The organism is Pseudodonghicola sp. (genome assembly GCF_048268305.1).
Classification (GTDB): Bacteria; Pseudomonadota; Alphaproteobacteria; order Rhodobacterales; family Rhodobacteraceae; genus Pseudodonghicola.
Window position 1 is genome coordinate 168,553 of sequence record NZ_JBLWVT010000005.1, and the last position, 56,812, is coordinate 225,364.

52 protein-coding genes and 1 tRNA gene (2 of these 53 running past the window's edge) are annotated in these 56,812 nt (G+C 64.9%); 25 read left to right on the forward strand and 28 right to left on the reverse strand.

What is annotated here, in order from left to right:
* From ACN0V4_RS11065 to ACN0V4_RS11100, 8 genes are all read right to left on the reverse strand, one after another.
* Window positions 1–232 carry the start of a glutamate-5-semialdehyde dehydrogenase gene (locus ACN0V4_RS11065; RefSeq protein WP_417676011.1) on the reverse strand. Its footprint begins 1,034 nt before the window's first position, so 232 of the gene's 1,266 nt are visible here — the first part of the coding sequence; it begins with the start codon at window positions 230–232; its stop codon lies beyond the left edge, outside the window.
* 38 nt (window positions 233–270) lie between these two features.
* Window positions 271–1,377, reverse strand: coding sequence for a glutamate 5-kinase (gene proB, locus ACN0V4_RS11070; RefSeq protein ID WP_417676013.1), 1,107 nt, complete (start codon window positions 1,375–1,377; stop codon window positions 271–273).
* Window positions 1,365–2,399, reverse strand: coding sequence for a GTPase ObgE (obgE, locus tag ACN0V4_RS11075; protein ID WP_417676015.1), 1,035 nt, complete (start codon window positions 2,397–2,399; stop codon window positions 1,365–1,367). The genes proB and obgE overlap by 13 nt, the downstream gene beginning before the upstream one ends.
* A 36-nt stretch (window positions 2,400–2,435) precedes the next feature.
* Window positions 2,436–2,972, reverse strand: coding sequence for a GNAT family N-acetyltransferase (locus ACN0V4_RS11080; RefSeq protein WP_417676017.1), 537 nt, complete (start codon window positions 2,970–2,972; stop codon window positions 2,436–2,438).
* Between the two features lie 182 nt (window positions 2,973–3,154).
* The gene (gene rpmA / locus ACN0V4_RS11085; protein WP_417676019.1) at window positions 3,155–3,424 is read right to left on the reverse strand and encodes a 50S ribosomal protein L27; all 270 of its coding nucleotides are present in this window, start codon (window positions 3,422–3,424) and stop codon (window positions 3,155–3,157) included.
* Between the two features lie 12 nt (window positions 3,425–3,436).
* The gene (gene rplU, locus ACN0V4_RS11090; protein ID WP_417676021.1) at window positions 3,437–3,994 is read right to left on the reverse strand and encodes a 50S ribosomal protein L21; all 558 of its coding nucleotides are present in this window, start codon (window positions 3,992–3,994) and stop codon (window positions 3,437–3,439) included.
* 265 nt (window positions 3,995–4,259) lie between these two features.
* Window positions 4,260–5,069, reverse strand: coding sequence for a DUF2059 domain-containing protein (locus ACN0V4_RS11095; protein WP_417676023.1), 810 nt, complete (start codon window positions 5,067–5,069; stop codon window positions 4,260–4,262).
* A 3-nt stretch (window positions 5,070–5,072) separates the two neighbouring features.
* Window positions 5,073–5,948 (reverse strand): DUF2059 domain-containing protein, encoded by an 876-nt coding sequence (locus ACN0V4_RS11100; protein WP_417676025.1) that lies wholly within the window; start codon window positions 5,946–5,948, stop codon window positions 5,073–5,075.
* Between the two features lie 124 nt (window positions 5,949–6,072).
* Between ACN0V4_RS11100 and ACN0V4_RS11105 the strand changes: the two genes are divergently transcribed.
* Both ACN0V4_RS11105 and ACN0V4_RS11110 read left to right on the forward strand, forming a co-directional pair.
* Window positions 6,073–6,162 (forward strand) — tRNA-Ser (locus ACN0V4_RS11105).
* Between the two features lie 427 nt (window positions 6,163–6,589).
* Window positions 6,590–7,324, forward strand: a complete 735-nt coding sequence (locus ACN0V4_RS11110; RefSeq protein ID WP_417676027.1) for a GntR family transcriptional regulator — start codon at window positions 6,590–6,592, stop codon at window positions 7,322–7,324.
* 18 nt (window positions 7,325–7,342) lie between these two features.
* Here ACN0V4_RS11110 and ACN0V4_RS11115 read toward each other — a convergent pair whose 3' ends face one another.
* The 5 genes from ACN0V4_RS11115 to ACN0V4_RS11135 form a co-directional block, all read right to left on the reverse strand.
* The gene (locus tag ACN0V4_RS11115; RefSeq protein ID WP_417676029.1) at window positions 7,343–8,659 is read right to left on the reverse strand and encodes a TRAP transporter large permease; all 1,317 of its coding nucleotides are present in this window, start codon (window positions 8,657–8,659) and stop codon (window positions 7,343–7,345) included.
* A 1-nt stretch (window position 8,660) separates the two neighbouring features.
* On the reverse strand, window positions 8,661–9,155 hold the full coding sequence (locus tag ACN0V4_RS11120; RefSeq protein WP_417676031.1) for a TRAP transporter small permease: 495 nt from the start codon (window positions 9,153–9,155) through the stop codon (window positions 8,661–8,663).
* 102 nt (window positions 9,156–9,257) lie between these two features.
* Window positions 9,258–10,250 carry a TRAP transporter substrate-binding protein DctP gene (gene dctP, locus ACN0V4_RS11125; RefSeq protein WP_417676033.1) on the reverse strand — a complete coding sequence of 331 codons (993 nt, stop codon included), beginning with the start codon at window positions 10,248–10,250 and terminating at the stop codon, window positions 9,258–9,260.
* 199 nt (window positions 10,251–10,449) lie between these two features.
* Window positions 10,450–11,448, reverse strand: coding sequence for a 3-hydroxybutyryl-CoA dehydrogenase (locus tag ACN0V4_RS11130; RefSeq protein WP_417676035.1), 999 nt, complete (start codon window positions 11,446–11,448; stop codon window positions 10,450–10,452).
* Window positions 11,445–12,533 carry an NAD/NADP octopine/nopaline dehydrogenase family protein gene (locus ACN0V4_RS11135; protein ID WP_417676037.1) on the reverse strand — a complete coding sequence of 363 codons (1,089 nt, stop codon included), beginning with the start codon at window positions 12,531–12,533 and terminating at the stop codon, window positions 11,445–11,447. The genes ACN0V4_RS11130 and ACN0V4_RS11135 overlap by 4 nt, the downstream gene beginning before the upstream one ends.
* Window positions 12,534–12,746: 213 nt before the next feature.
* Between ACN0V4_RS11135 and ACN0V4_RS11140 the strand changes: the two genes are divergently transcribed.
* The 8 genes from ACN0V4_RS11140 to ACN0V4_RS11175 all read left to right on the forward strand — a co-directional run bounded on the left by ACN0V4_RS11140 (window position 12,747) and on the right by ACN0V4_RS11175 (window position 21,446).
* A complete protein-coding gene (locus ACN0V4_RS11140; RefSeq protein WP_417676039.1) occupies window positions 12,747–13,634 on the forward strand; it encodes a LysR family transcriptional regulator in 888 nt (295 codons plus the stop codon).
* Between the two features lie 91 nt (window positions 13,635–13,725).
* Window positions 13,726–14,202 (forward strand): formate dehydrogenase subunit gamma, encoded by a 477-nt coding sequence (locus ACN0V4_RS11145; protein WP_417676041.1) that lies wholly within the window; start codon window positions 13,726–13,728, stop codon window positions 14,200–14,202.
* Complete coding sequence (locus ACN0V4_RS11150; protein ID WP_417676043.1) at window positions 14,199–15,716, forward strand: formate dehydrogenase beta subunit; 1,518 nt, start codon at window positions 14,199–14,201, stop codon at window positions 15,714–15,716. The genes ACN0V4_RS11145 and ACN0V4_RS11150 overlap by 4 nt, the downstream gene beginning before the upstream one ends.
* A 178-nt stretch (window positions 15,717–15,894) precedes the next feature.
* Window positions 15,895–18,789, forward strand: coding sequence for a formate dehydrogenase subunit alpha (gene fdhF / locus ACN0V4_RS11155; protein WP_417676045.1), 2,895 nt, complete (start codon window positions 15,895–15,897; stop codon window positions 18,787–18,789).
* Window positions 18,790–18,793: 4 nt separating this feature from the next.
* On the forward strand, window positions 18,794–19,612 hold the full coding sequence (fdhD, locus tag ACN0V4_RS11160; protein WP_417676047.1) for a formate dehydrogenase accessory sulfurtransferase FdhD: 819 nt from the start codon (window positions 18,794–18,796) through the stop codon (window positions 19,610–19,612).
* Entirely contained in the window at window positions 19,602–19,826 is a 225-nt protein-coding gene (locus ACN0V4_RS11165; RefSeq protein ID WP_417676049.1) for a formate dehydrogenase subunit delta, read from the forward strand. The genes fdhD and ACN0V4_RS11165 overlap by 11 nt, the downstream gene beginning before the upstream one ends.
* Window positions 19,827–20,049: 223 nt before the next feature.
* The gene (locus tag ACN0V4_RS11170) at window positions 20,050–20,472 is read left to right on the forward strand and encodes a PaaI family thioesterase (protein ID WP_417676051.1); all 423 of its coding nucleotides are present in this window, start codon (window positions 20,050–20,052) and stop codon (window positions 20,470–20,472) included.
* 89 nt (window positions 20,473–20,561) lie between these two features.
* On the forward strand, window positions 20,562–21,446 hold the full coding sequence (locus ACN0V4_RS11175; RefSeq protein ID WP_417676053.1) for an alpha/beta hydrolase: 885 nt from the start codon (window positions 20,562–20,564) through the stop codon (window positions 21,444–21,446).
* A gap of 77 nt (window positions 21,447–21,523) precedes the next feature.
* On the opposite strand, the gene mfd is transcribed toward ACN0V4_RS11175, so the two are convergent.
* Window positions 21,524–24,988: a transcription-repair coupling factor gene (gene mfd, locus ACN0V4_RS11180; RefSeq protein WP_417676055.1), complete on the reverse strand. Its 3,465-nt coding sequence runs from the start codon at window positions 24,986–24,988 to the stop codon at window positions 21,524–21,526.
* Window positions 24,989–25,011: 23 nt separating this feature from the next.
* Window positions 25,012–25,536, reverse strand: coding sequence for a component of SufBCD complex (locus ACN0V4_RS11185; protein ID WP_417676057.1), 525 nt, complete (start codon window positions 25,534–25,536; stop codon window positions 25,012–25,014).
* 116 nt (window positions 25,537–25,652) lie between these two features.
* On the opposite strand from ACN0V4_RS11185, the gene hemB reads away from it, so the two are divergent.
* The 4 genes from hemB (at window position 25,653) to ACN0V4_RS11205 (ending at window position 32,203) form a co-directional block, all read left to right on the forward strand.
* Complete coding sequence (hemB, locus tag ACN0V4_RS11190; protein ID WP_417676059.1) at window positions 25,653–26,651, forward strand: porphobilinogen synthase; 999 nt, start codon at window positions 25,653–25,655, stop codon at window positions 26,649–26,651.
* A 53-nt stretch (window positions 26,652–26,704) separates the two neighbouring features.
* A complete protein-coding gene (locus ACN0V4_RS11195) occupies window positions 26,705–28,276 on the forward strand; it encodes a M10 family metallopeptidase (RefSeq protein WP_417676061.1) in 1,572 nt (523 codons plus the stop codon).
* 742 nt (window positions 28,277–29,018) lie between these two features.
* Window positions 29,019–29,594: a YSC84-related protein gene (locus tag ACN0V4_RS11200; RefSeq protein WP_417676063.1), complete on the forward strand. Its 576-nt coding sequence runs from the start codon at window positions 29,019–29,021 to the stop codon at window positions 29,592–29,594.
* Between the two features lie 134 nt (window positions 29,595–29,728).
* The gene (locus ACN0V4_RS11205) at window positions 29,729–32,203 is read left to right on the forward strand and encodes a penicillin acylase family protein (protein WP_417676065.1); all 2,475 of its coding nucleotides are present in this window, start codon (window positions 29,729–29,731) and stop codon (window positions 32,201–32,203) included.
* A 30-nt stretch (window positions 32,204–32,233) separates the two neighbouring features.
* Here the strand turns inward: ACN0V4_RS11205 and hflX are convergent, their stop codons facing one another.
* The 4 genes from hflX to trkA all read right to left on the reverse strand — a co-directional run bounded on the left by hflX (window position 32,234) and on the right by trkA (window position 36,787).
* Entirely contained in the window at window positions 32,234–33,505 is a 1,272-nt protein-coding gene (gene hflX / locus ACN0V4_RS11210; RefSeq protein ID WP_417676067.1) for a GTPase HflX, read from the reverse strand.
* Window positions 33,505–33,744 (reverse strand): RNA chaperone Hfq, encoded by a 240-nt coding sequence (gene hfq / locus ACN0V4_RS11215; protein WP_008204623.1) that lies wholly within the window; start codon window positions 33,742–33,744, stop codon window positions 33,505–33,507. The genes hflX and hfq overlap by 1 nt, the downstream gene beginning before the upstream one ends.
* A 132-nt stretch (window positions 33,745–33,876) precedes the next feature.
* A complete protein-coding gene (locus tag ACN0V4_RS11220; RefSeq protein WP_417676071.1) occupies window positions 33,877–35,379 on the reverse strand; it encodes a TrkH family potassium uptake protein in 1,503 nt (500 codons plus the stop codon).
* 31 nt (window positions 35,380–35,410) lie between these two features.
* A complete protein-coding gene (gene trkA, locus ACN0V4_RS11225) occupies window positions 35,411–36,787 on the reverse strand; it encodes a Trk system potassium transporter TrkA (protein WP_417676073.1) in 1,377 nt (458 codons plus the stop codon).
* 114 nt (window positions 36,788–36,901) lie between these two features.
* Here trkA and ACN0V4_RS11230 point away from each other — a divergent pair, with 114 nt between their 5' ends.
* Window positions 36,902–37,375 (forward strand): hypothetical protein, encoded by a 474-nt coding sequence (locus ACN0V4_RS11230; RefSeq protein WP_417676075.1) that lies wholly within the window; start codon window positions 36,902–36,904, stop codon window positions 37,373–37,375.
* Window positions 37,376–37,420: 45 nt separating this feature from the next.
* Here ACN0V4_RS11230 and ACN0V4_RS11235 read toward each other — a convergent pair whose 3' ends face one another.
* The 5 genes from ACN0V4_RS11235 to dusB form a co-directional block, all read right to left on the reverse strand.
* Complete coding sequence (locus ACN0V4_RS11235; protein WP_417676077.1) at window positions 37,421–38,845, reverse strand: sigma-54-dependent transcriptional regulator; 1,425 nt, start codon at window positions 38,843–38,845, stop codon at window positions 37,421–37,423.
* Window positions 38,842–41,130, reverse strand: a complete 2,289-nt coding sequence (locus ACN0V4_RS11240; RefSeq protein ID WP_417676079.1) for an ATP-binding protein — start codon at window positions 41,128–41,130, stop codon at window positions 38,842–38,844. Before ACN0V4_RS11240 ends, ACN0V4_RS11235 begins: the two co-directional genes overlap by 4 nt.
* Before the next feature lie 110 nt (window positions 41,131–41,240).
* Window positions 41,241–42,611: a response regulator gene (locus ACN0V4_RS11245; RefSeq protein ID WP_417676081.1), complete on the reverse strand. Its 1,371-nt coding sequence runs from the start codon at window positions 42,609–42,611 to the stop codon at window positions 41,241–41,243.
* Window positions 42,611–43,696 (reverse strand): two-component system sensor histidine kinase NtrB, encoded by a 1,086-nt coding sequence (locus ACN0V4_RS11250; protein WP_417676083.1) that lies wholly within the window; start codon window positions 43,694–43,696, stop codon window positions 42,611–42,613. The genes ACN0V4_RS11245 and ACN0V4_RS11250 overlap by 1 nt, the downstream gene beginning before the upstream one ends.
* Window positions 43,693–44,694: a tRNA dihydrouridine synthase DusB gene (gene dusB / locus ACN0V4_RS11255; RefSeq protein WP_417676085.1), complete on the reverse strand. Its 1,002-nt coding sequence runs from the start codon at window positions 44,692–44,694 to the stop codon at window positions 43,693–43,695. Before dusB ends, ACN0V4_RS11250 begins: the two co-directional genes overlap by 4 nt.
* Window positions 44,695–44,893: 199 nt before the next feature.
* Here dusB and ACN0V4_RS11260 point away from each other — a divergent pair, with 199 nt between their 5' ends.
* Genes ACN0V4_RS11260 through ACN0V4_RS11270 form a run of 3 tightly spaced genes read left to right on the forward strand, consistent with a single transcriptional unit; the run spans window position 44,894 to window position 46,999 of the window.
* On the forward strand, window positions 44,894–46,033 hold the full coding sequence (locus ACN0V4_RS11260; RefSeq protein ID WP_417676087.1) for a bifunctional 2-C-methyl-D-erythritol 4-phosphate cytidylyltransferase/2-C-methyl-D-erythritol 2,4-cyclodiphosphate synthase: 1,140 nt from the start codon (window positions 44,894–44,896) through the stop codon (window positions 46,031–46,033).
* A gap of 4 nt (window positions 46,034–46,037) precedes the next feature.
* Window positions 46,038–46,523 (forward strand): phosphatidylglycerophosphatase A, encoded by a 486-nt coding sequence (locus ACN0V4_RS11265; protein ID WP_417676089.1) that lies wholly within the window; start codon window positions 46,038–46,040, stop codon window positions 46,521–46,523.
* Window positions 46,524–46,528: 5 nt separating this feature from the next.
* Window positions 46,529–46,999, forward strand: a complete 471-nt coding sequence (locus tag ACN0V4_RS11270; RefSeq protein WP_417676390.1) for a CinA family protein — start codon at window positions 46,529–46,531, stop codon at window positions 46,997–46,999.
* Here the strand turns inward: ACN0V4_RS11270 and ACN0V4_RS11275 are convergent.
* On the reverse strand, window positions 46,996–47,451 hold the full coding sequence (locus tag ACN0V4_RS11275; protein WP_417676091.1) for a type II toxin-antitoxin system RatA family toxin: 456 nt from the start codon (window positions 47,449–47,451) through the stop codon (window positions 46,996–46,998). The genes ACN0V4_RS11270 and ACN0V4_RS11275 overlap by 4 nt on opposite strands.
* A gap of 73 nt (window positions 47,452–47,524) precedes the next feature.
* On the opposite strand from ACN0V4_RS11275, the gene hpt reads away from it, so the two are divergent.
* The 4 genes from hpt to ACN0V4_RS11295 all read left to right on the forward strand — a co-directional run bounded on the left by hpt (window position 47,525) and on the right by ACN0V4_RS11295 (window position 49,702).
* Complete coding sequence (gene hpt / locus ACN0V4_RS11280; protein WP_417676093.1) at window positions 47,525–48,064, forward strand: hypoxanthine phosphoribosyltransferase; 540 nt, start codon at window positions 47,525–47,527, stop codon at window positions 48,062–48,064.
* On the forward strand, window positions 48,061–48,249 hold the full coding sequence (locus ACN0V4_RS11285) for a hypothetical protein (protein ID WP_417676094.1): 189 nt from the start codon (window positions 48,061–48,063) through the stop codon (window positions 48,247–48,249). Before hpt ends, ACN0V4_RS11285 begins: the two co-directional genes overlap by 4 nt.
* Window positions 48,250–48,343: 94 nt before the next feature.
* A complete protein-coding gene (locus tag ACN0V4_RS11290) occupies window positions 48,344–48,796 on the forward strand; it encodes a c-type cytochrome (RefSeq protein ID WP_417676096.1) in 453 nt (150 codons plus the stop codon).
* A gap of 15 nt (window positions 48,797–48,811) precedes the next feature.
* Window positions 48,812–49,702 carry a c-type cytochrome gene (locus ACN0V4_RS11295; RefSeq protein WP_417676098.1) on the forward strand — a complete coding sequence of 297 codons (891 nt, stop codon included), beginning with the start codon at window positions 48,812–48,814 and terminating at the stop codon, window positions 49,700–49,702.
* Window positions 49,703–49,744: 42 nt separating this feature from the next.
* Here ACN0V4_RS11295 and lipA read toward each other — a convergent pair whose 3' ends face one another.
* Entirely contained in the window at window positions 49,745–50,695 is a 951-nt protein-coding gene (lipA, locus tag ACN0V4_RS11300) for a lipoyl synthase (RefSeq protein ID WP_417676100.1), read from the reverse strand.
* Window positions 50,696–51,001: 306 nt separating this feature from the next.
* Between lipA and ACN0V4_RS11305 the strand changes: the two genes are divergently transcribed.
* Complete coding sequence (locus ACN0V4_RS11305; protein WP_417676102.1) at window positions 51,002–51,550, forward strand: peroxiredoxin; 549 nt, start codon at window positions 51,002–51,004, stop codon at window positions 51,548–51,550.
* Window positions 51,551–51,818: 268 nt separating this feature from the next.
* Here the strand turns inward: ACN0V4_RS11305 and ACN0V4_RS11310 are convergent, their stop codons facing one another.
* Complete coding sequence (locus tag ACN0V4_RS11310) at window positions 51,819–52,922, reverse strand: DUF6456 domain-containing protein (protein ID WP_417676104.1); 1,104 nt, start codon at window positions 52,920–52,922, stop codon at window positions 51,819–51,821.
* Between the two features lie 239 nt (window positions 52,923–53,161).
* Between ACN0V4_RS11310 and ACN0V4_RS11315 the strand changes: the two genes are divergently transcribed.
* Window positions 53,162–53,461: a DUF6477 family protein gene (locus ACN0V4_RS11315; protein ID WP_417676106.1), complete on the forward strand. Its 300-nt coding sequence runs from the start codon at window positions 53,162–53,164 to the stop codon at window positions 53,459–53,461.
* On the opposite strand, the gene ACN0V4_RS11320 is transcribed toward ACN0V4_RS11315, so the two are convergent.
* Window positions 53,462–55,006 carry a trimethylamine methyltransferase family protein gene (locus tag ACN0V4_RS11320; protein ID WP_417676108.1) on the reverse strand — a complete coding sequence of 515 codons (1,545 nt, stop codon included), beginning with the start codon at window positions 55,004–55,006 and terminating at the stop codon, window positions 53,462–53,464. It abuts the gene before it with no gap.
* Window positions 55,007–55,255: 249 nt separating this feature from the next.
* On the opposite strand from ACN0V4_RS11320, the gene ACN0V4_RS11325 reads away from it, so the two are divergent.
* Window positions 55,256–56,812, forward strand: partial view of a calcium-binding protein gene (locus ACN0V4_RS11325; RefSeq protein ID WP_417676110.1) — the 5' portion only. Its footprint extends 153 nt past the window's final position; the window shows 1,557 of its 1,710 coding nt (coding positions 1–1,557); the start codon lies at window positions 55,256–55,258; its stop codon lies off the right edge, out of view.

Here is a 56,812-nt window from a genome sequence, read left to right on the forward strand (position 1 = left end):
CCAAGAGCAGCCGGTCCATCATCGCCGGGGTCAGCCCCTTGTCGCGGCCATAGTCCAGATCCTTGGCATTGGCCTCGATGATCTCGGCCCGATGCGCCCAGACCGCATCCGCCGCCGCGTTGAGCGCGGCAGTCTTTTGCGCGGCTGGTGCGAAAGCCAGCTCTGCCGCCGCCGCTTTCGCGCGGGCACCAATCTCAGCCATCAGGGCGGGGATCGTCATGCTGTCTTTCATCGCATCTGCCTTTTTCTTCAGTATGTTGAGGTTGTACCTTAAACCGCCATGTCGTCGCGGTGGATCAGGGCCGCCCGACCGGGATAGCCCAGGATTTCCTCGATCTCGGCCGAATGATGGCCGCGAATCTTCTCTGCCTCAAGGGCCGTATAGCGGCTGAGCCCCTGGCCCATCTTGTGGCCCTTGGGATCGAGGATCGCCACCGGATCGCCCCGGCCGAACTCGCCCTCGACCTTGACCACCCCGGCGGGCAAGAGGCTCTTGCCATTGCTCAGCGCCCGCGCGGCACCGTCGTCGATGGTGATCAACCCGCGCGGTTTCATCGCGCCGATCCAGCCCTTGCGGGCCGCCTGCGGATCCATCTGCGCGGTGAACCAGGTGGCCGGCGCCCCCTGTTCCAGGCCTTTCAGCGGGTTCATCCGCGAGCCTTCGGTGATCGCCATGGCGCAGCCCGCCGCCGTCGCGGTCTGGGCTGCCATCAGCTTGGTCTTCATGCCGCCCTTCGACAGGCCCGAGCCGGCATCGCCCGCCATCGCCTCGATCTCGGCCGTGATCTCCTCGATCACGTCATAGCGCCGGGCATCGGGATCGTCGTTCGGGTTGGCGGTATAGAAGCCATCCACATCAGACAGCAGGATCAGCCGGTCAGCGCCGACGGTGACCGCGACCTGGGCCGCCAGCCGGTCGTTGTCGCCATAGCGGATCTCGTCGGTGGCGACGGTGTCGTTCTCGTTCACGATCGGCACCACGCCATAGCCCAGCAGGGTTTCCATCGTCGCCCGGCTGTTGAGATAGCGGCGGCGGTCGGCGCTGTCCTCCAGCGTCACCAGCACTTGGGCGGTGGTGATGCCATGCGGGCCCAGCACCTCTTCATAGGCGCGGGCCAGCCGGATCTGGCCGACGGCGGCGGCGGCCTGCGACTGTTCCAGCGCCAGTTCCGCCCGCGGCAGCCCCAGCACGCCGCGCCCCAGCGCGATCGAGCCGGAAGACACCAGCACCACATCCATGCCACGCGCTTTCAGCGCCGCCACATCCTCGGCCAGCGAATGCAGCCAGGCGCTGCGCAGATCGCCGGTGACCCGGTCCACCAACAGGGCCGAGCCGATCTTGACCACCACGCGCTTTGCGTCGGTCAGGGTTGCCACGTCTCATTCTCCTTCGCAGGGATCTGACGCAGGCGGTCGTCGTCGATGCGGGCACGCAGCGCGCGCAGCACCTCGGTCACGCCCTCGCGGCTGACACCGGACATCATCAGGACGGGGCCGCCAACGGCCTCTTCCAGCATCTCCTGAGCCAACTCGCGTTCTTCATCGTCAAGCGCGTCGATCTTGTTCAGCACGGTCACCCGGGGCTTGTCGGCCAGATCGCCGCCATAGGCCTCAAGCTCTCCGATAATGGTCTCGTAATCCTCGACCAAGGTGGGCGAGGTGCCGTCGACCAGGTGCAAAAGCACCGCACAGCGTTCGACATGGCCAAGGAACAGATCGCCCAGACCGCGGCCTTCCGAGGCGCCTTCGATCAGCCCGGGGATATCGGCCACCACGAATTCCACCCCGTCGATGCCGACGACGCCCAGGTTCGGGTGCAGCGTCGTGAAGGGATAGTCGGCGATCTTCGGGCGCGCGTTCGAGGTCGCCGCCAGGAAGGTCGACTTGCCGGCATTGGGCAGCCCCAAGAGCCCGGCGTCGGCGATCAGCTTGAGCCGCAGCCAGATGGTGCGGTCGATCCCCTCCTGCCCCGGATTGGCCCGGCGCGGCGCCTGGTTGGTCGAGGTCTTGAAGTGCAGGTTGCCGAAACCGCCGTTGCCGCCGCGGGCCAGCACCACCCGCTCGCCCAGGGTGGAGAGATCCGCGATCACCGTCTCCAGATCCTCGTCGAGGATCTCGGTGCCGACCGGCACCCGCAGAAGAATGTCCTCTCCGTCCTTGCCGGTGCGCTGCCGGCCCATGCCGGATTGACCGTTCTCGGCGAAGAAATGCTGCTGATAGCGAAAATCGATCAGCGTGTTCAGCCCGTCGACCGCCTCGGCGATGACAGAACCGCCATCGCCGCCGTCGCCGCCGTCGGGGCCACCGAATTCAATGAACTTTTCGCGCCGGAAGCTGATGCATCCGTTCCCCCCGGCACCGGACCGGATATAGACCTTTGCGAGATCGAGAAATTTCATGAGCGTTCCCTAACGCAAAGGACCATCCAGCCACAATCACAGTTTTCGGCTGTAGGTCCAAGTGGGTACGGTGGCATCACGCGCCACCGAAAAGGTTTCAGCATCGCCAAGATAGGCAAAGCCACTATGTGTCAGAACCCGGGCCGAGGCCGGGTTGTCCTGAAAGACGCTGGCAAACATCGCGGCATTCTTCAGGGGGTTGGCGGCGACCAATCCCTCCACCGCCTCAGACGCCAGGCCAGTGTTCCAAAACAGCGGCGCCACCCAATAGCTCACCTCGGACTGGTTCCGATCCATCTGCTTGAGATTGATCAGCCCCAGCAATTCCCCCTCGCCCGACTTGGTGCCGTCGATGGCCCAGACAGCTGCTTCGGCTTCCGGATCCATGGCGCGGGTCACGAAAGCCTCCGCCGCGCCCGGCGGATAGGGATGCGGGATCGAGGTGGTCATCTTCGCGACCCGCACGTCGCCTGCGTAGAGCTCGATCAGCCCCATATCCGACCGCCTGAGCGGACGCAGTGTAAACCGCTCGGTCTCGATGACCGGCTGCGTGGTGATCTGATCCATCTTCATCTGTCTGTTCCTCCTCCGAACATCACAGCGACTTCGGGCAGGTTCTGCTGGAAAACCATGACACTCATATGTTTTTCCTCGAGCCGCTCTGCAAGGGCACATGCCGCCGCAGCGCCGGAACGAGAAAGGGGACCGGCGGTTTCGCCGATCCCCCTAAGTTCTTGAACCCTTCAGGTTACGGCTTACTCGGCGGCCTCCGCCGCGGGCAGGACCGAAATGAAGGTGCGGCCCTTGAGGCCCTTGTGGAACTTCACGGCGCCATCGGTCACGGCGAAGATCGTGTGATCCTTGCCCATGCCAACGCCTTCGCCCGGCCAGAACTTGGTGCCGCGCTGACGCACGATGATGTTGCCCGGGATGACGGCCTGGCCGCCATAGAGTTTCACGCCAAGGCGGCGACCGTCAGAGTCGCGGCCGTTGCGGGAGGAACCGCCAGCTTTCTTGTGTGCCATTCGTCTCTCTCCTTACGCCTGAGCCAGCTCTTTGGCCTGTTCAACCCATTCGGGTTTCACTTTGACCGCGTCGATAGCAGCAATATCGGCTTCCGACAAGGCTGCGATCTGAGCAAAGGTCGCCAGACCGGCTTCGACCAGCTTCTTGGCGGCGGCGGGGCCGACACCAGTGATCTTGGTCAGATCGTCGGCGCCGGCGGCGGCGGGAACGTCAGCGCCCTTGCCGGTGGCAGCCTTGACACCGGTCGCATCCGCGCCCGAGGCCAGGATGTCGGTGATCTTGATCAGGGTCAGCTTTTGACGGTGGCCCTTGGTGCGCTTGCTCGAATGCTTCCGGCGACGGCGAACGAAGTGGATCACCTTGTCAGCTTTGACCTGGTCGATCACTTCAGCCTGAACGGCGGCGCCAGCCACGAAGGGCGCGCCGACGACGAGGGCGTCGCCACCCAGCATCAGAACATCGTTGAACTGAACTTTTTCGCCGGCATCGGCAGCCAGTTTTTCCACGCGGAGCACGTCGCCCGCCTGGACTTTATACTGCTTGCCACCGGTCTTGAGGACCGCGAACATGGGTCATTCCTTTTCTTACCGCGTCCTGTGGTCCCCCGTGCGGGGCGTTTGCGGCCGGGATTTACACCCGCACCACCGTCAGACAGCGCGCCCCTTTCGGAGCGTCATGATAGAGAAACCCGGCACGCAGATCACGGGCCGGGATGCGCGCTTATGACGTCGGCGGGCCGCGCTGTCAACAGGAGTTACCGCCATTTCCCCCGGTTTTCCGGGGAAAACCGCGCAGTTTGCCCGCGCGCGCGTCGCCGCCCCGCTTCTGGTCGGCTCAGATATCGCTGGCCAGCATCTCGGCCGCCAGTTGCCGCCCCAGCCGATAGGAGATCTCGGGATAGATCGCGCCGAATCCCTGAAACAGCGCCCGGTTCAGCGCCTGGCCGGCCGGGGTTTCGCAAAATCCGACATAGGCGCGCAGGTCTTCCGGCGCCAGCGGCCGATAGGCCAGCAGGAGATAGGCGAACAGCCAATCCTCGGTTTCGGCCCGCGTCGCTGCCGCCTCGCCACGGACCTGATCCAGCCGCTCCGCCGGGGTCAGATCCAGCGCGCCGCCGTCGGCCAGCCCGGTCAGAAAGGCATAGCTCGCGCTCATCGCGCTTTCGACGTTCAACTGGATCAGATCGTTGACCTCGATATAGCGGGCGATATCGGCCAGCGGCTCCGGCATGTCGCCGCGCCTCTTCATCCCCAGCCAGAGCCCGCGCGCGGCGCTTTCGGTGTCTGGATCGCGCAGCGCCTGCCGCGCCGACAGTTCCAGCGTCACGATCTCTCGCCCGCGCGGGGTGTCATAGAAAGCGATGGCCGCGGCGATCTGCTCGCCAGTCAAATGCTCGGACAGCGCCGTGCGAACCGCCAGCGCCAGCGCCGCGGCATCGTAGATCGTCGCCACCTCTCCGGCCCAGTGATCGCCGCCCTGCCCGTCCAGCAGCTCGGCATCCAGCGCGGCGCCGTGCTGCAGCCCCTCCTGATGCAGCGCCTCGGCCAGATCGTCAATCCTGAGCAGCCGCGCCAGATCGTCCACCCCGGCCGCCATCGCGCGCAGCGGCGTCAGGACCAACAGCAGGATGATCAGCAGCCGCATGGATCAGATATCCTCGCCCTTGCCCAGCGTCGCCATCCGGCCCGCCAGCACCTCGAACCGGTTCGCCATCACCTCGAACTGCACCGCGTTCAACAGCTCATAGACCTTCTGCATCTCGGGCGCCTTCAGCGCGTCGATATACTGGCGGATCTCGTCATCGGTGAAATCGCGATAGGTATAGGCCGACTTGTTCAGCGAGGAGATGCGGATCGCCGCCGCCAGGTCCTGGCGATTCTGGTCGAGCATGGCACGCAGCCCGTCGGAATCGGTGCGCAGTTCGATCACCCCGGCGGCGCTCGCCGCCATGAGAAAGCGATACTGGATCTCCTGCAGCGCCCGCACGCTCGCGTCGGTGCCGCCGATCACGTCGATCATCTCGGACAACAGGGCGGCGCGCGGCGCCCCTTCGGCCCGCATCTGATCGAGCAGCTTGGCGCCCGCCTCTTCCTCGGCCGCGTTATCCTCATTCTCCTGCGCCGCATTCTCGGCCGCCACCAGACGCTTGCCCAGATCCGAGCCATAAAAGGCCATGGCGTGATCCAGCCAATCGTCCTTGAGCGTCGGCTGCAACAGCTCCAGCGCCAGCCCGCGCATCACCTTGGCGTCGAAGACCTGGGCCGAAAGCCGCTCCCACTCCACCCCGAAGGCGCCAGGATCGATTCCCAGCATGGTGGGCGCGGCGCTGGCCGATTGTCCGATGGCATCCAGCGCCACGTCGAATCCGGTCACCTGCAAAAAGCCTTCGATCCGCGTTCGATCGGCCGCCCGCGCTGGCTGCGGCCACGCCTGCAGCGCGATCAGCAGCAGGACAGAGAGGACCGCCAACAGGCCATGCCGGCGGAAAACAGGGGTGATGCGGGGGGTGATCAGGGTGCTCATGCGCGGAAGGTACGAGTTTCCAAGGCGCCCGCAACGGAAATTCAAAAAAAAGCGAAAGGATGCCGAATACGCCCCTTGCAACGGTCTGAGGTTGCCGTTAAACGCACCCCTCACAGACCCCCGCGGAGAGATGCCGGAGTGGTCGATCGGGGCGGTCTCGAAAACCGTTGTGGGTGCAAGCCCACCCAGGGTTCGAATCCCTGTCTCTCCGCCACAATGCCTTTCATGGCATTGAGCTTTAATAATATTCCCCTTTCCCGATCCGCTTGGTTTGATCCCACCCAGGCCCATTCGGGTCTGCTTGCGCGCCAGGCTTTCGATGTTTCAGGCCCGGGACCCATTCATCCACCGGAAGACCTGGAACCTGCCACGGCGCAGGACATTTGTTCCCGTCTGTGCTGCGGTTCACAAGCCGCGTCATCGGCCGGCGCGATCACGCGCGGCGTCATGCCGGGCCCGAGCCGGAGGATGCCCGTTCACGCGCCGCCCCCGCGTTGCGGAATCAGCGCAGCCGGGGAACGGTGTGGATTTTTCACATTCTGCGGCATATTTTCGAAAATAGTTCTCCTTGACGCATGGACGAAGGTGGCTCTGGTTTTTAAACCGATAGAGATGCACCTCGTGCCGACAAAGGGGAACGTATGGCCCGCAAGAGCAACGAAAATTCCGAACGCCCCCAGGACGTGACGCTGGGCCAGCACGCCTACGACCGCCTGCGGTCGGATATTCTGCGCGGACATTTTCCTCCTGGCAGCCCCCTGCGCCTGCAGGCGCTGAAGGACCGGTACGGGCTCAGCTTCTCACCTCTGCGCGAGGCGTTGAACCGATTGCAGAGCGAACGCCTGGTCGAAGGTTTCGCCGCCCGCGGCTTCCGGGTGCCGGGGGTGTCGATCGCCGAAATGTGGGACGCGATGGAGGCCCGCATCCTGATCGACTGCGAAGGGCTGCGCCGGTCGCTCGCACGCGGGGACGACGCATGGGAGGTCTCGGTGCTGGGCACCTGTCACGCCCTGTCGCTCAGCTTTGAGCGGGTGCTGAAACTAGACCGCCCCTCGACCGGCGCCGAACGCAACGAGCTGGAGGATCGCCACGAGGCCTTTCATGCCGCGCTGATCGCCGCCTCGGGCTCGGACTGGCTGCGGCGCTATTCCACCCAGCTCTACGAGCAGACGCAGCGCTATCGCTGGCCGTTCTTCACCATTTCGGCCGATAACGCCTTTCTCCAGCGCAGCTATATCGAGGAACATCAGGCCATCGCCGAGCGCGCCGTCGCCCGCGACCCGGAGGTGGTGGAGATGTTCGCCAGATCGCTGCGCCGCACCGGAGAAGTGATCGAGGCGATGACCCTCAAGGCAGAGGCCGCCGCCACGACGTGAGGCGGCCCCCGGCCTGGATCAGTGGCGGATCAGCTCCGGCAGCCAGGTCGCCAGTCCGGGCCAGGCCGCCAGCAACAGGATCAGCAAAAGCGTACAGGCCAGATAGGGCAGCGTCGCCAGCGCGATCGCCCCGATCGAGGTGCCCTTGGGCGCCACCCCGGCCATGACGAACAACAGCAGCCCGAAGGGCGGCGTCGACAGCGACATCTCCAGCGCCAGCAGCATGATGACACCGAACCAGATCGGATCGAGCCCATGCATCTGCACCAGCGGCATGAAGATGGGCAGCGTCAGCATCATGATGCTGAGCTGGTCCATGAACATCCCCAGCACGATCAGCACCAGCAGGATGCCGGCAAACAGCGCCCACCAACCCAGGTCATAGGAGGTCGCCAGCCCGATCAACCCGCTCGAGGCCCCGGAAAACGCCAGCAGCTGGGAAAAGGTGGTTGAGCCGATCAGGATCATCAGCATCATGCCCGACACCTTCAGCGTGCCCATGAAGGATTTGGTCAGCATCGCGCGGCTGAACTTGCCATAGCAAATCGACAGCAGCAGCACCGACAGCGCACCGAAGGCGGCGCTTTCCGTCGGCGTCGCCCAGCCCAGCAGGATCAGGCCGATCACGCAGAACACCACCAGCCCCATCGGCGCCACGTTCACCAGCAGCGCGCGCAGGATCTCGCGCGCCGATGCCGGCGCGACGTCATAGGTGGGCGCCGCCTCGGGGTCGATGATCAGCGACAGCCGGATCACCACCACATACATCGCCATCAGGATCAGCCCCGGGATCAGCCCGGCGATCAGCAGCGCCCCCACGTCGATCCGGGCGAGCGAGCCCAGCAGCACCGCCAGCGACGACGGCGGGATGATCATCGCGACCGAGCCGGTGGCGATGATCGGCCCCATGATGATATGAGGCTTGTAGCCGCGCTTCAGCATGTCGGGCATCAGCGTCGATCCGAGCATCGCGGTATTGGCCATCGACGAACCCGACAGCGTGGCGAACAACGTGCCCCCCGCCACCGTCAGATAGCTCAGCCGCCCCTTCAACCGGCCGAAGCACATGTCGAGCGCGTCAAAGATGCGCACCGCCAGACCGGAGTGGAACAGCACCTCTCCCATCAGGGTGAACAGCGGCACCGGCAGCAGCGCGAAGGTGGTCACGCTGTCGGTGGCATTTGCGACCAATTGGTCGATCCCCCCCAGCCCCCCCATGAAGATCATCACCCCCACGAGGTTCACGCCGAGGAAGGCCACCGCCACCGGCATGCCGAGGAACATCAGCAGGAAAAGCCCACCCACCAGGAGGGCAAGCGCAAACATCCAATCCATCTCAATGCTCTCCCGATGCGCCGGTATAAAGGTCACCCCGCAGGGTCATGCGCAGAAATTCGACCGCCATCAGGAACAGCCCGACCGCCAGCATGGCATAGAGAATCCAGCCCGGGATCGAGATCGAGCGCATGTCGAGCCGCCCGGTGGCCAGTTCCTCGAGCGTGAGCGCGGCAGCGCGCCAGCTCAGCACCCCGGTGATCGCCGCCGACAGCAGGGTGACGATCCTGCTGACGACCCGTCGCACCGCACCGGGCATCATCCCGGTGAAGGCGCCGATGGCGATATGGCCGTTCTCCCGCACCAGCCAGGGGGCCGCGCACATGGTGGAAAACAGAAGTGCATATTCGGTCAGCGCCGAAGTGCTCTGGAACGGGCGTTGCCCGGTGTTGCGCAGCACCACGTCAAGGACGATGGCGGCGGCGACAAGCCCGATGCTGGCGGCGCCGATGGCGGCCAGACCGGTGACGAGGCGGTCATAGAGAGTTGGGCGCAAGGCAGGTCTCTGATCAGATCGGGTGAAAAGATGGCGCCCCGGCAGGAAGGCCCCGGGGCGCGGCCGAGAACCGGTCAGCAGGGCTGAGCCGGTTCCGAACGATCATTCAAAGAACTTTGCCCGCAGCTCGTCATAATAGGGCGATCCCGAAGCCTTCAGCCGGCCCCAGGCCGAGCCATAGGCGCGATCAAGATAAGTCTTGGCCGCCTCGCCTTCGAGGGTGATGACCTTGATCCCCTTCTTCTGCACCGCCGCATCGGTTTCCGCCGTGATCTGGGCCAGGTGATCGCGGGTGGCGATCTCATGTTCGGCGGCGGCCTCGGTGATCACCGCCTTGGCCTGATCCGACAGGCCGGCCCAGGTTTCGGGGTTCATGATGATCGTCAGGTCGGTGTTGAAGAAACCCGGGTCGATCCGGTATTTCAGATACTTGTCCCAGCTCAGGTCCATCACCCCGGCGACCGGCCAGCCGATGCCATCAAAGGTCTTGCGTTCCAGCCCGGTATAGACATCCGGCACCGGCACCGACACCGGCACCGCCCCCACGCTCTCGAAGAAGGCGGTATAGATCGGCTGCGACCGCAGGCGCATGCCCCCCAGATCCGGCAGGCCGTCCGCCCCGATCTTGGGTTCGTCAACGGACCAGATATGAAATTGCAGCCCCGATTGGGTCAAGGCCACCAGCCGCACCCCCAGCTTTTCCTCAAAGATCTTCTGCATCAGCGCCAGACCGCCGTTGCCGCGGATCTCCTCGGCGTCCTTGGTGGCGCCGACAAAGGCGTCGATCTCGGGCGCGGTGCCCAGATGGTGCGTCGACGGGCCATATTGGATATCGACGATGCCGCGCTGCACGGCCCCCAGTTGCTGCGCCGGCGGGATCACCTCGGGGCCGCCGATCAGCTGGATCTGGACCACGCCCTTGCCCTTTTCATTGACCAGATCAATGAAGCCCTTGAACTCCTGGCTCCAGAACATCGGAACCGGGAAAGAGGTGATGGCCTTCAGCGTTTCCTGCGCGGCGACCGCCCCGGGAAGCGCCAGGGCCAGAGCCAGCGCGGCAGCGCTCCGGCGGAGAAATTTGGAACGAGAGAGCATGTGAGACTACCTTCCTGTTGTGCCGTCTTCGCGGCGTCAGTGATGACCTGTCGGAACGGGATGCCGTCTTGCGCGGCGGGTGGCCCCGGTGTGCCGGGGTCCACCGAAACAGTCTCCAAGAGCCATGGAGCTGTCAATTTTGTTTTAGACAATCGCCATCATTTTCGAAAATTTGATGCCGATTGCACAATGTGGACACTCACACCGCTTCGGTGACCAGAGTTGCGGCCGGAGCACGGGCCAGGCCTTCGGCCTTCAGCCTGTCGGCCAGGGCCCGCAGCCGCGCCTCGCGATAGGCGGCGACATCCATGCCCTCGTAATCGAGGAACCCTGCCCCGGTCTTCAGACCGATGCGCCCGGCGGCCATGTTGTCACGGATCACCTGCGGAGCGGCATAGCGATCGCTGTGCAGCGCCTGGGCCAGATAATTCGAGGCGTGATAGAGGATGTCGCCGCCGCCCCAGTCGATGAACTCCAGCAACCCCAGCACCGAGAAGCGGAAGGAGAACCCATAGCGGATCGCCTTTTCCAGATCGGCGGCACTGGCGACGCCTTCCTCGACCATGCGGGCCGCCTCGTTCATCGCCACCTGCTGGATCCGCGGGATCATATAGCCGGGTGAGGCCGCGCAGGGCACCGGCACCTTGCCGATCCCCTCCAGCAGCGCCGAGAGCCGCGCGGTAACCGCCGGATCGGTTCGCTGCCCGGCCGAAATCTCGACCAATGGCACCAGAAAGGCCGGGTTCAGCCAATGGGCGTTCAGGAATGTCTCCGGTCGCGGCAAAGCCGGCGACAGGTCATCCACCAGGATGGTCGAGGTGGTCGAGGCCAGGATCGCCCCGGGCCGCATCAGCGCCTGCGCCCCGGCCAGCGCCTCGCGCTTCAGATCGAGGATCTCGGGAACCCCTTCGAAGACGACATCGGCCTGTCCAAGCGCCTCGGCCGCCAAGGATTGCGGCACCACCCGGATGCGGTTTGAGATCACCTCGACCGCGGTCTCGGAGCCAAGGTCGAAGCGCGCCATCATCGCCAGGGTTTCGGCGATTTCCGCCTTGGCCTCGGCGGCGAGACGGTCGAAAGCCTCGGCCGGGCGCGGCTTGAAATCCACCAGGTCGACCGGATGACCGGCCCAGGCGAAGCAAAGCGCGATGCCGCGCCCCATCCGCCCGGCGCCAAGGCAGGCGATGCGGCCGGTCATGCGGTGACCTTTCCGGCCACCTGCGCCTGCAGCTCGCGCACCCCGCCGGTCAGACCCAGCTTGGAAATCGACCGCCCGGTTTGCATGAAGTCCTGCCCAGTGATGGCCCCGCCCAGCGACATCAGCGACCGCGCCACCGGCACGTCGACCCCGGCCGCGTCGGCCAACGACACCAGCAGCGACAGGCCCAGGCGCGTGTCTTCCATCATATAGCGGTGTTCGGTCAGGACGATGTTTTCGCGCCAGTCGTTCGAGTCCTTGAGATTGGCGCGGCTCTTGCGGTCGTACATCCACATCTCCCCGTCGCGGTAATGGTCGGCCAGCGGGAAATGCGGCGCGCCATAGCCAAAGGCCTCGCGCACGGCGACCCGTTCGGCATCGAGCAGATCGGTGGTGCGCCGGATCGCCGGCTGGGTGCCTTCGTTGTGAATATCCCAGGCCTCGAAATGCTCAAGCGGGCCGGCGTTCATGATGATCAGCGGCGGGTGAATGATCGGCCCCGCGTTCATCAGCGCCGCCGAGATCACATCGCCGCAATCCTCGATCACCCCGGGGAAGGCGCGGTCGATCACGGCCCGGGCCCGGTCGCCATCCTCGACCGGCAGCACGCCGGTGGGCAGGCGAACCGCGCGGGTGGAAATCACCACCTCGGCGAACCCGTGCTTGCGCACCAGCCAGGGCAGCGTGCCGGTTTCGGCAAAGGCCACCCCCGCCGCCGTGCCGGCGGCTTCGCAAGCGCGCGCATAAAGCACCGTGCCCAGGGTGCCGGGCGGCAGGAACAGCACCTGCCCGGGCTCGAAATGCGGCGCGATGACCGGGGCCATTTCCTCATGCGCATGTGCCGGCACCGGAGAGACGATCAGCTCGGCCCCCTTCATGGCGGCGGCGATATCGTCGGTGATCCTGGCGATATGCGCCTCATGCGTGCCCTCGGCATCGCGCAGGGTGATCGTGTCGTTCAGCGCGTGATGTTGCGCCACCTCGGCGGCGCCCCGCCGCCACAGGGTGACGTCATGCCCGGCCAGTGCGAAATCCGCCGCAGCGGCGAGCGATCCGTTGCCGCCGCCAAGAACCGTGATCTTCATCCTTCTCTCCTGTCGTTCCGGCCCTCTAGGGGGCCTGTTTGACCGGAAGGTTAGAAGGCCATCGCTTCATACGTCAAACATATTTTATAAAAAAGTATCACGTTTCGCAAAATCGCCTGCAAATCATCCGACCTGTCACGGCCACCGCTGGACCTTGAGGTCGAATTCATGCTTCAGTTCTATCAATATCCACACTTCCGATAGGCATTGCCGATGATCGACAAGCTGGAAATGCTGCTGGCCCTGGCCAAGGAAAAGCACTTTGGCCATGCGGCCGAAACGCTGGGGATCACCCAGCCCACCCTGTCCGCCGGCATTCGCAAGCTCGAGGAGCAATTGGGCGTGCGGCTGGTACAGCGCGGGTCGCGCTATGGCGGGCTGACGCCCGAGGGCCAGCGCGCGCTGGAGTGGGCGCGGCGCATCGTCGGCGACAGTCGCCGGTTGCGAGACGAGATGCGCGCCTCGCATGCCGGGCTGTCCGGTCATCTCAGGATCGCGGTCATTCCCACCGCGCTGACCTGGGCCGCGCGGCTGACCGCCGGCTATGCCGAACGGCATCCGAATGTCACCTTCACCGTGCTGTCGCGCTCCTCGGGCGAGATTTTGCAGATGCTCGACAATCTCGATGTCGATGCCGGGATCACCTATCTCGACAGTGAGCCGCTCGGGCGGATGACCACGCAACCGCTTTATCACGAAGATTACGCCCTGGTCTGTTCGCCGGATCACCCGCTGGCCGGGCGCGACCGGATCGGCTGGGCGGAACTTGGCGATCTCCGGCTCTGCCTGCTGACGCCCGACATGCAGAACCGCCGGATCATCAACCGCAACCTGATGGAGGCCGGGGTGGAGCCGCAGGTTCTGGTGGAATCGAATTCCACCATCGTCATGGTCTCCAACGTGCTGAACGGCCCCTTCGTCACCATCCTGCCGGAGGATATGGCGCGGTTCACCGCAATGGGCCACGATCTGGAGCTGGTGCCGATCGAACGGCGGGGCACCCGCCCGGCGGTGGGGCTGATCGCGCCGCATCAGGACCCGCGCACGCCGGTGCTGCAGGCCCTGCTGAAGCTGGCCGAGGGGCTGCACCGTCAAGATTGATAGAAATCATCTATCACTTAACGGAACTTCGATATTGATTTACATCACCTCAGCCCCCAGAGCAGTCGTAAGACACTGGGAGTACCAAACCATGCCACGGGACATCCCGCAGCCGGAGGTGGAAGAGATCAAGGCGCTGATCGCCGGATTTTCCGATCTCGAAGGCCCGCTGCTGCCGATCCTCCATGCCCTTCAGGACGCTTACGGCGTCATTCCCGAAACCGCCCAGCCGCTGATCGCCGAGGCGCTCAATATCTCCAAGGCCGAGGTGCATGGCGTCGTCTCCTTCTATCACGACTTCCGCACCCTGCCCGCCGGTCGCCATGTGGTGAAGATTTGCCGGGCCGAGGCCTGTCAGGCGATGGGCGCGGCCGCCCTTGGCGATCACGCGCAGGCCCGCCTCGGGGTGGAATGGCACGGCACCACCGAAAACGGCGCCGTGACCTTGGAGCCGGTCTATTGCCTGGGGCTTTGCGCCTGCGGACCGGCGGCCATGGTCGACGGCAAGCTGCTGGGGCGGGTCGATGCCCAAAAGCTTAACCGCATCATCGCGGAGATCGAGGCATGAAGATTTACGTTCCCCTCGATTCCACCGCCAAGGCGCTCGGAGCCGATGATCTGGCCGAGGCCATCGCGGCAGAGGCTCAGGCGCGCGGAATTGAAATCGAGCTGATCCGCAACGGCACCCGCGGCATGGTCTGGCTGGAACCGCTGGTCGAGATCGAGGACAAAGGCCAACGTCTGGCCTATGGGCCGCTCTCCGCCGCCGATGTCCCTGCCCTGTTCGATGGCAAGATCGAGACGCTGGGCCGGGTCGAGGATATCCCCTTCTTCGCCCATCAGACCCGGCTGACCTTTGCCCGTTGCGGGCTGACCGATCCGCTGTCGCTGACTGATTATCAGGCCCATGGCGGGCTGGCCGGTCTGCGCCGAGCGCTGGGCATGGATGCGCTGCGGATCGTCGAAGAGGTCAAGCTGTCGGGCCTGCGCGGCCGCGGCGGTGCCGGCTTCCCCACCGGGGTCAAATGGGACACCGTGCGGATGGCGAAGGCGCCGCAGAAGTATATCGTCTGCAACGCCGATGAGGGCGACAGCGGCACCTTTGCCGACCGCATGATCATCGAGGGCGATCCCTTCTGCCTGATCGAGGGCATGGCGATTGCCGGCCTCGGCACCGGGGCGACCAAGGGCTATGTCTATATCCGCTCGGAATATCCCGTTGCCATCGACATGCTGCGTCAGGCGATCGAGATTGCCCGGATCGAAGGGGTTCTGGGCGCCTCGGTGCTGGGCTCGCGCCATGCTTTCGATATCGAGGTGCGGGTGGGCGCCGGCGCCTATGTCTGCGGCGAGGAAACCTCGCTGCTGAACTCGCTCGAAGGCAAGCGCGGCGTGGTGCGGGCGAAGCCGCCGCTTCCCGCGCTGGAGGGGTTCCTGGGCCGACCGACGGTGGTGAACAACGTGATCTCGCTCGCCACCGTGCCGGTGATCTTCGAAAAGGGGGCGGAGTTCTACGCCGATTTCGGATTGGGCCATTCCAAGGGTACCATCCCGGTGCAGATCGCCGGCAACGTGAGATACGGCGGGCTGTTCGAGACCGCCTTCGGCATGCCGCTGGGGCAATTGGTCGAAGCGATCGCCGGCGGCACCGCCAGCGGCCGCCCCGTCAAGGCGGTGCAGATCGGCGGGCCGCTGGGCGCCTATTTCTCGCCTGCCGATTTCGCCACCCCCTTCGGGTACGAGGAATTCGACGGTCAGGGCGGGCTGATCGGCCACGCCGGCGTGGTGGTCTTCGACGACAGCGCCGACATGCTGAAGATGGCGCGCTTTGCGATGGAATTCTGCGCGGTGGAAAGCTGCGGCAAATGCACCCCCTGCCGCATCGGCGCGGTGCGCGGGGTCGAAACCATCGACCGTATCGCCCAGGGCGACGCCGGCGCGGTGCCGCTCTTGACCGATCTCTGCGAGGTGATGAAGGACGGCTCGCTCTGCGCGCTGGGGGGCTTTACCCCCTATCCGGTGCTCTCGGCGCTGCAACGCTTCCCCGAGGATTTCGCGACGGTGAAGGAGGCGGCGGAATGAGCATCATGAACCTCCGCAAACAAACTCACTTCCCGGGGCGCGAAGTGTCCCGGATCGCGCCCAACCCCGCCCCCGTCACGCCAAAGACGTGCCTGCGGCACGGCGGCGGGCGCGATTGCGCCCCCCTTCGGTGCCGGGCGCGATCCTCTGTCGTCCTCAAAGCCGTTGGAGGCGTGGCATGAAAGACTTCATCATCCCCTGGGACGATACCCGCGACATGGGCACGCCCGAGAAACACGGCAAACCGGTCACGCTGACCATCGACGGGGTCGAGGTGACGGTGCCCGAGGGCACCTCGGTCATGCGCGCGGCGGCCGAGATCGGTACGCAAATCCCCAAGCTCTGCGCCACCGACAGCCTCGATGCCTTCGGCTCCTGCCGGCTCTGCGTGGTCGAGATCGAGGGGCGGCGCGGCACGCCCGCCTCCTGCACCACGCCGGTGCATCCGGGCATGGTCGTCCACACCCAATCCGACAAGATCCGCAAGATCCGCAAGGGGGTGATGGAGCTTTATATCTCCGACCACCCGCTTGATTGCCTGACCTGCGCCGCCAACGGCGATTGCGAACTGCAGGACATGGCCGGCGCGGTCGGCCTGCGCGACGTGCGCTATCAGGCGCCCGAAACCGCCCCGCTCGCCAATCATTTCGCCCCCCGCGACACCTCTGGCGCCGCCAACCCCGAATGGCTGCCCAAGGACGACAGCAACCCCTATTTCACCTATGACCCCAGCAAATGCATCGTCTGCAACCGCTGCGTCCGCGCCTGTGAAGAGGTTCAGGGCACCTTTGCCCTGACCATCGAGGGGCGCGGTTTCGACAGCCGGGTCTCTGCCGGCGGTACCGATTTCCTCAGCTCCGACTGCGTGAGCTGCGGCGCCTGCGTGCAGGCCTGCCCGACCGCGACACTGCAAGAGAAATCGGTGATCGAACTGGGCACGCCCGACCGATCGGTCATCACCACCTGCGCCTATTGCGGCGTCGGCTGCTCCTTCAAGGCCGAGATGCAGGGCGATCAACTGGTGCGCATGGTGCCCTGGAAACACGGCAAGGCCAACCGCGGCCATAGCTGCGTCAAGGGCCGTTTCGCCTATGGCTATGCCACCCACCCCGACCGCGTCCTGTCGCCGATGATCCGCGACAGCATCGAGGAACCCTGGCGCGAGGTGAGCTGGGACGAGGCGCTGAGTTTCGCCGCCAGCAAGATGCGCGGGATTCAGGAGAAATACGGCCGCCGCTCGATCGGCGTGATCACCTCCAGCCGCTGCACCAATGAGGAAACCTATCTGGTGCAGAAGCTGGCGCGCGCGGTGTTTCTGAACAACAATACCGACACCTGCGCCCGGGTCTGCCATTCGCCCACCGGTTACGGGCTGGGCCAGACCTATGGCACCTCGGCCGGCACCCAGGATTTCGACAGTATCGCAGCCTCGGACGTGGTGCTGGTGATCGGCGCCAACCCGACCGATGGCCACCCGGTCTTCGGCTCGCGGCTGAAAAAACGGCTGCGTCAGGGCGCCAAGCTGATCGTGATCGACCCGCGCCGCATCGACCTGGTGAAATCGCCGCATATCCGCGCCGCCCATCACCTGGCACTGCGCCCCGGCACCAATGTCGCCGTGGTCACCGCGCTGGCCCATGTGATCGTGACCGAAGGGCTTTATGACGAGGCCTTCATTCGCGAGCGCTGCGACTGGGACGAATTCCAGCTTTACATGGAATTCGCCTCCGACCCGCGCCACAGCCCCGAGGCGACCGAGATGCTGACCGGCGTGCCGGCGGCAGAGCTGCGCGCCGCAGCGCGTCTCTATGCCAAGGGCGGCAATGGGGCGATCTATTACGGGCTGGGGGTGACGGAACATTCGCAAGGCTCCACCACCGTGATGGGCATCGCCAACCTCGCCATGCTGACCGGCAACATGGGCCGGCCCGGCGTGGGGGTGAACCCGCTCAGGGGCCAGAACAACGTGCAAGGCTCCTGCGACATGGGCAGCTTCCCGCATGAGCTGCCCGGCTATCGCCATGTCAAACTGCCCGAGGTGCGCGCCATCTTCGAAGAGGCCTGGGGGGTGGAGATCGACCCAGAGCCCGGGCTCAGGATCAACAACATGCTCGATGCCGCCGTCGATGGCAGTTTCAAGGGCCTCTATTGTCAGGGCGAGGACATCCTGCAATCGGACCCGGACACCAAACATGTGGCCGCCGGCCTCGCCGCGATGGATTGCGTCATCGTCCATGACCTGTTCCTGAACGAAACGGCGAACTACGCCCATGTCTTCCTGCCGGGCTCCTCCTTCCTTGAGAAAGACGGCACCTTCACCAATGCCGAACGCCGCATCAACCGGGTGCGCCGGGTGATGGCCCCCAAGGCCGGCCATGCCGATTGGGAAGTCACGCAGCGTCTTGCCAACGCCATGGGCGCCGATTGGCACTATACCCACCCCGCCCAGATCATGGCCGAGATCGCGGCCACCACCCCCAGCTTCGCCGGCGTCACCTATGATCTGCTCGACGAAAAGGGATCGGTGCAATGGCCCTGCAACGAGGCGCACCCCGAGGGCACGCCGCTGATGCATGTCGACGGTTTCGTGCGCGGCAAGGGGCGGTTCATGATCACCGAATATGTGGCGACGGACGAAAAGACCGGCCCGCGCTTCCCGCTGCTGCTGACCACCGGCCGCATCCTCAGCCAGTACAACGTCGGAGCCCAGACCCGGCGAACCGAGAATGTGGTCTGGCACGATCAGGATGTGCTGGAGATCCATCCCCATGATGCCGAGGGGCGCGGCATCCGTGACGGCGACTGGATCCGGCTCGCCTCGCGCTCGGGCGAGACCACGCTCAGGGCGCAGATCACCGACCGGGTCAGCCCCGGCGTGGTCTATACCACCTTCCACCACCCGGACACCCAGGCCAATGTGATCACCACCGATTATTCCGACTGGGCCACCAACTGCCCGGAATTCAAGGTGACGGCGGTGCAGGTCAGCCCGTCGAACGGGCCGAGCGACTGGCAGGAGGCCTATAGCGCCCAGGCCGAACGCGCGCGCCGCATCCTGCCGGCGGCGGAGTAAGCCGATGCGCCGCCCGACCGCCCTCTCGGCCCCCGGCCTTTCGGTCCAGCGCGACGGCGCCCGCGCCATCACCCGCGCCCTGCCCGCCGAGGTGCCGGTCGCCATGGTCTTCGACGGCACCACCCAGGCGGTGATGATGGCGAGCCCCGATGATCTGGAGGATTTCGCCATCGGCTTCGCCCTGACCGAAGGGTTCATCGACCACCCCGACCAGGTGGCGGAGCTTGAGATCGCCCATCATCCCAAGGGGATCGAGGCGCGCTTCTGGCTGAGCCGGGGCCATGGCGAGACCCTCGCGGCGCGCCGGCGCAGCATGGCGGGCCCGGTGGGCTGCGGCCTTTGTGGCATCGACTCGATCGACCAGGCGATCCGGCCCTTGCCGCGCGTCGCCTCGGAGCTGCGCCTTGACGCCGCCCATGTCGCCCACGCCACCGAGGCGCTGCGCCATTGGCAGCCGCTGCATGATCGCACCCGCGCGGTCCATGCCGCCGGACAGTTGCGTGCCGATGGCTCCATCGCCCGCGTGCGCGAGGATGTCGGCCGTCACAACGCGCTCGACAAGCTGATCGGCGCCCTGGCGCGGGAGGGCGAGGATGCCGCGGCCTGCGCCTTTGTCATCACCTCCCGCGTGTCGGTCGAGATGGTGCAGAAGACGGTGATGGCCGGCTGTCCGCTGCTGATCGCCGTTTCCGCCCCCACCGCCCTGGCGGTGGAACTGGCGGAAGAGACGGGCCTGACGCTCGCCGCCTTTGCCCGCGGCGGCGGCTTCGACCTTTACGCCCACCCCCACCGCATCGAGACCGGAGCCGCAGATGTCGCCTGACAAACTGGTGATGATGGCGAACCAGATCGCCACCTTCTTCAAATCCCAGCCCGGCAGCGTCCAGGCCGAACAGGTCGCCGGCCATATCAATGATTTCTGGGATCCGCGCATGCGCGCCGCGCTGGCCGCGCATGCGGCAGCGGGCGGCGACAGGCTCGATCCGCTGGTTCTCGCGGCGATGGCCGAAATCCGGGTGCCCGAAGCGCAGGGGTGAGGCGCGGCTATCGGTCCCCCGGATGAATGGCTTTGCCTCTCGAGTTGGTTTCTGAGCGGCTTTGCCCCGGGTGTTGATTTTGAGGGGCTTTGCCCCTCGGGCCTGGCGGCCCTCACCCCAGGATATTTTCAGCTAGAAAAAGGTGTATCTGGCCGGCATTCCGGGTTCCCACCGCCGCGCGCGCCATCCTATAGAGAGCGCGAAGCAACGACAGGGAAATCAGATGCGCGATCAGATGTGGGACCCCGATATGCCGACCATGGACCTCGGCCCATTCAACCAGTTGGTCGGAGCCAAGCTCGACGCCTGGGGTCTTGGCCTGTCCCGCGTGATCTTCGATGTCGAGGACAAACACCTGAACGGTCTGGGCATCGCCCACGGCGGGGCTGCGATGACGGTGTTGGATTTCGCCATGGGCATGGCGGCCTCCTATACGCCCGCGGGCGAGCCGCGCCGGCGCTGCGTGACCCTGTCGATGAACACCCAATTCCTCAAGGCACTGACCCCGGGGCGCGCGATGATCGAAGCGCGCCAGGTCGGCGGCGGCGGCAAGACCTTCTTCATGGAGGCCGAACTGACCGACGCGGCAGGCGATATCTGCAGCCGCGCCCAGGGGGTTTTCAGGCTGACCAGGCTCAGCGACTGAGGCCCATGCGCCGCGCCGTCATGCTTGATGAGAAGCATGACGCCTCCTAACCTGCCGGCCGGCAAGAAAGATTTTCGGAAAGACCCCAGATGACCGCTCCCCAGACCCGCATGATCGACACCGACACCTGCCGGCTTTGCCTGCACGAATGGGGGGCCGAGCTGCGCGGCCAGGCGCCGACGCTGCTGCTGATCCACGCCACCGGCTTTCACGGCCGCTGCTGGGATCGGCTGCTGCCCTATCTGGGCGCGCGCCATGTCATCGCCCCCGACCTGCGCGGCCATGGCCAAAGCGACAGCGCACCCGTCACCGACTGGCGCGATCTGGCCCGGGATCTGACCGGGCTTCTGGATGCTCTGGACCTCGCGGCGGTCACCGCCGCCGGCCATTCGGTGGGCGGCGCCACCGCCTCGCTCGCCGCGCTCGCCCGGCCCGACCTTTTCGGCAAGCTGATCCTGATCGACCCGGTGATCATGCGCCCCGAGCTCTATGACCAGGGGCAGAACCGCCCCACAGGCCTGCCGCAAGATCATCCCGTCGCCCGCCGCCGCGCCGGCTTTGCCTCGGTCGAGGCGATGCGCGACCAGCTCGGCGCCAAGCCGCCCTATGTGCTGTTCGACGCCGGCGTGATGGAGGATTACTGCCGCTTCGGCACCGAGGAGACGGCGGATGGCACCCGCCGCCTGCTCTGCGATCCCGCCTTCGAGGCTTCGATCTATCAGACCGCCCTGGCCTATGCCGATACCCACAAGGCGGTGCGGGATCTGCAGACCCCGGCGCTGGTGATCCGCGCGCAGCAACCGGTGACCCCCGAGGATCTCCGCGACTTCCGCTTTTCGCCGACCGATCCGGGCCTCGCGGCGCATCTGCCACATGCTCACGATCTGGCGCTGCCGCAATTCACCCATTTCATCCCGCAGCAATCGCCCGCCTTCGCCGCCGGGCTGATCCTTGCGGGCGAGGCATCGCTCTGACGCCCCGGCGCTTCTTCTCGGCCAAATACGGCGGGGGAGTCACGGCCCTGCCGTGACGGGGGCAGCGCCCCCCAATGTCACGCCTTTGCGGCCTTGCTCCGCTTCTTTTCCTCGGCGACCTTCTCGGCCAGATCGCGGGCGATGGCGAAGGCGCCCTTGATCTTGTCGGCGTCATTGCGCCAGTCGCGCCGCACCACGATCTTGTTGTCCTTGATCTTGGCGAGCCCGTTCTGCCCCTGGACGAATTCCACCAGCCCGGCGGGCGAGGCGAATTTGTCGTTGTAGAACTGGATCGTCGCCCCCTTCGGCCCACCGTCGAGTTTGGCGATGCCGGCGCGTTTGCACATCGCCTTGATCCGCACCACCAGAAGCAGCGTGTTGACCTCTTTCGGCAGCTTGCCGAAACGGTCGATCAGCTCGGCGGCAAAGCCTTCCAGCTCCACCTTGGTGGTGAGGTTGCTGAGACGGCGATAAAGCCCCAGCCGCACATCGAGATCGGGAACATAGTCCTCGGGGATCAGCACCGGCACCCCCAGGTTGATCTGCGGCGCCCATTGATCGTCGGCCTCGGAGAGCCCCTCCATCTCGCCGGCGCGGATCTTGGCGATCGCCTCCTCCAGCATCTGCTGATACAGCTCATAGCCCACGTCGCGCATCTGGCCCGACTGCTCCTCGCCCAACAGATTGCCGGCGCCGCGGATATCGAGATCCTGGCTGGCGAGGGTAAAGCCCGCGCCCAATGTGTCGAGGCTGCCCAGCACGCGCAGCCGTTTCTCGGCGGTGGCGGTCAGCTTGGTGCGGGGTTTCGTGGTGAGATAGGCATAGGCGCGGGTCTTCGACCGCCCGACCCGGCCGCGGATCTGATAGAGCTGCGCCAGGCCGAACATATCGGCACGGTGGATCACCATGGTATTGGCGGTCGGGATATCGAGACCGCTTTCGACGATGGTGGTGGCCAGCAGCACATCGTATTTGCCGTCATAAAAGGCGTTCATCCGGTCGTCGAGATCGGTGGCCGCCATCTGCCCGTGGGCGGTGACGAAGGTCAGCTCGGGCAATTGGCTGCGCAGGAACTCCTCGATCTCCGGCAGATCGGAGATCCGCGGCACCACATAAAAGCTCTGGCCGCCGCGATAATGTTCGCGCAGCAGCGCCTCGCGGATGGTGACGGCGTCGAATTCCGACACATAGGTGCGGATCGCCAGACGGTCGACCGGCGGGGTGCCGATGATCGACAGATCCCGCACGCCGGACAGCGAGAGCTGCAAGGTGCGCGGGATCGGCGTGGCGGTCAGTGTCAGCACGTGGATGTCAGAGCGGAGCTGTTTCAGCCGCTCCTTATGCGAGACGCCGAAATGTTGTTCCTCGTCAATGATCAAGAGACCGAGGTTCTTGAACTGGATGCCCTTCGCCAAGAGCGCATGGGTGCCCACGACGATATCGACCGTGCCCTTGGCCAGCCCATCACGGGTTTTCGCCGCCTCGGTATTGCTGACGAAGCGCGAAAGTTGATGTACTGCAATAGGAAAGCCGCGGAAGCGCTCGGCAAAGCTGGCAAAATGCTGACGTGCCAACAGGGTCGTCGGGGCGATCACCGCGACCTGGACGCCGGACATGGCCGCGACGAAGGCGGCGCGCATCGCCACCTCGGTCTTGCCGAAGCCGACATCGCCGCAGATCAGCCGATCCATCGGCTGGCCGCTGTCGAGATCACCCAGAACGTCGGAAATCGCCCGCAGCTGATCGTCGGTCTCCTGATAGGGAAAGCGGGCGCAGAAGGCCTCCCAGGCGTGATGCTCGGGCTCCAGCACCGGCGCCTTGCGCAGCGCGCGTTCGGCGGCGACCCGGATCAACCGATCGGCCATCTCGCGGATGCGTTCCTTGAGCTTGGCCTTCTTCGCCTGCCAGGCGCCACCGCCGAGCCGGTCCAGCAGACCCTCCTCATGGCCATAGCGGGACAGCAGTTCGATATTCTCGACCGGGAGGTACAGCCTTGATCCTTCGGCATATTCCAGCAGCAGGCACTCATGGGCGGCACCGGCGGCGGTGATCACCTCAAGCCCCATGTAGCGGCCGATGCCGTGATCAACATGCACCACCAGATCGCCGGGGCTGAGCGATTGCGCCTCGGTCAGGAAGTTCTCTGCCTTGCGGCGTTTCTTCGGCGCGCGGATCAGCCGGTCGCCCAGCACGTCCTGTTCGGCGATCACCGTCAGCCCGCCGGCTTCGAACCCGGACTCCAGCGCCCAGACCGCCAGATAAAGCCCATGTTTGCCGATCCGGGTGCCATTGGGAATGGCGATGGTCTCGGCCAGGCCCTCGTCCTCGATCAGCCCGGAAAGCCGCTCGCGCGCGCCTTCCGAATAGGAGGCGACCAGCACCGGCCCCTTTTGAAGTTTCGCTTTAATATGAGACGCCAATGATCCGAAAAGACTTATGCTTTCCTGTTGGCGTTCCGGCGCGAAATTGCGACCGATCCGGCCACCGGCATCAATCACCCCGGGGCCGAGGGCCTGCGGCAGCGGGTGGAACTGCATCACCCGGCGGCCGGCGACCTCGGTTTCCCACATGGCGTCGTCGAGGAACAGCAGCCCCGGCGGCACCGGCTTATAAACGGTGTCGATCCGCGATTTCGACGCCATCGCCAGCCGCCGCGTCTCGTACTGATCGGCGATGCTGTCCCAGCGCGCCAGCCGCGACGGCGTCACCTGATCGTCCAGCGTGACGGTGGCGCCGGGAAGATAGTCGAACAGCGTTTCCAGCCGGTCATGGAAGAACGGCAGCCAATGTTCGATGCCCTGATGCTTGCGCCCGGCGCTCACCGCCTCATAAAGCGGATCATCGGTGCCGGCAGCGCCGAATTCCAGCCGATAGTTCTGACGAAACCGGGTCACCGCCGCCTCGTCCAGGATCACTTCCGAGACCGGCGCCAATTCCACCAGATCAAGCTTTTCGGTGGTCCGCTGCGTCGCCGGATCGAACCGCCGCGCCCCGTCCAGCACATCGCCGAAGAAATCGAGCCGCACCGGCCCGGCATCCCCCGGCGGATAGATGTCGATGATGCCGCCACGAATGGCGTAATCGCCCGGCTCCATCACCGTCGGGCTTTGCGAGAACCCCATGCGCACCAGAAAGCCGCGCAGCTGATCCTCGTTCACCCGCTGGCCGACACGGGCGGAAAACGCCGCCTCGCGCAGCACCTCACGCGCGGGGATGCGCTGGGTGGCGGCGTTCAGCGTGGTCAGCAGCACGAATTGCGCCGGCATCTGATGCACCAGCGCCGCCAGCGTCGCCATCCGCGCCGCCGAGATCGAGGCATTGGGCGACACCCGGTCATAGGGCAGGCAATCCCACCCCGGAAAGCTGATCACCGGCATCGACGGGTCGAAGAAGGCCAGCGCGGCGCGCATCGCCTCCATCCGCTTGTCGTCGCGGGCGATATGCAGCACCGGCGTACCGGTCCTGGCGATTTCCTTCAGGATCAGTTGTGCGTCAAACCCTTCGGGCGCGCCGCCAACAGTGATATGGCCGGCCTCGGTCATCTTATTTGCCTTTCGCCTGTCTCTCAGCCCAGAACGCCATGCGAGAGGTTTTGATACATGCCCCAGAGCGCGGTGACGAAGATCGACGCCATGCCGATCATCTGGGTATAGGTCCGGCAGTACATCAACCGCTTGCGCAGCATCTCACCCCTCGGACGCTCGCGGGCGATCCGGTCGGCCGTGCGCGCGCTCAGCACCGCGACCAGCGACATCGGAAACCCCAGCAGGAACAGCGACTGGGAGAATTCCACCCCATAGTGAAAGCCGGTGATCGCCAGGCAGGTCAGCAGGAAGAACCCGATCCCCACCAGCCAGGCCCCCGAGATCCGCACGATATAGAGCAGCCGGTTCACGTTGATCCGCACCAGATCCTCAAGATCGCGTTCGGCCTGGCCGCCGATCCGCCGGGCGCGCAGCACGGTGTCATAGGGCACGCCCAATACCCAATGGCTGGCCGAGGACCAACTGACCGCCAGGGCGATCCAATACCAGAGGTTCGAGAAGGACCGCATGTCGATCATCTCGGAAACCGTGGTGTACCAGTCCAATCGCCCCGCCCTTTTTGTCTCTGCCCCGCCTGCCTCGAAAGGCGTGACCATAGATATACTTGTGACCAGAGGTTTTCCATGCCACCCAATGGACAATTGTTCAAGGAGTCCGCGCCATGAAACCGACCATCGCCCCCTTTCCCGCCGCCCGTCCGCGCCGTGCCCGCCAGTCGCCGGCGATCCGCGCCCTGGTGCGCGAGAACACGCTGACCAGCGACGACCTGATCTGGCCGGTCTTCGTGCGCGATGGCAGCAATGTCGAAGAACCCGTGGCCTCGATGCCCGGCGTGATGCGGCGCAGCGTCGATCTGATCGCCAAGGCGGCGAAAGAGGCCTGGGAACTGGGGGTGCCGGCGATCTGCCTCTTCCCCTATACCGACGCCAGCCTGAAGACCGAGGATTGCGCCGAGGCCTGGAACCCCGACAACCTGACCAACCGGGCGATCCGGGCGATCAAGGACGCGGTGCCCGAGATGGCGGTGATGACCGACGTGGCGCTTGATCCCTATAACATCAACGGCCATGACGGCTATGTCGAGAATGGCGAGATCGTCAACGACCGCACGGTCGAGGCGCTGGTGAAGATGACCCTGGCCCAGGCCGAGGCCGGCGCAGATATCATCGGGCCCTCCGACATGATGGACGGCCGCATCAAGGCGATGCGCGACGCGCTGGAATCCGGAGGGCATCAGAAGGTGATGATCCTGTCCTATTCGGCGAAATACGCCAGTTCCTACTACGGGCCGTTCCGCGATGCGGTCGGCGCCTCTGGCGCGCTGACCGGCGATAAGAAGACCTATCAGATGGATCCGGGCAATTCGGACGAGGCGCTGCGGTTGATCCAGCGCGATCTGATGGAGGGCGCCGACATGGTGATGATCAAGCCCGGCCAGCCCTATCTGGATCTCTGCCGTCGCACCAAGGACACCTTCGGCGTGCCCACCTTCGCGTATCAGGTCTCGGGCGAATACGCGATGATCCAGGCCGCCGCCCAGAACGGCTGGATCGACGGCGAGAAGATCATGCTGGAAAGCCTTCTGTGCTTCAAACGTGCCGGCTGCGATGGGATCCTGACCTATTTCGCGCCCGCCGCCGCCCGTATCCTGAACGCCTGATCCAATGCCGGCGGCAGAGACCCGTCGCCGGACGTTTCTGAAGGAGCCTCCGCATGAGCGGTATCGAAACCTCCATCCGGTCGATCGTCCCGTCGGGCAATGATCTGATCGACGGGATCCTGCAGTCCACCGTCTGGGGGCAAAGCGAGATCAGCTATGGCATCCCCTCCAGCGCCGACGTTTATGGCGATTACAGCGGCGGCGCTGGCGAGCCCACCGGCTTTCGTGCCGCGACCCCGGCGATGGCCACGGCTGCGGCCTTCGCACTCGACGCGCAGGGAACCGCGGCCGACGCCTTTGCCGTCGAAGGCTTCACCCAGCTTTCCATCGTCGCCACCTCCCAGGCCGAGGCCACGATCCGACTGGCCCAGACCACGACCGACCCCTATTCTTACGGCACCGCCTGGAGCTATTACCCCTATGCCGACGAGACCGGCGGTGATGTCTGGTTCTCGACCGCCTCGGGCAGCTATACCAATCCGGTCGCCGGGAATTACGCCTGGCTCACCGTGATCCACGAGATCGGCCATGCCCTGGGACTGTCACACGGACATCAGGCCAGCGGCGCCTTTGACGCGCTACCCTATGACCGGGACTCGATGGAATTCTCGGTGATGACCTATCGCGCCTATGTCGGCGCCTCGCCCACCGCGGGATATTACAACGAAACCTATGGTTACGCGCAAAGCTGGATGATGCTCGATATTGCCGCGCTGCAATATCTCTACGGCGCAGATTACGCCACCAACAGCGGCGATACCGTCTATCGCTGGACCCCGGGCAGCGGCGTGACGCTGATCGATGGCGAGGCCGGGATCAGCCCCGGCGGCAATCGCATTTTCGCGACGATCTGGGACGGCGGGGGCGTTGATACCTATGATCTCAGCGCCTATCGGAGCGATCTGCGCATTGATCTCGCCCCGGGAGGCCATTCGGTCTTCAGCACGGCTCAGCTTGCCAAGCTGGGCGACGGCCATGTGGCGCGCGGCAATATCTTCAACGCGCTGCTCTTTCAGGACGATCCGCGATCGCTGATCGAAAACGCCATCGGCGGCGGCGGCAACGACCGGATCAGCGGCAATGCGGCCGACAACCGGCTGTCGGGGGGCGACGGGGCCGACCGTCTGCTGGGCGCAACGGGGGCGGACCGCCTGTCGGGCGGAGCCGGCCGCGATGTCCTGCTGGGTCAGGCCGGCAATGACACGCTTCTGGGCGCAGGCGGCAAGGATCGGCTGCAGGGCGGCACCGGGGCGGATGTAATCAAGGGCGGCGCCGGCGATGACGTCATCGAGGGCCAAGGCGGGCGCGATGTGCTATGGGGCGGTGCCGGTGCCGACAGCTTCCGCTTCACCGCCGCGAGCGACAGCAAGCCCGGCGGCAAGGCCGATGTGATCCGCGATTTCACCAGCGGAACCGATATGCTCGACCTCAGGGCGTTGGTCTCGGGCCCGGTTGACTTGAGCTTCGACGGTATCCTCTCGGGCGACGGGCCGAGCGTGACCACCCGGGCTCTCGCTGGCGGCGACTTGCGGGTGCTTGCCGACCTCGACGGCGACGGCAAAGCCGACTTCAGCCTCATCCTGCGCGATGTCACCGCACTAGCAACTGCAGACTTTCTGCTCTGACCCCGTCAGACCCGGAACTTCATGAGACCAATGTCTCAAAAAATGATCGACAGAAGGGGGCCCCGATATATTCGCGGGCCATCTTCCGATTCTTTTGGTGCCTCTATCGCCGTGACGCAGTTCATCTAAACATCATCTGGCGGCCTGGCCCGTGCCAGCCCGCCCTCAATCCGAAATTTCCAAAACGCAAGGTCTGCCGCGTCGCCGCGACAGGCCCATGGCAGCGGCGTGCACCCCCCGCAGAGGGAAGGCCGCGCCCTTTCCCATCATCAATTCACCGGCCTCGCCTGACCATTTGGGGCATGATCATGAGTGGCACCGGTAAATCCATCAGAAGCGTCGGCATGACCGGCCCATGGGCACGAGGGCAACGGCGTCAAAGGGCGCGACCTCTCCGAATTGACCGACCGGCCGATCGAGTTCCGCGAAGACGGCACCTTCGATGGCCTCGGCCCAGCCTGATCCCCCAAATCCACCAATCCGGGGTCGAGGTGCTGCTGGACGCCGATGGCGACGGTCGTGCCGACTTCCGCATCGTGATCAGCGATGTCACCCATTTGACTGAGCCGGATTTCCTGCTGTGATCGAGCCCGAAACCCCATAGAATCCGGGTTTTTGCCCGCCATCGGGGCAAGAACCCGCCCGTTGTGCCGCTTGTCGGGTGACAGGGTCGCCCGGTCGCCCTATAAAGTTCTTCAAGGCCGGAATAACGGCCAGCGCAGCGACAGAGACAGGCAAAACGATGGATAAAGCAGCTTCTTCCCGTCTTACCCGACGTGGTTTCACCCTGACAGCCCTGGTGGCACTGGGCGCAACGGCGGCCTGCGGCAATGGGGTCGGCTCTAACAACGCAGCCCAGATCGACGCGCGCGTGGATGCCACGCTGAACAAGATGTACATGCTCTACCCCAATACCGTCACCCTGGCCGAGAAATCGACCGGCATGTTGGTGATGCCGCTGATGACCGAGGCGGGCCTGGGTCTGGGCGGCGGCTATGGCCGTGGCGCGCTGAGAGTGAACGGGGTGACGGTGGATTACTATTCCGCCGTCAAGGGCACCGCCGGTCTGCAGATCGGGGCGCAGCAATACGCCCATGTGCTGTTCTTCATGACCCAGGATGCGCTGATCGATTTCCGCCGCTCCTCGGGCTGGGCCGCGGGTGCCGACATGGCCTATGTCTTCCGCGACGAGGGCGACTCGGTCTCGACCGATACCAATACCCTGCGCTCGCCGATCCTGGCCGCGGTCTTCGGTCAGGCCGGGCTGCTGATCGGTGCCACGCTCAAGGGCATGAAATACACCCGTATCATCCCCTGATCCCTCGGCCCGGCGGCTTTCCCTGACGCCCGGGATCGCCTAATCTGCGCCGCAGGCACAGGGCGACGCGCGACAGGCGTGACACCTGCGAGCGGGCACAAGCACCCGGGACGGGGCAGGATACGGGGACATTGATGGGACAGGTTTTTCGCTGGCTGTTGCGGATCGCGGCAGGGCTGGTCGTACTGGTGGTTCTGGGCATCGGGCTGGTCTATTTCCTGGCCGGCCAATCGCTGCCGGATTACAACCAGACCCAGAAGGTCGCTGGCCTGACCGCGCCGGTCGAGATCATCCGCGACAACGCCAACGTTCCGCATATCTTCGCCCCCGACGATCCGGATGTCTTCTTTGGACTGGGCTATGCCCATGCCCAGGACCGGCTGTGGCAGATGACCACCCTGCGCCGCACCGTGCAGGGCCGCCTGTCCGAGGTCTTCGGCCAACGCACGCTGAGGATCGACCGGCTGCTGCGGCGGCTTGATCTCTATCGCCTGGCGCAAAGCTCCTTCGAGGCGCAGGACGATTACACCAAGGCCGCGCTCAGGGCCTATGCCGCCGGCGTCAACGCCCGCCTGGCCGAGATCAACGACGAGGCGCTGGGGCGCGGCGCGCCGGAGATGTTCCTGTTCAACGCCCCCATCGCCCCCTGGCAACCGGCGGATTCCATCGCGCTGATCAAGCTGATGGCGCTGCAGCTGAGCGGTCATCTGGAAGACGAGGTGCTGCGCGCGCGAACCTCCTTGATGCTGCACGATAACGACCGGCTCAAGGATATCATGCCCGACGCCCCCGGCTCCGGCATTGCCGCCCTGCCGGAATATGCCCAGCTGTTCCCCGGGCTGCCGCGCTATGCCGCCGGCACGCCAATGCCACAGGACCCGCTGTCGCCCTTCCCCGAACGCGGGTTGGCCGGGGCGTCGAACGCCTGGGCGGCGGCCCCGTCGCGCTCGGCCTCGGGTGGGACGCTGCTGGCCAACGATCCGCATCTGGGCTTCACCGCTCCCTCGGTCTGGTATCTGGCCCGCATCGAATTGCAATCGGGCGGGGTGATCGGCGCCACCATTCCCGGCATCCCCGCCGTCCTCTCGGGCCGCAGCCGACAGTTGGGCTGGGGCATCACCTCCTCCTATCTCGACGATCAGGACGTCTTCATCGAACGTCTGAACCCCGACAACCCGGAGGAATATCTGACCCCCGACGGCTACAAGCCCTTTGAAAGCCGCCCCTCGATCATCCAGATCAAGGACGCGCCGCCGATCACCCTGACGCTCCGCTGGACCGAGAACGGCCCGGTGCTGCCCGGCAGCCACTATCACCTCGACAGCATCACCCCGCCGGGTCATGTCGCGGCGCTCGGCTGGACCGCGCTCGACCCCGCCGATACTACGATGACCGCGGCGATGGAGCTGATGCGGTCGAGCAACGTGCACGAGGCGATCGCCGCCGGCGAGAAGTTCATCGCACCGTCGCAGAACCTGATGCTGATCGACCGCGAGACCATCGCGATGAAGACGGTGGGCGCCATGCCCAGCCGCGATCCCCGCAACCAGAGCCAGGGCCGGCTGCCGTCTCAGGGCTGGCGGGTGGAAAACCGCTGGCAGGGCCGCCTGCCCTATACCTTGAACCCGGAATTCGTCAGCCCCAAGGGCGGCATCCTGGGCAATACCAACAACAAGATCGTCGACCGGCCCTTCCCCAACCATGTCTCCTTCCTCTGGGGCGACACCCAGCGGATCAACCGCTGGGAACGGCTGATGCAGGCGCGCCAGGTCCATACCCGCGAAAGCTTCATCGAGGCGCAGCTCGATACCGTCAGCTTCACGGCGCGGTCGCTGCTGCCGCTGATCGGGGCGGATCTGTGGTTCACCGGCGAGGCGGCACCCAAGGGCACCCCCGAACGCCAGCGCCAGATCGCCCTGCAGATGCTGGCGGACTGGAACGGCGAGATGAACGAACACATGCCCGAACCGCTGATCTATGCCGCCTGGCTGCGCGCGCTGCAAAAGCGGCTGATCGAGGACGAGCTTGGGCCGTTGGCGGCGCAGTTCAAGCATGTGGATCCGATCTTCATCGAACGGGTCTATCGCAACATCGACGGCGCCGCTGTCTGGTGCGACGTGCGCCAGAGCGCGCCGAAGGAGACCTGCACCGACATGGCCCGCCTCGCGCTGGATGACGCGCTGGTCTGGATCGGCGAGAAATACGGCACCGCGCTGGAAAGCCTGCGCTGGGGCGACGCCCATCAGGCCACCCATGATCATCCGGTGCTGGGCGAGGTGCCGATCCTGCGGTACTTCGTCAATATCCGGCAATCGACCAGCGGCGGCGACAATACGCTGGAGCGGGGCCGGACCTCGGGCGAGGATCCTGATCCCTTCCTGAACGTGCATGGCGCCGGCTATCGCGGGGTCTATGATCTGGCCGATCCCGACAGTTCGGTCTTCATCATCTCGACCGGCCAGTCGGGGCATTTCCTGTCGCGTTATTACGACGACATGGCGCAGCTCTGGCGGCGGGGGGAATACATTCCGATGTCACTGGACGTGAATCTGGCCCGCGCGGCGGCGGTGGGGATCACCCATCTGATCCCGGAAGACACGAAAGATTAGGAAAATGACGGTCGGGCAATACGCCGCGCTTCAGAGCGCGGCGTATTGAGCTTCCTGCTTCGGGGTCCAGAGCACCGTCAGCTCGAACCCCTCTTCGGTCTGGCGTTCCTCGGTCACGATATCCTGCGCGAAGAGCCAGGCGCGCTTGCGCCCTTCAGAGAAGGGCAAGAGCAGCACCGCCTCATAGCGCACGCCCTGCAGCTTTTCGGCGATCGCCTCAAGCAGCAGATCAAGCCCCTCGCCGGTAACGGCCGAAATCGCAAAGATGTCCGGGCTGCGCGCGGCGCGGGACACCATCGCGTCATGCGCCTCGGGCGGCAGAAGGTCGATCTTGTTCCAGACCTCGATCTGCGCCCGGCTGTCATCGACGCCGAGCGAGGCGAGGATGGTTTCCACATCGCGCGCCTGCTCCTCGGTCCCCGCGTGCGAGATATCGCGGACATGGACGATCAGATCGGCGGCGAGAACCTCTTCCAGCGTGGCGCGGAAGGAGGCGACCAGCTCGGTCGGCAGATCCGAGATGAAACCCACCGTATCCGACAGGATGATCTCGGGCCCGTCGGGCAGCTCCACCCGCCGCATGGTCGGATCGAGCGTGGCGAAAAGCATGTCCTTCGCCATCACATCCGCCCCGGTGAGCCGGTTGAACAGCGTCGACTTGCCGGCGTTGGTATAGCCGACCAGCGCCACGATCGGATAGGGCACCTTGGCCCGCGCCTTGCGGTGCAATTCCCGCGTCTTGACCACCTTGTCGAGCTGGCGGCGCAGCCGGACAAGCTGTTCATCGATCGCGCGGCGGTCGGCCTCGATCTGGGTTTCACCGGGACCACCGACAAAACCAAGCCCGCCGCGTTGCCGTTCCAAGTGGGTCCAGGCCCGGACCAGCCGGGTGCGCTGATAGCTGAGCGCCGCCATTTCGACCTGCAACACGCCCTCGCGCGTGCGGGCGCGATCCGAGAAGATCTCGAGGATCAGCCCGGTGCGGTCGAGGATCTTGACCTTCCACGCCTTTTCCAGATTGCGCTGCTGCACCGGGGTCACCGGGCCGTCGATCAGCACAAGCTCCACTTCATTCGCCTTGAAGCGCTCGCCAAGCTCTTCGATCTTGCCCGACCCGAAGAGATAGCCGGGCTGCGGCCGCGGCAGGCGCACGATTTCCGATCCCGCGACCTCAAGACCCGGCAAAGCCGCGGCCAAAGCCACGGCTTCCTCTAGCGCCGGACCGGGATCCCGGCGGTCTGCGTCGGATTTTATTTCGGGATGCAGCACCCAGGCGCGGGTGACATCCTCACCATGTTCCATCAAGAGGCGTCTTCGCCCTCATAAAGGCTGATCGGCTGGGCCGGCATGATGGTCGAAATCGCATGCTTGTAAACAAGCTGCGATTGGCCGTCCCGGCGGAGCAGCACACAAAAGTTGTCAAACCAGGTGATCACACCCTGCAGTTTCACCCCGTTGATCAGAAAGATCGTCACCGGAACCTTGGTTTTTCTGACGTGATTCAGGAACGCGTCCTGCAGGTTCTGTCTGTCCGAAGCCATTTCTTCTTATATCTCGCTTTATTCTTGTAACGCGCTGCGGACCAACGCGCCGCTCGCCCACAAGTATGGATTGAGGTGAGGGGAGATTCCACCCGAAAAAACATATCCTTTCACGCCGTCACCGCAAGACGGCTAATTCCGCCACAGATCCGGCGTGATCAGCGCAATGATCGCCAAGGTTTCCAGCCGTCCCAGCACCATGGTGGCACAAAGCACCAGCTTGGCCATCCCCCCCAGTTCGGCCAGGTGGATCGGCGTATCGGCCGCCACCTGGATCAGCGGGCCGGTGGTCGACAGTGACGCGATGCTGAGCACGATGGCCTGATCGAAGCTGAGCCCGAGCGCCCCCAGAATCACGCAGACCAGGGTCAGCGTCAGTGCGAACATCATGAAGGAGACCCAGGCGATGAAGGCGCCGTTCTTCTGGATCCGCCGGTTGCCGCCGCCGACGCTGCTGACCGAATTGGGATAGACCAGCCGCTCCATCTCGCGCAGGCCATTGAGATAAAGGGCATAAACCCTGAGAAGCTTGACCCCGCCCGCAGTGGTGGCGACACCGCCGCCGATCACCGCGAGCCCGGCCAGGATCAGCCCAGGCGCCCCCAGCCCCGACCATTGCTGTGCCTCGTCCCAGTTGACGCTGGCAAATCCGGTGGTGGTCAGGAAGGACATCACGGTGAAAAGCCCGCCCCAGAGCCCCTCGAAGGCCAGCGTCGGATCGGCAAGCGGCTGCACCTCCAAGGCGGCTAGCCAGTGACGCAACACCAACAGCACCGGAATCGTCACGATGATCAGCAAACCGGTGCGAAATTCCGGATCCTTGTCGAGCTTGGCCTGTCCGGTGGTCGAGGTATCGGACGAAAAGGTCAGCCGCGACAGGGCGAAGAACATGAACAGGAAGAGAATCATCTCTCCGGCCAGACCGGCCTTGCTGCCCTCCATGCCGCCCACTGGCGAGATCCCCGAGGTCGCCATCACCGACATCGCATGACAGAGCCCGGTCAACGCGTCTTCGCCGGCGATCAGCAGCGCCACCCAGGCGAGCAGGGTCAGCCCGACATAGACCGGCGTCAGCGTCAGGGTGATCCGCTTGAGCCGACGGCGCGGATCGGCGCGGGCGCTGAGATCGGGCGCCGCCACGGCCCGCCCCGGCTGGCCGCGCGCGGTGATCTCGAAGCCGCCCAGCGAGAGCGGCGCCAGAATGGCCGAAGCCGCGATCCACATCACCAGCCCGCCCATCCAGCCGACCTGCGCCCGCCACAGATGCAGCGCCGGATCCAACCGCGTCGGATCCTCGAACAGATTGGCACCGGTGGTGGTCACCGCGCTGACCATGTCGAAATAGGCGTTGAGATAGCTGGTGGTCTGCAGCCCATCGTAAAGCGGCAGCGCCAGGAACACCGGCAGCAGCGCGAAGGTGGCCAGCAACGCCAGAAGCTGGCCCAGGGTGCCATGCTTGGGCGGTTGGGTGGCCCGCGCCAGCGCGATCGCGGTGACCGCGACCAGGCCGATCATGCCACTGAAGAAAAACGCCTGCGACACCTCGTGGACGCTGCGGATTTCGGCGTGAATGGCGGGCACCCACATGGAGAGAGAGGCGATCCCCCAGACCTGCAGGAACAGGGGCAACCGCATCAACACCCCATATTGCGCCTCGCTCCGCATCTCAGAAGAAATCGATCGAGACCTGGAGCAGCCGCTCCACTTCCGGGACGTCGGCGGCCATGGCGAAGATCGCCACCACGTCGCCCTCTTCCAGCCGCAGATTGCCGGCCGGGCGCAGCACCTTGTCGCCCTTCAGCACCGCCCCCAGCAGCACCCCTTCGGGAAAGTCGATCTCGCGCAGCCGCTGGCCGGCCATCGGCGAGGTCGACAGAACCTCGGCCTCGATCACCTCGGCCTCGGCATCGCCGATCGAATAGACCTGCCGCACCCGCCCGTGGCGGATGTGGCGCAGGATCGAGCTGACGGTGGTCGCCCGCGGGTTGATATAGGCATCGATCCCCAGGGGCTCCATCATCGGCACCAGGGTGGGATCGTTGATCAGCGCGATTGCCAGCGGACAGCCTTCCGCCTTGGCGCGGACCGCCGACAGAAGGTTGGTCTTGTCGTCATCGGTGACCGCCAGCATGGCATCGGCCCGGGCGATCCCCGCCTCTTTCAGCAATGCGGCATCAAGCCCGTCCCCATTCAGCACGATGGTCCGCTCCAGCGCCTCGGCCGCACGTTCGGCCTGGGCGCGGTTGCGCTCGATCATCTTGGCGCGGGTGCGGGTCTTGCGGCTCTCCAGCGCCCGGGCGACCTCGAGCCCGACATTACCGCCGCCGACGATCACGATACGCTCCTGGCTCTTCTGCGTCTTGCCGAAGACTTCCATGGTGCGGTCGACATCCTCGACATGGCAAAAGACATAGCAGCTGTCGCCGGCGAAAAGCTGATCGTCGGGTTCCGGTGCGAACAGCGTGCCCTCACGCCGGATACCGACGACGATGGCCCGCAGGGTCGAGAACAGATCGGTCAATTGCCGCAGCGGCGTGTTGATGATCGGGCAGTCTTCCTCGACCGTGATGCCCAAAAGCTGGGCCCGGCCGTCCATGAAGACCTCGGTATCGAAGGCGGCGGGGGCCGACAGGCGGCGCATCGCGGCGGCGGCGACCTCGCGCTCGGGGCTGATCACCACGTCGATCGGCAAGTGATCCCGGCGATAGAGGTCGGAATAGATCGCGGTCAGATAGGATTGCGCCCTGAGCCGGGCGATCTTGCGCTGGATGGAAAAGATCGAATGGGCCACCTGGCAGGTGACCATGTTCACCTCGTCCGAATGGGTGGCGGCGATCAGCATGTCGGCATCGCGGGCACCGGCGCGCTCGAGCACATCGGGATAGCTGGCGAACCCCGCGATTCCCTGCACATCGAGCGTATCGGTGGCACGGCGCACCAGATCGGGGTTGCTGTCGACGACGGTGACATCGTTATGTTCCCCCGACAGATGCCGGGCGATCTGCCACCCGACCTGTCCTGCCCCGCAAATGATGACCTTCATCGCCTCTCTCGCGTTTGCGCCGACCGTCTGCCTGCCAGAATGTTTTGAATGACAGAAGCCCCCGGGACGGTCAATTCAATTGTCTCCGGCCCCGGCTTGCGGCATTCTGCGGCCATGAAACAGATGATCCTGCCGCTTTGCGCCGCGGCCCTCCTGGCCAGTTGCGCCCCGATGTCGATCTATTACCGGCCCGGCGTTCCCGTGGCGCGGATGCAGGAGGATTCGACCCGCTGCGATGTCGAGGCGCTGAGACAGGCGCCGGTGGCCACCCAGATCCGCCAGGCGCCTCCCACCTATATCCCCGGCCCCCGTGTCTGCAACCAGGACGGCGAATGCTGGACGCGCCCGGGCTATTGGATGAGTGGCGAAGTCTACAGCTATGACGCCAATGCCAATCTGCGGGATCGGGTCAAACAGCTCTGCATGGCCGAGAAGGGCTATAGCCCAATCAGCCTGCCGGCCTGCCCGGCCGAGGTGAAATCGACCACCCCGCCGGGGGTGACCACGGTCCTGCCGACGCTCACAGCCAATGCCTGCGTCATCCGCAACAAGGATGGCAGCTGGCAGATCGTGACGCCGCAACCATAGACCCCGCCGGCCCCGACAGGACGCCGGGGCCGGCTTCGGCACGGCTTAATCGACGGTCTCGTCGATCTCTTCGCCATCCATATCGACGCGGGCGATCCGGGCGCCGGATTTCGTCGTGGTCACCACCCCCAGCGACTTCAGTTTGCGGTGCAGCGCGCTGCGCTCCATCCCGACAAAGCTGGCGGTGCGGCTGATATTGCCGCCGAAACGGTTGATCTGGGTCAGCAGATATTCCCGCTCGAACGCCTCGCGCGCCTCGCGCAGCGGCAGGGTCGCCAGCGCGCCGGACAGCACGACACGCCCTTCCTCTCCCGATTTCTCCTCGTCATTGGGCAGTTCACGCGCCTCGATCGGGCCGTTGCCCTCGCCGAGGATCAGCACCCGCTCGATCAGGTTCTTGAGCTGACGCACGTTGCCCGGCCAGACCATGGTCTGCATCAGCGCCACCGCCTCCTCGCTCAGCGCGCGCAGCGGCAGGCCCTGGGTGGCATGGCAATTGTCGATGAAATGCTGCGCCAGCACCGGGATATCCTCGCGACGATCTTCCAGCGAGGGCACCGCGATCGGCACCACGTTCAACCGATGGAACAGTTCCTCGCGGAAGCGGCCCATGGCGATCTCGGCCTCGAGATCGCGGTTGGTCGAGGAGATCACCCGCAGATCGACCCGCACCTTGTCGGCGCCGCCGACCCGCTGGAATTGTTGATCGACCAGCACCCGCAGGATCTTGGACTGGGTGCCCAGCGGCATATCCGCCACCTCGTCGAAGAAGATCACGCCGCCATGCGCCTCTTCCAGCAGGCCCGGCTCGACGCCGCGCTCGGGGGTTTCGCGGCCGAACAGAACCTCTTCCATCCGCTCGGGCTCGATGCTGGCGCAATTGACGCTGACAAAGGGGGCATTGGCGCGGTTCGAATTGGCATGGATATATCGCGCGGCGATCTCCTTGCCCGAGCCCGCCGGCCCCGCCAGCATCACCCGCCCATTCGATTTCGTCACCTTGTCGAGCTGGCCCAGCAGCGTCCGGAAGGCGGCGCTCTGGCCGATCATCTCGGTGCTCGTCACTTCGCGCCGCTTCAGCGCGCTGTTCTCGCGACGCAGGCGCGACGCCTCCATCGCGCGACGGATCACCACCATGAGCTGGTCGATATTGAACGGCTTCTCGATGAAGTCATAGGCGCCCTGCTTGATCGCGGCCACCGCGATTTCAATATTCCCATGGCCGGAGATGATCACCACCGGAACATCGGGATTGTCACGCTTGACCGTCTTGAGGATGTCGATCCCGTCCATCCGGCTGTCCTTCAGCCAGATGTCGAGGATCAGCAGCGCCGGTGCCTCGGCATTGATCGCGGCCATGCACTCGTCAGAATTGCCGGCCTTGCGGGTCACATAGCCTTCGTCCTCCAGGATGTCCGAAATCAGTTCCCGGATATCACGCTCATCATCCACAATCAGAATGTCGCTCATGTCATACCTGCTATCAAATTCTTCTTCTTGCTGTGATGGAGGCCCCGGTTCTGCTGATCCGGGGCCTCCGCCTTGGGCAGGCGGATCACGGCCATGGCACCTCGATGCGCCTGCCCGTCAAAAACCGGCGCATCCTCAAGCACGAGGCTGCCACCGTGTTCCTCAATGATCTTCTTGACGATCGGCAGGCCCAGGCCAGTGCCCTCGTCACGGGTCGTCACATAGGGCTCAAACAGCCGCGACCGATCCTCGGGGAGGCCGATGCCGTTGTCAGCGATGGTGATTTCGCTACCGCCCTGGGTTTCGATCAGGCGGACACGGATTTCCGGCGTAAAGCCCTCGGGCGTGCCCTTCTTGCGCAGCGTCTCGATCGCCTCGCCTGCGTTCTTGATCAGATTGGTCAGCGCCTGCGACAACATGGTGGCATCGACCTCCGCCATCAGCGGGCCATCCGGCAGATCGGCGCGCACCGTCACGCCCGGCTGCCCGGTCTGCTGCAGCAGCACCGCGTCGCGCACGATCTTGACCAGATCCTCGTCGCGCCGGTCGGGTTCCGGCATCCGCGCGAATTTCGAAAATTCGTCGACGATGCGCCGCAGATCATTGGTCTGGCGCACGATCACATCGGTCATCGACTGCAACTGCTCGCAATCGGTTTCGGACAGTTTCGGCGCGAACTTGCGTTTGATCCGCTCGGCGCTGAGCTGGATCGGCGTCAGCGGATTCTTGATCTCATGCGCGATCCGGCGGGCGACATCGCCCCAAGCCGCCATCCGCTGGGCGCTGACCAGATCGGTCACATCGTCGAAGGCGACCACATAGCCTTCGAGCCCGCCCTCGGTATTCATCCGCGTCGACATGCGCACCAGCAGATGTTCCTGCTGCCCGTCCCGGCTGACCTTGACTTCCCCCTGGGCGATGCCGTTCGGCGCCACCCGCAGCCGCTCGAGCAGCGGGCCGAATTCCGGCACCAGCACCTCGAGCGCCAGCGCGGTCTCGTCCCCCGACCAGCCCAACAACCGCTCGGCCGAGCGGTTGACGAAGGTAATCCGCCCGGCGTCGTCCAGCCCGACCACCCCCGAGGTAACCGAGGAGAGCACGGAATCGAACAATCTGCGGCGGGCCTCGATATGACGGGTATTGTCGAGCAGCGCCTCGCGCTGCGCCTTGAGCTGCCGGGTCATCTGGTTGAAATAGCGCCCGAGCATGGAGATTTCATCGTCGCCCTCTTCCTCGACCACCTGCATGTCGAGATCGCCTGCCCCGACCCGCTGCGCCGCGGTGGTCAGCCTGCCCACCGGCCGCGACAGCCGCTCGGCGAACCACAGCCCGAGCCAGACGGCGGCAAGGATCAGGATCACCGCAAAGCCGAGATAGAGCAGCCCGAATTCGAACAGCACCCTGCCCCTTTCGCGTTCGAGCTGCTGGTACAGCAGCACCGTCTGCTTGGTGTCGTCGAGCAGGTTCAGGATATGGCCGTCGACATCCCGGCTGACATAGAGAAACCGGTCGACAAAGGCGTTGAGCCGCACCAGGGCACGGAATTCGTTGTTGTCCCAATCCTGGATGATGGCGATCCCGGTCTTGTCGGCCTGGGTGATCTGGTCCGGCGTGGGTTTCTCGAAATCAAAGAGATACGAGCGTTCGCCGCGGGCCCGAATCTCGCCGGTCCCGTCGATGATATAGGCCTCGCGCAGCCCGCGCTGGATCTGCCCCTGCCCCTGCGCCAACATCTGCCGCAGTTCGGCATCGTTGAGAAAAACGATCAGCTTGCGGCTGTTGTCGAGAAAATGCGCCAGCGCCCGGGCGTCCTCTTCCAACGCCTGGCGGTGCTCGTCCTCATAGGCCTGGGCGGCATCCATCGAGGTGCCGACCACATTGCGCACCCGGTCCGAGAACCAGCCTTCGAGCCCGATATTGACGGTGAGCACGGCAAAGACGGCAACGATGACCGTGGGCACCAGCGCCAGAAAGGTGAAGACCCCGATCAGCCGCAGGTGCAGGCGAGATCCCGCCGATTGGGCGCGTCGGGCCACAATCAGCCGGGCGAGCTGCCCCAAAACCAGGGCGGCCACCACCAATACGTAAACCAGATCGGCGAGCAGAATGAATCGCAGCGCCGGAGAGGCGGCCCCCATGTTGAGGGGCCCGAGCCCGGCGAAGGTGGCGAAAGCAAGCGCCGGCCCCAGAAGCACAAGCCCCAGAGTGGCAACATTGCGGGCCTGACGGGTCCGACGCCATCTGTTTACAGTCGCAAACAGCCCGTATTGTGACCGGGTTGCCACCTGCTGCCCTCATTAAGATGTGCCGCTTGCGCGGCCAACCGCCAAATCTCGTGATCTATTCCGGTCCCAAATCAGGACTGGGACCGGACCGCCACGCTCCTGTGGCGTATTTACATCAATTTGCGGCGGCGTGTCACCTGAATATCCAGATCAGTGATCTTCTTGCGCAAAGTATTGCGGTTGATCCCCAGAAGTTCTGCGCATTTGGCCTGATTTCCGCCGGTCGCCTCCAGCGCGATCTCGATCAGCGGGATCTCCACCTCCTTGAGGATTCGGGCATAGAGCCCCGGCGGCGGCAACATGTCACCATGCAGGTCGAAATAGCGCCGCAGGTGCCGCCCAACCGAGGCCGACAGCTTCTCTGCGCCACCACCATCCAGCACCGGCTCCATCTCGGGTTGGCGACCCAGCACGGTCTCAACCTCGGCGCGGGCGATTTCCTCGGCCCGACCGGTCAGCACCAGGCGGCGCACCGCGTTTTCCAGCTGCCGCACGTTGCCCGGCCAGGAATAGGCCCGGATCAGCGCCTCGGCATCGTCGCCGAGCCGCCGTTTCGGCGCCCCTTCGCGTTCGGCGCGGGACAGGAAATGCGCCGCCAGCAGCGGGATGTCGTCGACCCGCTCGCGCAGCGCCGGCACATGGATGGTGGCACCGCTGAGCCGGTAATAGAGATCCTGCCGCAGCCGACCGTCCTCCATCGCGGAGGACAGATCATGCTGGCTGGTCGCCATGAACCGCGGCTGGTGATCGCCCGGCGCGTCCATCATCCGCACGATGCGGGCCTGAATCTCATCGTCGAGATCCCCGATCTCGTCGATCAGCAGGGTGCCGCCCTTGACCCGGGCCAGCACCCGCGCCGGCCCTTCGAGATCGAGCAGATCGGCACCGGACACCGTGATGAAAGGCAGCGTGCGGCGATCGGAAAAATCATGAATTGCCCGTGCGATCAACGACTTGCCGGTGCCACTTTCCCCAGTGATCAAAACCGGAAGATCGGTGTTCATCACCCGGGCCACCAGACGATAGAGCGCCTGCATCACCGAGGTGCGGCCGACCAGCGGCAATTCGTCCGGACGCTCGGGCATCTCGTCGATCTGGCGCGACTGCGGAGAGCGGCGCTTCTGTTCCAGAGCGCGGGCGGTGCGTTTCATCAGATCGGGCAGATCGAAGGGTTTGGGCAGGTAGTCATAGGCCTCGGCCTCGGCGGCCTGGATGGCGGTCATGATGGTATTCTGCGCCGAGATCACGATGACCGGCAGCCCGGGCCGGTCTTGCGCGATTTTCGGAAGCATTTCCAAGCCGTTGCCGTCCGGCATGACGACGTCGGAGATAACCACGTCCCCCTTGCCCTCGCCGACCCAGCGCATCAGCGTGGTCAGCGACGAGGTGGCGTGGACCTTGCACCCGGCCCGCGTCAGCGCCTGGGTGAGGACTGTTCGGATCGTGCGGTCGTCGTCGGCAACCAGAACCGTTCCATCCATCAGCTTTTCTCCTTGCTTTCATAATCGCGCGGCACCCGCGCCAGCGACAAACGAAATACAGTGCGCCCGGGCACCGAGGTGACCGAAATCCAGCCCCCGTGGTCCGAAACGATCTTGCTGACCAGCGCCAGCCCCAGCCCGGTGCCGTTTTCACGCCCCGAGACGAAGGGATCGAAGATGTCCCCCTTGATATCTTCAGGCAGACCGGGACCGTCGTCGATGATCTCGACCTGAAGCGGCAGGGATTGGCCGGTGCCATCGCTGCGCCGCAACCGGAAGGAATGTTCGAAATAGGTGTGCAGCCGGATGGTTCCGCCTTTTGGATCAGCGGCTTCCGAGGCGTTTTTCAACAAGTTCAGGATCACCTGCAAAAGCTGATCGGGATCACCCCAGGCCAACGGCAGCGAGGGATCGTAATCCTCGATGATCTTCATGTGAGCGCCGAATCCCAGCAGGGCCGACCGGCGGGCGCGATCGAGAACATCGTGGATATTGACCGGCTTCATGTCCGGCGGGCTGAGGTTGCCGAATTGCTCCACCTGCTCCAAGAGCTTCACGATCCGACGGCTTTCGGCAACGATAAGATCCGTGAGTTCAAGGTCTTCCGGTGCAAGGTTCATGCTGAGCAACTGGGCCGCCCCGGTGATGCCGGCCAGCGGGTTCTTGATCTCATGCGCCAGCATCTCGGCCATGCCGATAGCCGATTGCGCCGCCGATTTCACCGAATGGCTCTGGGTCATGCGCCCGGCCAGTTCACGCGGAGAGATCAGCATGATCATCTCGCCCGGCCGCCCCGACAGCGGTGCGATCTGCAGCCCGCATTGCAGCGGCGCCCGATTACCCGAGCCGACGTCGATGTCATTGACGAAAAGCGGCGTGCCATTGGTCCGCGCCCGGGCAAAGGCATCCTCGATCGGCGCGTCGATGGCGACCAGATCCCAGATCGGCGAGCCGATCACCGATTTTGCCGAAGCGTTCAGAAAGCCTTCGGCGGCGGAATTCACATCCAAGATGGTGTCATCCTCACCGATCAGGAAGGCCGGCACCGGCAGCGAGGCCCAGATGGTCTGATCCGAATTGGTCATGCCGCGCACTCCTCAACGGTCGCATCAGTCAGCGCCTGCGGCAGCAGCCGCAGCACCGCCGCCGGATCGCGGCTGGTCAGCACCGCACGGCGCAGCCCGGCCTCGGTGCCCACGTGATCCATGTACCAGCCCAGATGCTTGCGGGCGACGCGCAGCCCCAGATCGGCGCCATAAAAGCCCAGCATCGCCTCGTAATGCGCCGCCACCAGATCGGCCAGCGCGGCGCCTTCGGGCACCTCGGGCGCCGGGGTGCCGAACATCTCATGCGCGATCTGGGCCAGCAGCCAGGGCTTGCCCTGGGCACCGCGCCCGACCATGACGCCATCGGCGCCGGACAGCGCCATCGCCTCGGCGGCGTCAGCGGGCGAACAGATATCACCATTGGCGATCACCGGGATCGACACCGCCTGTTTCACTGCCGCGATCGCGGCCCAATCGGCCTGGCCGGTATAGAACTGGCAGCGGGTGCGGCCGTGAATGGTGATCATGCGGATGCCGGCCTCTTCGGCGCGCCGCGCCAGGTCAGGCGCGTTCAGGAGGTTGTCGTCCCAGCCCAGCCGGGTCTTCAGCGTCACCGGCAGATCGACCGCGGCAACCACCGCCTCGATCAGGCCGAGCGCATGGTCGAGATCCTTCATCAGGGCCGAGCCGCTGGCCCCGGCGCCGCTGGCGCTGGTCACTTTCTTGGCCGGGCAGCCCATGTTGATGTCGATCACCGCCGCGCCCTGGTCGGCAACCAGCCGCGCCGCCGCGGCCATCCAATGCGCCTCGCGCCCGGCAAGCTGGACGGCGGTATTCTCGACCTCTATCCCCAGCTCGGCCCGGTTACGAACGCTGGGCTTGGCCTGCACCATCTCCTGGCTGGCCACCATCTCGCTCACCACCAGGCCGGCACCAAAGCGCGACACCACATCGCGAAACGGCCGGTCCGTGATTCCGGCCATTGGCGCCAACACCACGGGTGGCGCGACGGGGAGGCTGTCGAGGAAGATCGTCAATTGCCCAATCCTTGTGCATCTGCCGCCTATCTAGGGGAGCCCAAGCGCCACCACAATGAATTGCAGGGGGTTTTAGCCCAAGATTGGACCACACGCCCATTTTTTAAGCAATCAATCCCGAACAATTGCCTCCTCGCCCGGCTCAGCCTAAACAGGCCGCGCAGCGTCGCCGACTGCAGGTTTCTTCGGAGCAGAGCGCATGATCACAGCGGCCCTTCTGGTGGCGGCCGGTCGCGGCCAACGTGCCGGTGGCGGCATTCCCAAGCAATGGCGCCCACTGGCCGGACGCCGGGTCGCCGACTGGACGCTGTCGCGGTTCCGCGCCCTGCCCGAGATCGGGCCGATCGTGCTGGTCCTCTCCCCCGAGGACCATGACGCCTGGGCCGAGTTTTCACAGGATCCGCGGCTGATCCTGGCCGAGGGCGGCAGCGACCGCGCTGGATCGGTGCGCAACGGGCTGGCCGCGCTGGAGGGCTCCGGCGCCGAGACGGTGCTGATCCATGACATCGCCCGCCCCTGCGTGTCCGCCCGGCTGATCCGCGACGTGATCGCCGCGCTTGACACCAGCGCCGCCGCGGCGCCGGGGCTGGCGGTGACCGATGCGCTCTGGACCGGAACCGAAGGCCGCGTCACCGGGGTGCAGGACCGCAGCGGCCTTTTCGCCGCGCAGACGCCGCAGGGCTTTCACCTTGACGCCATCCGCGCCGCCCATGCCGCCCACCCGGGCGGCGCCGCCGACGATGTCGAGGTGGTGCGCGCGGCGGGGCTGAACGTCGCCATCGTGCCGGGCGATCCGGACAATCTGAAAATCACCACGCCCGGCGATTTCGCCCGGGCCGAACGCATATTGGGACAGGACATGGATATCAGACTTGGCAACGGATACGACGTTCACCGCTTCGGGCCGGGGGATCACGTCACCCTCTGCGGCGTCACCGTTCCGCACAGCCACGGGCTGGTCGGCCATTCCGACGCCGATGTCGGCATGCATGCGGTGACCGACGCCATCTATGGCGCGCTGGCGCAGGGCGACATCGGCCGCCACTTCCCGCCCTCGGACCCGCAATGGAAGGGCGCCGACAGCGCCATCTTCCTGCGCCATGCGGGCGATCTGTCGCGGCAGATGGGCTATCGCATTTCCAACGTCGATTGTACGCTGGTCTGCGAACGCCCGAAGATCGGGCCCCATGCGGAGGCGATGGCGGAAGCGATGGCGGTGATCCTGCAAATCCCGGCCGACCGGATTTCGGTCAAGGCGACCACCTCGGAACGACTGGGCTTTACCGGGCGCGAGGAAGGCATCGCCGCGCTCGCCACCGTCGCCTTGATTGGAGAGTGATCCCATGCTGCGCGCCATCAACACTTTCGGCTTCGTGGGCCTGCTGCGCCCGGCGCCGGGCACCTGGGGATCGCTGGCGGCGGTTCTGCTGGGCTGGGCCATCGAACATTGGCTGGGCTTCGTGCCGCTGGTGGTGGCCTTCGTCGCGGTGACGGTGCTGGGCTTTGCCACCGTCGGCGCGGAACTCAAGGACCGGCCCGGGGACGATCCGTCCGAGATCGTGATCGACGAGGTGGCCGGCCAATGGCTGGCGCTGCTGTTCCCCGCCATGGGGTTCTGGATGCGTGATTTTCCGATGGTCTGGCCGGGGCCGGTGGCGGCCTTCCTGCTGTTTCGCCTGTTCGACATCTGGAAGCCCTGGCTGGTCGGCCGCGCCGACCGCCGCCACGACGCCGCCGGCGTCATGCTGGATGACCTCTGGGCCGGGATCTTCGCCGGTATCGTCACGGTGCTTCTGGCCGGGCTTTATCACGGGGTGATGATGCGATGAGCGGGATCGACGTTGCCGCCCTGCTCGACCGCGCCCGCCGCGCCGGCCTGCATGTCGCCACGGCGGAAAGCTGTACCGGCGGCATGGTGATCGCGGCGCTGACCGATATCCCCGGTTCCTCCGACGTAGTGGAGCGCGGCTTCGTCACCTATACCAACCGCGCCAAGGAAGAGATGCTGGGCGTCACCCGCGCCAGCCTCGACGCCTTCGGCGCGGTGTCGGAACAGGTGGCAAAGGAAATGGCCGAAGGGGCGCTGGCCCATTCCACCGCCGATCTCGCCGTGTCGATCACCGGCATTGCCGGCCCCGGCGGGTCGGAGTTCAAGCCGGAGGGGCGGGTCTGCTTCGGCCTGGCGATGGCGGGCCGCGCGACCCTGACCGAAACGGTGGAATTCGGCGCCCTGGGTCGGGCCAATGTCCGCGCCGCCTCGCGCGATCACGCGCTGGGGCTGCTGCTGGGCGCCCTGCCAGCCTAGGCCTTGGCGCCGTAGAGCGCCGCCGCCCGCGTCTCGAAGGCCTTGACGATCCGCTGCATCGCCTCGTTGAAGACGACGCCGATCACCTTTTGCAGCACCACGTTCTTGAATTCGAAATCGACGAAAAAGGCCACGTCACAGCCGCCCTCACCCCGGTCGGTAAAGCGCCATTGCGACTTGAGGAACTTGAACGGCCCGTCGAGATATTCGGTGTCGATCACCAGATCGGCGGGCCAGAGCGTGACCCGGCTGCCAAACTTTTCGCGGAAGACCTTGAAGGAGATCACCAGATCGGCCTCCATCACCTCGGCCATCCCCTCAGCATAGGTGCGCCGGATCCGCGCGGCGGCGCACCAGGGCAGGAACTGGGGATATTTCGCCACATCGGCCACGAGGTCATACATCTCCTGGGCCGTATAGGGCAGTTGGCGGGTTTCTGAGTGGGTGGGCATCCTGACGCGCGGTTTCCTGGGTGACAGTGGCGCCCCATGTCGTATGGTTGCGCCCAAAGTTCAAGGGGAAGCTATGACACAGCGGCCATATGTCATCGACGAAATGATCTCGGCCAAGGCGATCGCCGCCCGGATCGAGACCTTGGCGCGAGAGATCAAAGCAGAGTTTCACGACACCGACAAGCTGGTGGTGGTCGGTCTCTTGCGCGGCTCCTTCGTCTTCATCGCCGATCTGGTGCGCGATCTGGATCTGCCGATCGAGGTGGATTTCCTTGAGGCCTCCTCTTATGGGGACGCCACGGAAAGCAGTCGAGAAGTTCGCATTCTCAAAGACTTGCGCGGCGCAATTGAAGGCCGCGATGTGCTGGTGGTCGAGGATATCGTCGACACCGGATTCACCCTCAGCCATGTGATCCACCTGCTGAAAAGCCGCAAGCCGCGCCGGCTCAGGACCATCGCGCTGCTCGACAAGCCGTCGCGGCGCGAGATCGACATTCGCGCCGACTGGATCGGATTTGAAATTCCCGATGAATTTGTCGTGGGCTATGGCATCGACTTCGCGCAAAGGAACCGCAACCTGCCGTTCATCGGCAAGGTGCGGTTCACCGGATGAATTTCTTCTGGCTCTTGCGCATGAAGCGGTGGGCGCAGCATCCGCCGCCGAAATCCCGTGTCATTCTAGTGATTTGCGTGGTGATCCTCTGCCTGATCCTCTATGGAATCGACCATTATTTCGGCTGGCCCGAGGCGCTGACGCCCGCTGGCGGCGGCCGACGCGGCATTCCTCTCATGCGATAAACGACCGCAGATCCGCGTCTAAGGCTTTGCCGAAACCTCCCCGCGGGCTACCCTTATCTTGCCTGTATTTCACACCAGCCTTTCAGAGGTCGCCATGAAGACGAAGATTTTCGCTCTCGCCACCGCCGCCGCGCTGATCGCCACGACGGCCGCCGCGCAGGATTTCTCCGCCCAACTCAAGGCTCGCCAAGGTCAGTTCCGCATCATCGCGCTGAACCTCGGGATTCTGGGCGGCATGGCCCAGGGCAAGGCCCCCTATGACGCCAGCGCCGCCCAACGCGCCGCCGACAGCCTGGTCGCCGTGTCCAAGATCGACCCCACGCCGCTCTGGCCCGCGGGATCGGACAATGGCAGCATCGAGGGCACCCGCGCCCTGCCGACGATCTGGAGCGATCACGCCGGGTTCCTCGACAAATGGGCGGGCTTCGGCGCCGCCGCCGCGCAGCTCCAAACCGTCGCCGCCAATGGGCCCGAGGCGCTGGGGCCGGCAATGGGGCCGCTGGGGGCAAGCTGCAAGGCCTGTCACTCGACCTATCGCGCGAATTAAGCTTTCGCTCGGAACATGTTGTTTTTGCGTGCCTTCACTATCGTCGCCCTGCTGGCCGGGGCGACCATCTGGTGGCTGACCCGTGCCGTCCCGCTGCCCGCGACCGAGATGGCCCGACTGACCGGCGACGCGGCGCGGGGCGAGCGTGTCTTTACCGCCGCCGGCTGTGCCGATTGCCATGCCGCGCCGGGATCACAGGACGACCGGGTGCTGGCCGGCGGCCAGAAATTCGTGACCCCGTTCGGTACCTTCGTCGCCCCCAATATCTCTCCCGATCCGCTGGACGGCATTGGCGGCTGGACGCTGGTGGATTTCGCCAGCGCGCTGAAGCGCGGCGTCTCGCCCGAGGGGCGGCATTACTATCCGGCCTTCCCCTATACCGCCTATGCGAAGATGGCCGATCAGGACGTCGCCGATCTCTGGGCCTTCTGGCAGGCACTGCCCCAGAGCCGCAGCCCCAGCGCCGCGCATGACCTGATCTTTCCCTTTTCGATCCGCCGTGGGGTCGGGGTGTGGAAGATGCTTTTCTTCAATGATGACTGGGTAATGCAGGACGCAGATACGGCAGAACTTGAACGCGGGCGCACCCTGGTCGAAGCGCTCGCCCATTGCGGTGAATGCCACACACCACGTGGCCCGATGGGAGAGCTGCGGCGCGATCTCTGGCTGGTTGGCGCCGCCAATCCCTCCGGCCCCGGACGGGTGCCCGGGTTGCGGGCCGGACAGCTAGACTGGGATGCCGAGGCGATCGCCTATTATCTTGAGACCGGGTTCACCCCGGATTACGACAGCGCCGGCGGCCATATGGCCGAGGTCGTCGGCAACTTCGCCCAGCTCCCGGCCGAGGATCGCGCGGCAGTCGCGGCCTATCTGAAGGCCTTGCCGCCGTTGCCCGCGCCCGACTGATCCCCGCAGGCCCGGATATCCGGGCCCGCGCCCTGTCGCGGTCTAGCCCTGCGCCAGCTTGGCTTCGCGCACCGCGCGCAGCCGGGCGAAATCATCGCCGGCATGATAGGACGACCGCGTCAGCGGCGTCGCAGAAACCATCAGGAAGCCCTTGCCATAGGCGGCTTTTTCATAGGCGGCGAATTCCTCGGGCGTGACGAAACGGTCAACGCCATGGTGCTTGGGCGTCGGCTGCAGATACTGGCCGATGGTCAGGAAATCGACATCCGCCGCGCGCATGTCATCCATCACCTGCTTGACCTCGGCGGCCTCCTCGCCCAGCCCCACCATCAGGCCGGATTTGGTGAAGATCGAGGGGTCAAGCTCCTTCACCCGCTGCAACAGCCGCAGCGAATGGAAATAGCGCGCCCCGGGCCGGACCGAGGGATAGAGCCCCGGCACCGTTTCCAGATTGTGGTTGAAGACATCGGGCCGCGCCGCGACCACCACCTCGAGCACCGAGGGGTCGCATTTCAGGAAGTCCGGCGTCAGGATTTCGATGGTGGTATTGGGGCTGCGGTGACGTACCGCGCGGATGGTCTGGGCGAAATGTTCGGCCCCGCCGTCCTCAAGATCGTCGCGATCGACCGAGGTGATCACCACGTGGTTCAGACCCAACTTTTCCACCGCATGGGCGACGCGGCCCGGCTCAAAAGCGTCCAGCGAATTGGGCTTGCCGGTGGCGATATTGCAGAAGGTGCAACCGCGGGTGCAGATTTCCCCCATGATCATCATGGTGGCGTGGCCCTGGTTCCAGCATTCGCCCACATTGGGGCAGCCGGCCTCTTCGCAGACCGTCACCAGCCCGTTCTCGCGCATGATCTTGTGGGTGTCGGCATAGCCCTTGCCACCCGGCGCCTTGACCCGGATCCAACTGGGCTTCTTGGGTTGGGCGTTGTCGGGGCGATGCGCCTTTTCGGGGTGGCGCTGTTCGGGGATCTTCAGATCACGCATGGGACATGTTGCCTTGATCGGGGTCAGTGTACTTGCCCCTAACATACCCCTGCCGCTGCGGAACCGCCAGTCATGCATAACCGCCATGCGCGCGCCCCATAGCGCACCATGCCGCAGCTGCAAAATCGGGCAGAGTTCGGACAGGTTTCAGGCGAAGCTTTGCCTATAAAATTCACCTTATCCCCTTGAAATGCTGAATCTTGGCGCAGGGCTGCGCCTGCAGCAAATCTGCGGTTGAAGCAGCTTTAGAATTATTTTAACCCGCAACACGGAACCGATCGCCTAACGATCCCTGAGGAGTATGAGATGAAAGTCGGAGTCAAACTGCCGGAGGTCACCTTCCACACCCGCGTGCGCGACGAATCCGTCGGCGGGCCGAACCCCTACCGCTGGGAAGACAAGACCACCGCGGATTATTTCGCCGGCAAGCGCGTGATCCTGTTCTCGCTGCCGGGCGCCTTCACCCCCACCTGCTCGACCTATCAGCTTCCGGGCTATGAGAAGGGTTATCCCGAGTTCAAAGAGCTGGGCATCGACGACATCTATTGCATGTCCGTCAATGACAGCTTTGTGATGAACAAATGGGCCCAGACGCAAGAGCTGAAGAACGTCAAGGTCATCCCCGATGGCTCGGGCGAATTCACCCGCAAGATGGGCATGCTGGTCGACAAGGACAACCTGGGTTTCGGCATGCGTTCCTGGCGCTATGCCGCCGTCATCAATGACGGTGTGATCGAAGCCTGGTTCGAAGAACCCGGCCTGATGGACAATTGCCCGGACGATCCCTATGGCGTCTCCTCGCCCGAGACGGTCAAGGAATATCTGGTCGAAGCCGCCAAAGCCACCGCGGCCTGATCGCTATCGACCTGTCCGGACGGACATCCCGGGCCCGCGCTTTGCGGGCCCGTTTGTTTTTGCATATCCGCGCTCATGGAAATTGCACATTCTCGGAAACAATTGCCGCGGCGAATTGGCAATCCCGCCGTCCCCTGATCCCGAACATGGTCCGGCCTCCCGATGACCGATCAGATCCCCCGGGCCGAGCGTTCCGCCAAACGGCAGCTTGAGCTGCGCGGGGCGTCGCCTTCGGGGCAGAGGATTTGCGACACCGGGGCTGAGCCAATCAGCCGATCAGCTCCTCCCGGGCGGTATAGCGGTCGTAATGCGCCTTGAGCCGTTGCAACGCGATCCTGAGCACGATCTTGCCCGACCGCGCCGACCAGCCCATGCGGCGTTCAGCCTGCTCCAGCCCTTCTAGATAGCAGCAGCAGCGCAGCGCCACATCGCCAAGCCCGGGGCCGAGATCGGACAGCGCCCGCGCCACCCGGTCGCGCGCGGCACTGCCGCCACGGTCGGGGGGGCCGTCAACGACACCTCCGCCCCGGGCACCTCCGGTCAGAAACCGATCCCAGTTCTGCGCCACCCTGGGCCCCAGTTGTGCCAGTTCGAAATCCTCGCGCAGGCGCTCGCCGGCGCGCACCATCCCATCGTCCAGAAACGGCTGCCCATCACGATCCTTGCGCCGCGCCAGCAATGCCAGCGGACTTTCGGCCCGGCCATAGCGGCTGCGCCGCAGCCCTCCCTCGACCTCGTCATCCTCGGCGGCGCCATAGGGCGCCTGCGCCTCGGAAAACCCGCCGTCGCTGTCGGCGCGGGCGCGGTTCTCGGCCTCGGCCAGCAGCCGGCGCAGGGCGGCACGGCCCGCGTTGGTGATGCGATAGCGGCTGATCCGGCCATGAGCGGCACAGGCGATCCAATCCTTCAGCGCCATCGCCTGGGCGATATCGGCACCAACCACCGCGGTGCGCGACCCTTCGCCCCGCACCACCACGGCCTTTTCCATCTGCTCGGCCACCGCCAGCACGGCGCCCGCCTCGCTGAGGCAGGCCAGCACCCGGCGCGCTTCCCGTTCCAGCGCGGCAACAGAAGGGGATGAAGAACAGTCAGTCATGGCGGCGGCCTCCCGATCAGTGTCATGAAGCGGATCAGCCCCTCGTCGTCCCAGCGGTGGAAAATGCGCCTCGGCCAGGGCCACAAGCGCGGCATCGACCAGCGGATCGTCGCGGCGCATCTCGATCCGGCGGATTTGGCGCAACACGGTCGAGGGATGACAGCCCGCCCGCCGCGCCAGATCCCGGATCGGACGACCGGCGACCGTATGATGCAGATAGCGCCGCGCGGATTCCGGCACCCAGGTCGGCACCGCCGGGACAGGCTCCCCACTCATCTTGTTCCCACCGTCAGGTCTCAAGGGCTGTTCCGGTTATCCAGACAATATCCCGAGACTTATCCACAAATCCCGGGACGATTAGATTAAGCAGAAATTAACGTAACCCTACGCGTTAATCTTTGTCTCGGATTAATAAACAATCATAAACCTTGCGCGCGCAGAACCGGCCCAGTCGGCAACACACGTTTTGGTTGTTTAAAACGGAATGTCTCTCTTTCACGAATAGGAGACGTCCAATGATCGACCTGCACAGCCTGCTCGCCGCCCGCCGCCGCCCGCGCCTGCTGATCCGCGCCGCCCGACTGGGGGCGCGCGACTATCGCCGCGACGTGCATCTGCCCCGGCTGCTGGGTTATGGCACCCTGCCCGCCCCGGCGCCGGCACTGATGCGTCTGCTGGAGATCGAGGAAGAACACAACGACCGGCGCCGCGCCGGCGACGCCGGCTATTCGCTGACCCGGCATCTCGACGTGCTGATCGCGGTGGTCGGCGAGGCGGCGCTGCTGGATAGCCAGCGCCGCCTCGCCGACATGTGATCACAGAAAGGCGTCAGGCATCGAGGCCTTCTTTTCTGTCACATAGGCCTCGAGCGCGGCGGCCACGGCGGGATCGAGCGCGGGCTGCTGATAGGTTTCCAACAGACGCGTCACCAGGGCCGAGGCCAAGGCCTGGGTATCACGGGCGCCTTCTTCTTCCCAGGTCTCGAAGGGTTTGTAATCCAGCAGATCGCTGCGCCAGAAGGCATCCTTGAAATTGGCCTGAGTATGGGCGCAGCCCAGATAATGGCCACCCGGCCCAACCTCGGCGATGGCCCCCATCGCCTGGGCGTTGGCGTCGATGGCCACCCCTTTGGCCAGCTTGTGCAATACGCCGAGCTGATCGGCGTCCATCACGAATTTCTCGTAGGAGGACACCAGGCCGCCCTCGAGCCAACCACAGGCGTGCAGCATGAAATTCACGCCCCCCAGCAGCGCCGCATTCAGCGTGTTGGCGCTTTCGTAAGCGGCCTGGGCATCCGGCAGTTTCGACCCGCAGAGCGCCCCGCCCGAGCGATAGGGCAGCCGCATCCGCCGCGCCAATTGCCCGGCGCCATAGAGAATCTGGCTTGCTTCCGGCGTGCCGAAGGTGGGCGCGCCCGAATTCATGTCGATCGAGGTGACGAAGGCGCCGAAGATCACCGGGGCACCGGGGCGGACCAGTTGGCAATAGGCGATGCCGGCCAGAACCTCGGCCAGAACCTGCGTCAACGTACCAGCAACCGACACCGGCGCCATGGCGCCCCCGACGATGAAGGGCGACACGATGCAGGCCTGGTTATTTTTCGCATAGACTTCGAGCGCGCCCATCATCACATCGTCGAAGGTCATCGGCGAGTTGATGTTGATCAGCGAGGTCATCACGGTGTTTTGCTGCACGAAGTCGCGGCCGAACAAGATCTCGCACATCTCGACGCTGTCCTGTGCCCGGCTGGGTTCGGTGACCGATCCCATGAAGGGCTTGTCGCTCAGCGTCATATGCGCCAGCAACATGTCCAGATGGCGCTTGTTCACCGGCACGTCGGTCGGCTCGCACACCGTGCCGCCCGAGTGATGCAGGTATTTCGACATATAGCCGAGCTTCACGAAATTCCGGAAATCCTCCATCGTCGCATAGCGACGCCCGCCCTCGGCATCGCGCACGAAGGGCGGGCCATAGACCGGTGCCAGAACCAGGGACTTGCCGCCGATGACCACGTTTCGCTCGGGGTTGCGGGCGTGCTGGGTAAAGCTTTCGGGCGCGGTCTGGCACAGTTTTCGGGCCAGACCGCGCGGGATACGCACCCGCTCGCCCTCGATCTCCGCCCCGGCCTCGCGCCAGAGCGCCAGCGCGCCGGGATTGTTGACGAAATTCACCCCGATCTCGGCCAGGACGGTTTCGGCATTGGCCTCGATGATCTCCAGCGCCTCTTCGGTCAGGATCTCGAAATTCGGGATGTTGCGCTCGATATATTTGGCGGTCTCGATCCGGATCGCGGTGCGCTCTGCCCGACGGGCGGCGCCGCCGCCGCCCCGGCCGCGTCGTGGCGCGACTGCCTCGGTCATGTCTCGTCCCTCCCCAAAAGCCTCTCTCTTGCCCCCTCTCTACCCCGTGGCCGCCGCGGTCAGGCGAGGGATTGCGGCCTGTGGCAGAGAAAAGCGACATGTGCACAGCTTTTCGCCCCCCAAGGACTGTCGCCGCCGGGACCGACCTACACAAATTCCGAACAGCCCTCCCCTTAAGACCTTGAGGCGCCAGCACCCTCTTGCCTATCATCCGCACGACCGGGATTATTTCAGAAGGAACATTATTTCATGGGCTATACGGTATCGCTCTGTGACGAGGATTATCACGAGAGCCGGCCGATCTACATCCAGGTCAGCTATACTTACAGCGAGGCTCCCTTTCCCGACATGGTCGAGCCCGACAGTATCCTCGGCCCGGACTTCCCGACCCTCAATTATTTCGACTACCTGCGGCTGGGCGGCTATACTGACGAGACCAGCTTCGACACCTCGATCCTCAAGTACGGTGCGATCAACGACCCCGAAGAGGCCGCGGATTGGGTCAATGGCAGCCCTGACGGCGACTGGTACGGCCAGGATTATTTCATGGCCACGATCAAGCAAATTTATCTGGACGAACCCGATGCCTATACCGCCTGGATCGAGAGCGACGGCTATCTGAATACCCCCTACTTCGATCGCGTCGACAGCGACTGGACGGTGATGTGGCTGGAACCCGAGCAGATCGACATGATGGTCGGCGGCGCCGAGATTGTCGCCACCTGCACCGATCCGGTCGACACACCGGTCGATCTGGGCAGCCTGCCCAAGGACGAATTGGATCTGCTGATCGACAAGGAGGTGGTGGCCGATTACATCGACACCGTCGTCATCCGCCAACCCAGCCTGCTGGAGCGCGGTTGGGCCTTCATCGAAGAAACCGTAGAGGGCACCGCCGAGGTGATCGCCACGCGCTTCGCCTCCCCCGAATACCAATGGCAGGACATCCCCGACCTCTATGAGGACAGCGACTGGATCAATTCCAGCGACACCGCCACCGAGGACACCGGCGGCACCGGATTGAAATCCTTCTACGACGCGGTGACCGACTCCGGCGCATCGGGTCTGATGAAACTGCTCAAGGACAAGGTCCGCGATGTCGGATACGACAACCTGGTCGATCTGTTCGACACTGCCGGCAAAGCCAAGGAACTGCATGATTTCAATCAGGACCTGATGGACGAAACCCTGCCGATGCTCGACAATTTCGAAATCGTCGATGGTGAGATGCGGGAGATCAACACGCTTGAGGAGATGGAGCAGAAGGTCGAGGCGTTGCGCGACCGGGTGGCCGATTACCTTGAGGAAAATTTCCCCACCCTCGGGGCGGTCTTCAAGGATCTGACCACCAGCTCGCGCCATTCCGACGTGAGCTATGAAATCACCTTCGATTCCAGCACCCTCTCCGCCGGCGACAGCCATTCCAACCGGATCAGTTTCGGCGCCCAGAACGACAACTATGCCGGACAGGCCGGTGACGACATCCTGCTGGGCGGGTTGGGCCGCGACAAGCTCATGGGGGGCGACGGCGATGACTGGCTGGCCGGCGGTACGCAGGCAGACCGGCTGTTCGGCAATGCCGGCGCAGATGTACTGTCCGGAGGGCAAGGCAACGACCGGCTGAACGGCGGAGGCGGCGCCGACAAGCTCAGCGGGGGCGTCGGGCGCGATATCCTCGATGGCGGCGCTGGTCGCGACATCCTGAGCGGCGGTGGCGGCAATGATCTGTTCAGGTTCAACTCGAAATCCGGCAAGGACGTGATTCTCGATTTCAACGCCAGCTCGGGACGCGAGGATATCGACCTG

Excerpts from the sequence above, each read along its gene's own strand:
- trkA (WP_417676073.1), bottom strand. The coding sequence starts at position 36,787 with ATGAAGGTCATCATTTGCGGGGCAGGACAGGTCGGGTGGCAGATCGCC.
- ACN0V4_RS11315 (WP_417676106.1), top strand. The coding sequence starts at position 53,162 with ATGATCGACCTGCACAGCCTGCTCGCCGCCCGCCGCCGCCCGCGCCTG.
- ACN0V4_RS11235 (WP_417676077.1), bottom strand. The coding sequence starts at position 38,845 with ATGAGCGACATTCTGATTGTGGATGATGAGCGTGATATCCGGGAACTG.
- ACN0V4_RS11145 (WP_417676041.1), top strand. The coding sequence starts at position 13,726 with ATGCCACGGGACATCCCGCAGCCGGAGGTGGAAGAGATCAAGGCGCTG.
- fdhF (WP_417676045.1), top strand. The coding sequence starts at position 15,895 with ATGAAAGACTTCATCATCCCCTGGGACGATACCCGCGACATGGGCACG.
- ACN0V4_RS11290 (WP_417676096.1), top strand. The coding sequence starts at position 48,344 with ATGAAGACGAAGATTTTCGCTCTCGCCACCGCCGCCGCGCTGATCGCC.
- ACN0V4_RS11205 (WP_417676065.1), top strand. The coding sequence starts at position 29,729 with ATGGGACAGGTTTTTCGCTGGCTGTTGCGGATCGCGGCAGGGCTGGTC.
- ACN0V4_RS11245 (WP_417676081.1), bottom strand. The coding sequence starts at position 42,611 with ATGGATGGAACGGTTCTGGTTGCCGACGACGACCGCACGATCCGAACA.
- ACN0V4_RS11295 (WP_417676098.1), top strand. The coding sequence starts at position 48,812 with ATGTTGTTTTTGCGTGCCTTCACTATCGTCGCCCTGCTGGCCGGGGCG.
- fdhD (WP_417676047.1), top strand. The coding sequence starts at position 18,794 with ATGCGCCGCCCGACCGCCCTCTCGGCCCCCGGCCTTTCGGTCCAGCGC.
- ACN0V4_RS11195 (WP_417676061.1), top strand. The coding sequence starts at position 26,705 with ATGAGCGGTATCGAAACCTCCATCCGGTCGATCGTCCCGTCGGGCAAT.
- ACN0V4_RS11265 (WP_417676089.1), top strand. The coding sequence starts at position 46,038 with ATGCTGCGCGCCATCAACACTTTCGGCTTCGTGGGCCTGCTGCGCCCG.
- ACN0V4_RS11285 (WP_417676094.1), top strand. The coding sequence starts at position 48,061 with ATGAATTTCTTCTGGCTCTTGCGCATGAAGCGGTGGGCGCAGCATCCG.
- ACN0V4_RS11175 (WP_417676053.1), top strand. The coding sequence starts at position 20,562 with ATGACCGCTCCCCAGACCCGCATGATCGACACCGACACCTGCCGGCTT.
- ACN0V4_RS11095 (WP_417676023.1), bottom strand. The coding sequence starts at position 5,069 with ATGCGGCTGCTGATCATCCTGCTGTTGGTCCTGACGCCGCTGCGCGCG.
- ACN0V4_RS11220 (WP_417676071.1), bottom strand. The coding sequence starts at position 35,379 with ATGCGGTTGCCCCTGTTCCTGCAGGTCTGGGGGATCGCCTCTCTCTCC.
- lipA (WP_417676100.1), bottom strand. The coding sequence starts at position 50,695 with ATGCGTGATCTGAAGATCCCCGAACAGCGCCACCCCGAAAAGGCGCAT.
- rpmA (WP_417676019.1), bottom strand. The coding sequence starts at position 3,424 with ATGGCACACAAGAAAGCTGGCGGTTCCTCCCGCAACGGCCGCGACTCT.
- ACN0V4_RS11140 (WP_417676039.1), top strand. The coding sequence starts at position 12,747 with ATGATCGACAAGCTGGAAATGCTGCTGGCCCTGGCCAAGGAAAAGCAC.
- ACN0V4_RS11130 (WP_417676035.1), bottom strand. The coding sequence starts at position 11,448 with ATGACCGGCCGCATCGCCTGCCTTGGCGCCGGGCGGATGGGGCGCGGC.
- ACN0V4_RS11135 (WP_417676037.1), bottom strand. The coding sequence starts at position 12,533 with ATGAAGATCACGGTTCTTGGCGGCGGCAACGGATCGCTCGCCGCTGCG.
- ACN0V4_RS11200 (WP_417676063.1), top strand. The coding sequence starts at position 29,019 with ATGGATAAAGCAGCTTCTTCCCGTCTTACCCGACGTGGTTTCACCCTG.
- ACN0V4_RS11310 (WP_417676104.1), bottom strand. The coding sequence starts at position 52,922 with ATGAGTGGGGAGCCTGTCCCGGCGGTGCCGACCTGGGTGCCGGAATCC.
- ACN0V4_RS11115 (WP_417676029.1), bottom strand. The coding sequence starts at position 8,659 with ATGGATTGGATGTTTGCGCTTGCCCTCCTGGTGGGTGGGCTTTTCCTG.
- ACN0V4_RS11305 (WP_417676102.1), top strand. The coding sequence starts at position 51,002 with ATGAAAGTCGGAGTCAAACTGCCGGAGGTCACCTTCCACACCCGCGTG.
- ACN0V4_RS11165 (WP_417676049.1), top strand. The coding sequence starts at position 19,602 with ATGTCGCCTGACAAACTGGTGATGATGGCGAACCAGATCGCCACCTTC.
- hemB (WP_417676059.1), top strand. The coding sequence starts at position 25,653 with ATGAAACCGACCATCGCCCCCTTTCCCGCCGCCCGTCCGCGCCGTGCC.
- hflX (WP_417676067.1), bottom strand. The coding sequence starts at position 33,505 with ATGGAACATGGTGAGGATGTCACCCGCGCCTGGGTGCTGCATCCCGAA.
- hfq (WP_008204623.1), bottom strand. The coding sequence starts at position 33,744 with ATGGCTTCGGACAGACAGAACCTGCAGGACGCGTTCCTGAATCACGTC.
- hpt (WP_417676093.1), top strand. The coding sequence starts at position 47,525 with ATGACACAGCGGCCATATGTCATCGACGAAATGATCTCGGCCAAGGCG.
- dctP (WP_417676033.1), bottom strand. The coding sequence starts at position 10,250 with ATGCTCTCTCGTTCCAAATTTCTCCGCCGGAGCGCTGCCGCGCTGGCT.
- mfd (WP_417676055.1), bottom strand. The coding sequence starts at position 24,988 with ATGACCGAGGCCGGCCATATCACTGTTGGCGGCGCGCCCGAAGGGTTT.
- obgE (WP_417676015.1), bottom strand. The coding sequence starts at position 2,399 with ATGAAATTTCTCGATCTCGCAAAGGTCTATATCCGGTCCGGTGCCGGG.
- ACN0V4_RS11260 (WP_417676087.1), top strand. The coding sequence starts at position 44,894 with ATGATCACAGCGGCCCTTCTGGTGGCGGCCGGTCGCGGCCAACGTGCC.
- ACN0V4_RS11170 (WP_417676051.1), top strand. The coding sequence starts at position 20,050 with ATGCGCGATCAGATGTGGGACCCCGATATGCCGACCATGGACCTCGGC.
- ACN0V4_RS11230 (WP_417676075.1), top strand. The coding sequence starts at position 36,902 with ATGAAACAGATGATCCTGCCGCTTTGCGCCGCGGCCCTCCTGGCCAGT.
- ACN0V4_RS11320 (WP_417676108.1), bottom strand. The coding sequence starts at position 55,006 with ATGACCGAGGCAGTCGCGCCACGACGCGGCCGGGGCGGCGGCGGCGCC.
- ACN0V4_RS11100 (WP_417676025.1), bottom strand. The coding sequence starts at position 5,948 with ATGAGCACCCTGATCACCCCCCGCATCACCCCTGTTTTCCGCCGGCAT.
- rplU (WP_417676021.1), bottom strand. The coding sequence starts at position 3,994 with ATGTTCGCGGTCCTCAAGACCGGTGGCAAGCAGTATAAAGTCCAGGCG.
- ACN0V4_RS11080 (WP_417676017.1), bottom strand. The coding sequence starts at position 2,972 with ATGAAGATGGATCAGATCACCACGCAGCCGGTCATCGAGACCGAGCGG.
- ACN0V4_RS11275 (WP_417676091.1), bottom strand. The coding sequence starts at position 47,451 with ATGCCCACCCACTCAGAAACCCGCCAACTGCCCTATACGGCCCAGGAG.
- ACN0V4_RS11110 (WP_417676027.1), top strand. The coding sequence starts at position 6,590 with ATGGCCCGCAAGAGCAACGAAAATTCCGAACGCCCCCAGGACGTGACG.
- ACN0V4_RS11250 (WP_417676083.1), bottom strand. The coding sequence starts at position 43,696 with ATGACCAATTCGGATCAGACCATCTGGGCCTCGCTGCCGGTGCCGGCC.
- ACN0V4_RS11150 (WP_417676043.1), top strand. The coding sequence starts at position 14,199 with ATGAAGATTTACGTTCCCCTCGATTCCACCGCCAAGGCGCTCGGAGCC.